Raw genomic sequence first — 55,224 nt, 5'->3', positions numbered from 1 at the left:
GTGGAGATCGACCAGCTCGGGGCCGATGAGGGCACGGATCTTCTCGGCGGCCATCTCGGTGTAACAGGTGGTAGAGCCGTAAAACAAACCAATCTTCATCGTACTGTCCTTACCGTAAAACAGAGCCGTCTTGCATCATCCCCTGTCTTGGCCGCAGACAGGGCTGCCTGGCTGCTTCAGGTTCGCCGGGGTGAGCCTGGCGGGCCAGGGGGGAGGGGCGCCAGTCTAACAGATTGCGGCTCGCCCTTCACCGGGCAGGGTCCTCGGGTCATCACTTGCCGTGCCTTGGGGCCACGCTACAATGGCGCACCCTTTGTCGAAGACTCAAGCCCATGACCAAGCCCGCCCCAGCACAGCACAACCATCCCCTGATCGAGCCCTTCCTCGATGCACTCTGGCTGGAGCGTGGCCTGTCCGACAATACGGTCAGCTCCTATCGCACCGATCTGGAGAAGTTTGCGCTCTGGCTCGATGAACAGGGCGGCTCCCTGTTGCTGGCGGGGATGGACGAGATCCAGCACTACCTCGCCTGGCGGGTGGACAAGCAGTTTGCCGCCAGCAGCACCGCCCGCTTCCTGTCTGCCCTGCGCCGCTTCTACCAGTACCTCAATCGGGAGAAGCTGCGCAGCGACGATCCCACCGTGCTGCTGGAGGGACCCAAGCTGCCCAAGAAGCTGCCCGCCGACTTGAGCGAGGCCGAGGTGGAGGCGCTGCTCACCGCGCCGCTGGTGGACGATCCGCTGGAGCTGCGGGATCGGGCGATGCTGGAGCTGCTCTATGCCACCGGGCTGCGGGTCTCCGAGCTGGTGGGGCTCACCGCTGAGCACGTCAGTCTGCGCCAGGGGCTGGTGCGGGTGGTGGGCAAGGGCAACAAGGAGCGGCTGGTGCCCATGGGGGAGGAGGCCGTCCATTGGCTGGAGCGTTATTACCGGGAGGGGCGCACCCTGCTGCTCGGCGGCACCAGCTCGGACGTGGTGTTCCCCTCCAAGCAGGCCAGGATGATGACCCGCCAGACCTTCTGGCACCGCATCAAGCTCTATGCCATGCGTGCCGGGATCAGGGGGGAACTCTCCCCCCATACCCTGCGCCACGCCTTCGCCACTCACCTGCTCAACCACGGTGCCGATCTGCGGGTGGTGCAGATGCTGCTGGGTCACGCGGATCTCTCCACCACCCAGATCTACACCCATGTGGCGAACGAACGGCTCAAGATGCTGCACGGAGAGCACCATCCGCGGGCCTGAATTTCCGCCCCTGACGAAGGCGGTCGCGCCTCGTCCTGGGCTTGCGCCCATAAAAAAACCGCCTCGTGGCGGTTTTTTTGCAAGAGCCGGACTGGCTGCGGGCTTATTTGCCCTGTTGGGATTTGAGCAGATCGCGGATCTCGGTCAGCAGCTCCTGATCCTTGGTCGGGCCGGCCGGGGCGGCGGCTTCTTCCTGCTTCTTCTTGAGGGTGTTGACGGCCTTGAGCCCCATGAAGATGGCAAAAGAGATGATCAGGAAGTCGATGATGGTCTGGATAAATTTGCCATAGGCGATGACCACGGCGGGGGCGGCCCCTTCGGCGGCCTTCAGGGTCACCGCGAGGTCGCTGAAGTCAACGCCACCGAGGATGAGGCCGATGGGCGGCATGATCACATCACCCACGAAGGAGGAGACAATCTTGCCAAAGGCGGCACCTATGATGATACCGACCGCCATGTCGATCACGTTGCCTCTGGATGCAAAGGCCTTGAACTCTTGAATCAGACTCATTTTCCCCTCCAAAAAATGGGCAGGATGCGACGACGCCGCTCCTTGATTTGAATAATAAAGCACCAGAAAAACAGCGGGATGACCTTCTTGCTTCCTGTTGTCCTGATTAGCTTGCTGGGCCTCGGCCCAATTGGCAACCTGTTGGAATAAGAATTTTTCGCGCCCAGACTATTAATTGATCTGTAATTAATGGATTAAGGTGCCTTTCTCGCTGGTTTTTCGTGCCAATCTATTCATTGATGCTGGCTTGGTAAGGAAATTAAGCATTTACCGCTGCGGATGATGCTGCTGTGTGCCTTTGGCGTCGGAGCGGGGATGGATACCCAGCCGTTGAAACAGACCATCACGCAGCGCCTCGGCGTGCAGATCTTCCTGGTCGACGAGACCCCAGTACCCGGCCTGTTCCTGCAGGGCACCATGCTGGATCTGGGTCACGACATGAGAAACCCCAGCATGCAGGGTCAGCAACGCCAGCGCCGGTTGGCCCTTGCCCAGAGAGGGGAGGCACGGATGCAGCTCAAGGCACCCCATGAGCGCCATCATCTCGCCCTGTCTACCGATCTGCGCTGTCGCAACAGCCGCGCCACACTCGATGAGTTGCCCATTTTGCAGGCGAGGGGAGTGAGTGTGCAGTTACTGCCGGGGCTCGGCCGAACTGGCCGAGGCGCAGGCGACCTGGCGCGCTCCCGGGCTGCTCGGAGAACTCAATCTCAGTGATCGTTTGCCTGATGGCAGTTGTAATGAGATCCTTGCCCATCATATCGGCCTGAGCCAGTGGCTCGGGATCAAGGCGCTGCCGAGCCGGGTCCTGCCAAACGGGGATCTGTTGCGCGGTTACCAGCGCCCTGAACAACTGCTCAAGATACTGGATCATATCGATGCCCCTGCAAATCCGTCGTCGTCCTCGGGTGGATGATTCCCATCTGCCCGCCACCCTGCATCCCCTGCTGCGCCAGATCTTCGCCAGTCGTGGCGTCGAGGATCCTGTCCTGCTCGAGCGCAGCGCCAGCTCGCTGCTGCCGCCTCAGCGCCTGTTTGGTATGGAGCAGGCGGTGCCGCTGCTGGCCGCCGCTCTGACGGCCCAGAAACGTATCCTGATCGTCGGCGACTTCGACTGCGACGGCGCCACCAGCTCGGCCCTGTGCGTGCTGGCGCTGCGGGCCATGGGCGGCAAGCACATCGACTTCCTGGTGCCGAACCGCTTCGAGTTCGGTTATGGCCTCACCCCCGAGATAGTGGCGCTGGCGGTGGCGCGCGGCGCCGAGTTCCTGATCACCGTGGACAACGGTATCTCCAGCATCGCCGGGGTGGCGGCGGCCAAGGCGGCCGGCATGCCGGTATTGGTCACCGATCATCACCTGCCGGGCCATGAACTGCCTGACGCCGATGCAATAGTGAATCCCAACCAACGCGGCTGCGACTTCCCCTCCAAGTCCCTGGCCGGGGTCGGCGTCGCCTTCTACCTGATGGCGGCCCTCAACACCCATCTGCGCCAGGCTGGCTGGTATGAGCGCCAGGGCATTCGTGCCCCCAATGTGGCGGACTATCTGGATCTGGTGGCGCTCGGCACGGTCGCCGATGTGGTGGCGCTGGATGGCAACAATCGCATCCTGGTGCATCAGGGTCTGCAACGGATCCGGGCCGGCCGCTGTCGTCCCGGCATTCAGGCGCTGGTGGACGTGTCGGGCCGCGACGGTCGCCGCCTGTGCGCCGCCGATCTCGGCTTCGCCCTCGGCCCGCGCCTCAATGCGGTGGGCCGGCTCGATGACATGTCCCTCGGGGTCGCCTGCCTCTTGTGCGATGACATCAACCTGGCGCGTCAGCTGGCGGCGGAGATGGACAGCCTCAACCAGGAGCGCAAGGAGATAGAGCAGGGCATGCAGCAGGAGGCGCTCGCCACCCTGGAGCAGATCCGCTTCCGTGACGGTGAGGTGCCAAACGGCATAGTGCTGCACAGAGACGAGTGGCATCAGGGAGTGGTGGGGCTGGTGGCCTCCAAGATCAAGGAGAAGTACTACAGACCCGTGATCGCCTTTGCCGAGAGCAGCGACACCGAGCTCAAGGGCTCGGGGCGCTCCATCCCCGGTGTACACCTGCGCGACGCACTGGAGTTGCTCGACACCCTCCATCCAGGGCTGATGGGCAAGTTCGGCGGCCACGCCATGGCAGCGGGGCTGACCCTGCCCAAGGCCAACATAGAGGCGTTCAGCCGGGCGTTCGAGACGGTGATCGGTGAGCTGGTGACGCCGGAGCTGCTGACCGGGGTGCTGCTCACCGACGGCGAGCTGCTGCCGGACGAACTGAGCCTGGAGCTGGCGGAGCTGATCCGCGCCTCCGGCCCCTGGGGTCAGGCTTTCCCGGAACCGCTGTTCGACGGCGAGTTCGTGCTGGTGCAGCAGCGGCTGGTGGGGGAGAAGCACCTCAAGCTGATGCTGACCACGGATTCCGGCCATGCGGTGGATGCCATCGTCTTCGGGGTCGATCTCAAGCGCTGGCCGGATGCCTCGGTGAAACGGGTGCGGCTGGTCTACCGACTCGACGTCAACGAGTGGCGCGGCAACCGCAGCGTGCAGCTGCTGGTGGAGCATCTGGAAGCCGCCGGTCTCTAGCCGTTGGCCGCTTGTCAGCTCTCTTGTCACGGCCATCCCTCGGGGTGGCCGTGTTGTTGTGGGCGGTTGCACTTCGGGGCACATAGTGAATGTTCCCTTCGCTCATGGTGGTTTTAAATTGCTGGCTTATTGATAACGAGGGTTTTTAGTATTAATCCACGCTGATTTACAGGGTTTAAAATTCAATAAAAAGATGGATTGTGATATATTCGCCCTCGCTGAATCCTCTTTTCAAAAAGGGAGTGCCCGCTTGTCACCTTCTGGCCGACTCTCGACCTGGGCGATGGCTCTCGCCATCACCAGTCTGCTGTGGCTTGCCGCCTTTGCCGCGGCAGAGGTCGGTACAGCCGTTCGTCAGGCCTCGGTCGGCCAGGGCGCCTCGATGCAGTTGCACGAGCAGTCCGATCCCGGGTTCGTCAACAGTGTCAGCCTGCCCCCCGGCGGCCAGTGGCGACTCAGCTTCGAGCAGGGACGCCGGCTGGAAGGGGGCGCGGATCCCGAGCTCTACCGTGTGCTGCTGGCCTGGTTCCAGCACGACATCCTGGACTGGCTCTGCGGCTTGATGTTCTTCCTGCCCCTCATCTACCTCAGGCAGGTGCCCGCTCACTTCGGCTATCTCCACCGGCGTCTGCTGGGGTGCCGCCATCTTAGATTCAGGTTCTGCCAAGGCGACTGACGGCCGGCTCGCAATCAAGTGCGTGCCCGACTCGGCGTCTTCCTCATTGCTCCAGGTTCCGGTAGCCCTGCCGGTTGCCGCCTCTGTTCGTTGCCGCACCTTGTGATCCCGGTCCCGCCGGCGTGATGGCCGCCCGGGACGAGACTGTCCGTGCAACCCGTGAGCCGACCCGATGGAATATTACGTAAACCTGTTCATTCACTCGATCTTTGTCGAAAACCTGGCCCTGGCCTTCTTCCTTGGCATGTGCACCTTTCTGGCTGTATCCAAGAATATCAACACCGCCTTTGGCCTCGGCATGACGGTACTGGTGGTGATGGTGATCGCCATCCCCCTCAGCAACCTGATCTACCGCCATATCCTGCGCCCGGACAGCACCTTCCTCGGGGAGTTTGATCTCAGCTTTCTCGACTTCATCGTCTACATAGGGGTGTTGGCGGCGCTGGTGCAGGTGATGGAGATGGTGCTCGACAAACACTTTCCGGCGCTCTATCACGCCCTCGGCATCTATCTGCCGCTGCTGACGGTGCACTGCGCCATCTTCGGCGGGGTGATGTTCATGGCCCAGCGGGACTACGACTTCATTGAATCCGTGGTCTATGGGGCGGGTTCAGGATTGGGCTGGCTGCTGGCCATCGTCGCCATCGCCGGTCTGCGCCAGAAGATGAAGTATTCGGATGTGCCGGAGGGGCTGCGCGGCATCGGTATCACCTTCATCGTGGCCGGGCTGATGTCGCTGGGCTTCATGTCCTTCTCCGGCATGTCGCTCTAAGGCGAGTGCGAGCGACTGGCGACTCGGATGGCCGTCAGTCCAGGCGCCTGGCCATGTTGTAACCGGTGATGACGAACCCCAGCTCCTGGTAGAGCGCCAGCGCCCGCGGGTTGTCCTGGGCGACCCGCAGTTTGATCTGGTTGACCCCCATGACCTTGAGCTCGGCCTCCAGCGCCGCCATGGCGGCCTTGCCATAGCCCTGACCACGGTGGGTCGGGGCCATGTAGAAGTCGCAGATGAAGGTCTCTCCCTTGTCGGCCTGGATGGCGTGCCAGAGGTAGCCGAGGGGCTCGTCCTCTGCGCCGCCATCCTCAGCCGGCAATATGCAGAGCAGGCTGTGGCCCGGGGTGGCGATCCCCTGTGGCAAGGAGTGGCACAGCGTCTGCTCGGCCTTGTGGCGTGCGGTGGGGAGATCATGGCCGTGGTTGCTGGCGAGATCTTGCGCGTAATCCGCGATGAAATAGGCGCAATAGTCGGGGTAGTGCTGCTCACTCATGGGGAGCAGCCGAACGAGCGGAGTCGGCATCCTGCTGATCACTTAAAGGGACAAGGGACGGTCAGGTTAACCCGCGAAGAGGGGACGACACAAAGCCTGCTGTTCTGGACGGTGATGAGGTGGGTCAGAGCGGGCTTGGAGCGAAGCGAGAATCGATAAAAAAAGAGCGCCTCTGGGCGCTCTTTTTCTGTCAGGGACGGGGAGATTGATGTGACCTCTTCGCCCCTGGCTTGCAGTTGGCAGGGAAGGTTGCGTTATTTCGCGCTCGCTCCCGACGAGGTTATTTGACCTCTTCGCCCTTGGCTTGCAGGTCCGCGTGGTAAGAAGAGCGCACGAAGGGACCGCAGGCGGCGTGGGAGAAACCCAGCCCCATGGCGACGTCTTTCAGCTCATCGAACTCTGCGGGCGGCACGTAGCGCTTCACCGGCAGGTGGTGGCGGCTCGGCTGCAGATACTGACCCAGGGTCAGCATGTTGACGCCATGCTCGCGCAAGTCGGTCAGCACCTGAACTATCTCTTCGTTGGTCTCGCCAAGACCCATCATGACGCCGGACTTGGTCGGCACATGGGGGTGCATCTCCTTGATGCGGCGCAGCAGCTCCAGCGACCACTTGTAGTCGGCACCGGGGCGGGCGACGCGGTACATGCGCGGGGCGGTTTCCAGGTTGTGGTTGAACACGTCCGGCGGGGTCTCGCGGAATACTTCGAGCGCCTGCTCCATGCGGCCACGGAAGTCCGGGGTCAGGATCTCGATGCGAGTCTGCGGGCTGTGTTCACGGATCTGCTTGATGCAGTCGGCGAAGTGCTGGGCACCGCCGTCGCGCAGATCGTCGCGGTCCACCGAGGTGATCACCACGTATTTCAGCCCCATCTCCTTGATGGTCAGCGCCAGCTTCTTCGGCTCGTCGGGATCCAGCGCCAGCGGGCGACCGTGGGCGACGTCGCAGAAGGGGCAGCGACGGGTGCATATGGCGCCCATGATCATGAAGGTGGCGGTGCCGTGGTTGAAACATTCTGCCAGGTTGGGACAGGAGGCCTCTTCACACACCGAGTGCAGCTTGTTCTTGCGCAGGGTGCTCTTGATGTGCTCGATCTTCTGGCTCGACGGCGGCAGCTTGATCCGCATCCAGTCCGGCTTGCGCAGCACTTCTTCGTTGGGATCCGGCATGAATTTCACCGGGATCAGGGCCATCTTGTCGCCATCGCGCAGCTTGACGCCCGGCTCCATACGAACGGGTTTGCTCATGATTCACTCTCGGTGTTTGTTATTGTCTGATTGATAGTCACCAGGGTCATCGCTGTACCCTCATGGCCGCGCGGCATGGTTTGCTCATGCCGCCTCTTCGGTATTGATGATGGTTTGATAGCCGATCAGGCTGGCCAGCTCCCTCACCAGGATGGACTGCGCCTCGGCCACGCTCCGAGGGCCACCCAGGGCACTGGTCTGGGTCATGGCCATGCCCGCATAGCCGCACGGATTGATGCGCAGGAAGGGGGTCATGTCCATGTTGATATTGAGGGCCAACCCGTGGAAGGAGCAGCCCTTGCGGATCCTGAGGCCAAGGGAAGCCACCTTGGCTTCTGTCTGCATCGGGAGGCCGAGCTCGTGCTTCACGTAGACGCCGGGGGCATCGGCTTTGGCGTAGGCCTCGATGTCACTCTTGGCGAGGGTGTTGATGATGGCGCGCTCGAGGCAGGTCACCAGCTCGCGCACCGTGAGCTTGCTGCGGCGCACATCCACCAACACATAGAGCACCAGCTGACCGGGACCGTGGTAGGTCACCTGGCCGCCGCGATCGCTCTGCACCACGGGGATGTCGCCGGGGGCGAGCAGATGCTCGGCCTTGCCCGCCTGGCCCTGGGTGTAGACGGGATCGTGCTCCACCACCCAGAACTCATCGGGGGTGTCGGGGCTGCGGCTGTCGGTGAAAGCCTTCATGGCGTCCCATACCGGCTGGTAGGGGCGACGGCCCAACTGTCTGACCAACAGCTGTGGCTGGGCGGGGATCTGAGGTGACATCTTTCCTCACGAACAGGCGCTTATGTCGGCAATCGGGGTCGGCAAAGCTGGGTGGTAAATAATCGCTCGCCCCTGGAGCGGGGCGAGAGAGACGACTCACAGGACGTAGCGAACCAGCTCGATCTTGCCAAGTGCGGTGTACATGGCTTCGATGTGTTCCTTGCTCTGGGCATTGACCGTCACTCGTACCGAGTGATAGTTGCCCTTGCTGCTGGGTTGCACGGTCGGGCTGTAGGTGCCAGGAGCGTGCTGTTGCAGCACTTCAACCACCCTGTCCGGCAGGGCCGGGTCAGCCACGCCGAGCACCTTGAACGGGAACTTGCAGGGAAACTCCAGCAGTTCATCAAACTTGGTATTCATTTACTCACCTTTTATCGTCGTTTGGCGTCGTCACGAAACGACTTCATCTTTGATCTTGTATGGCCGATGAGGCATCAGGCCGCCAGTATCAGTCAATATGGGCATGGCCCACGCCAGGATCAAGGTCCGGGCCGGTCGACAAGACGTGGAAGTGCTGCTTTTTACCACAAATAGACCCTCGGCGGAACCTGCAGTTTGCAGGGTTATTCGCTTGCTGGGGCCTAAACTGGAGAGCGGCGCCCATTGGCGCCGCTCGTTTATCACTATTTTATGCTGCGGCTTACTTGAACCAGCTGGAGACCAGCAGGACCAGATAATCCCACAGACGGCTCACCAGCCCGCCTTCCTGTACCTCTTCGAGGGCAACCAGCGGAACCTGCTTGATCTCCTTGTCACCCTGTTTCAGGAACACGGTGCCGACTCGTTGGCCCTTGGCCAGCGGTGCCTTCAACTCGCTTTCGAGCTGGAAGTCGGCCTTGAGGTTATTGCCCTGACCGCGGGTGACCAGCACGGAGACGTCCTGATCGACACCCAGTTTGACTTCGGGCTTGTCACCCATCCAGATCTTCTGGGTGACCAGCTCGGTGCCGGCCTTGTACGGGGTCAGGCTCTGGAAGAAGCGGAAACCGTAGGTCAGCAGCTTCTTGCTCTCGGCGGCGCGGGAACCTTCGCTGCTGGCACCCAGCACCACGGCGATCAGGCGCATGCCTTCGTTGTTGGTGGCGGAGGAGACCAGGTTGTAGCCGACCTGGCTGACGTGGCCGGTCTTGATGCCATCCACTTGCAGGGATTGATCCCACAGCAGACGGTTACGGTTGTGCTGGGTGATGCCGTTGAACACGAAGGACTTCTGGGCGTAGATCTTGTACTCCTCCGGCAGATCGCGGATGAGTGCCTGACCTAGGCGCGCCATGTCGTGGGCGGTACTGTAGTGACCCTCGGCATCCAGCCCGTGCGGGTTCTTGAACTGGCTGTCATTCATGCCGAGCTTGGCGGCCCAGCTGTTCATCAGGCTGGCGAAGGAGTCGGTGCTGCCGGCCAGATGTTCGGCCATGGCGACGCAGGCGTCGTTGCCGGACTGGATGATGATGCCCTTGTTGAGATCATCGACCGAGACCTGCTTGCCCACCTCGATGAACATCTTGGAGGAGTCGGAGTAGTTCTTGGACCAGGCGTTCTGGCTGATGGTCACCATGTCGGTGCGCTTGATGTTCCCCTTGGCCAGCTCCTGGCCAATGATGTAGGAGGTCATCATCTTGGTCAGACTGGCGGGCGGCAGACGCTCTTCGGCGTTCTGCTCGGCCAGTACCTGACCCGAGTAGTAATCGATCAGGATGTGAGCCTTGGCGGAGATCTCCGGCGCAGCGGGCACGACCATGGGGGCGGTGTTCAGGGTCGGCACCGGTTGGGCGCTCGGCAGGGCTGAATCCGGCGTCGGGACTGGCTGGTTGGCCTGGGCGGTGGCGCTTAACAGGGAGGCCAGAATAACGGAGCGGGCAAATTTGGACATCTTGAAATTCCTGGTGCCTGGATGGGGAGTACCCAAGTTAAAACAAGTTAAAAAAAGCGGGCTTCACTATACCAGATGTGCCGGTCGGTCATAGCCCGACATGCGATCTGGACCGGTTTTTATCGGTCAAGGCTCGGCGTCACGCCGGGATACGACGTGACGCCGGGCCAGGGCATTTTTCACACGGGCTCAGGGCACGATGAAGGCCTGCTCCAGTCCGCCCTGGCGGATCTGCTCCAGCAGGGAGGCTTGCTGGTCGGCCGCGACTGGCCCCAGCAGGACCCGGAAGATGGCGTCATGGGCCACCACCTGGTAGGGCACGCCATAGCGCTGGGTCATCACCTTGCCCATGGCCTCGGCCCTCGGTTGGGAGCCGCTGGCCAGCACCTGGATCATCTTGCCCTGGCCGGTGTTGGCCGCGGAGACAGTCGTGGTCGCGGTTACTGCCGGTTTGGCGGCGGCCTTGGGCGGGGTGGCTGGCGCAGGCGTGGGCTCACCCAGGAAGGTGCCTTCCTGGGCCGGGGCCGTCGGCTGCATGGGCTGCATCGGTGTCATGGGCACCATCTCGACCATCTGGTCCGGGGTGTCGTTGATGAGCTCGAGTCGCACCCGCGCCTCGCCGTTCTCCACCATCTCCAGCTGCTTGGCCGCCGCATGGGAGAGATCGATCAGCCGATCGCTGCCGAAGGGGCCGCGATCGTTGACCCGCACTATGGTCTCCAGCCCGTTGTCCAGGTTGGTGACTCGCACATAGCTCGGCAGCGGCAGGTTGCGGTGGGCGGCGCTGAACAGGGTGCTGTCTTGCACGTCACCGTTGGCGGTCTTCTGGCCATCCAGATCCTGGGCCAGCCAGCTGGCGGTGCCCTCCTCGCTGTAGTGCTTGATGTCGCGCCACACCTCGAATTTCTGTTTACCTATCCAGTAGTCCCGGTTGCCGCTCGCGCTCAGGGGCTCGGGACGCGGGATGGCGCCGGTGGCCTGCGGGATCTCGATCACCTGGGGCTTTTCCTGCACCACGGGTGCTTCGGGCAGCGGTGGCTGCTCCGGTTGGCTGCTACAGGCGGCCAGCAACAAGGTCAGGCTGAGGGGGAGAAGTTTGTGGCTGTAATGCATAAGCGTCCTGGATGGCTTGACTGAGTTGATGCACCGCCATCGCATAGAGCGGACTGCGGTTATAGCGGGTGATCACATAAAAATTGTGGCGCGCGACCCAGTATTCCGGTCCGTCGGCCTGCTCCAATGCCAGCAGTTTCACCGGTGTCTCGGGTGCCAGCGGGGTGGCGAGTTCGATCCCGGCGGCCGCCAGCTCGGCCCACTGCTGTTTGAGCTCGGGATCGGGCCCCAGCAGGGTACTCACTGGCGCCAGTCCGATCAAGGCGGGCTCGACGGCGGACTCACCCCAGCGCCAGCGATGCTCGGCGAAGTAGTTGGCTACGCTGCCGATGGCATCCACCGGATTGGCAAACAGATCCCGTCTGCCGTCCCCGTCAAAATCGACGGCGTAGTGGCGATAACTGGAGGGCATGAACTGGCCCATGCCCATGGCGCCCGCGTAGGAGCCCTTGAGGCGGGTGAGCGACCACTTCTCCTCCCGAGCAAGCAGTACCAGCTGGGCGAACTCCTTGGCGAAGAACTCCGCTCGCGCGGGATAGTGAAAACCCAGGGTGTAGAGGCTGTCGAGCACGGAATGACGACCCATCTGACGGCCATAGAAGGTCTCGATGCCGATGATGGCGACGATGAGGGAGGCTGGCACTCGATAGGTCTGTTCGGCCCGGGCCAGCGCATCGGCGTGACGCTGCCAGAACGCGACTCCGTTCCGGATCCGATCGGGGGTGACGAACAGCGGCCGGTAGCGGTGCCAGGGTTTGGCCTCCCATGGGCGGGCCATGGTGTCGAGGATCTCCTGGCGCAGTTGGGCCTTTGCGGTGGCTGCCTGCAACTCGGCAAGGGGCACGGCTTGCTGCTCGGCCAGCCGGCCGAGCTGGGGTGGCTCGGGGGCCGCACTGGCCGGCAAGGGGCCGAGCGCCAGCGCACAAAGAGTGAGCCACCACAACCGATGCATCAGGCGAGCAGTCGTCTGTGAGTTTGGATGGACATCAGGATGCCGAAGCCGGCCATCAGGGTCACCATGGAGGTGCCGCCATAGCTCACCAGCGGCAGGGGCACCCCCACCACCGGCAGTATGCCGCTTACCATGCCCATGTTGACGAACACATAGACGAAGAAGGTGAGCGTCAGGGCACCGCCGAGCAGGCGTTCGAAGCTGTTCTGGGCCTGCATGGAGATGAACAGGCAGCGACTGATGATGTAGAGATAGATCACCAGCAGCAGGGCCACGCCAACCAGGCCGAACTCCTCGCTGAACACCGCGAAGATGAAGTCGGTGTGGCGCTCGGGCAGGAACTCCAGCTGGGACTGGGTGCCCTGCAGCCAGCCCTTGCCGAACACGCCACCGGAGCCGATCGCTATCTTGGACTGGATGATGTGATAACCGCGGCCGAGGGGGTCCTTCTCCGGGTCCAGCAGCATCAACACCCGCTGGCGCTGGTAGTCGTGCATCAGGAAGAACCAGAGCACCGGCATGAAGGCGCAGATCAGCAATACCGCCAGCCCGATCAGCCACCAGCTGATCCCCGCCAGGAAGATGACGAAGAAGCCGGAGGCGGCCACCAGGATGGAGGTGCCGAGATCGGGCTGGGCCGCGATCAGCAGGGTCGGCAGCAGCACCATCACCAGAGCGATCAGCACGTGGCTGAACTTCGGCGGCAGGGAGTGCCGACTGAGCCAGGCGGCCACCATGATGGGCATGGAGAGCTTCATCACCTCGGAGGGCTGGAACTTCATGAAGCCGAGGTCCAGCCAGCGCTGCGCGCCCTTGCCGATGTGGCCGAATACGTCTACCGCGATCAGCAGTACCACCACCACCACAAACAGCGGGACCGACCAGCGGGCATAGAGCGAGGGCGGCAACTGGGCCAGCCCTATCATCAGGCTGAAGGCCAGGCCGCCGCGCACCAGCTGGCGCACGATGGAGTCGAAGTCCTGCCCCGAGGCGGAGTAGAGCACCACCATGGAGAGGGTCATCAGGGCCAGCAGGCCGAGCAGCAGCGGCAAGTCGATGTGCAGGCGATACCAGATGCTCTGCTGGCGAGCGGAATTACTCATTGGAGTCGACCTCGTTCGGATTCGGGCTCACAGGGGCGGGCTGGCTGGGGGCCGGCGGCAGCTGCGGCTCTGGCGGCAACAGATAGGCATCCAGCATGTGGCGGGCGACCGGCGCCGCCACGGCACTGCCGCCACCGGCGTTTTCCAGCACCAGGGCGACCACAGCCTTGGGGGCATCGAAGGGGGCAAAGGAGACGAACAGGGCGTTGTCGCGGTGCTCCATCTTGGTGGTGGCCGCGTTGTAGACCTGGTTCTCTTTCAGCCCCACGACCTGGGCGGTCCCCGACTTGCCTGCCGCCTTGTAGGGGGTGTTGGCAAAGGCGCGGCGGCCGGTGCCTTCGTGGCCGTTGATGACGCGCCACATGCCGTCTTTGGCTACCTGCCAATAGGTATCGCTCTTGGCGGCGATGGCGATGTTCGGGTTGATGGGGGCGTTGACCACCCCGTCCGCCGAGGCGGTGCTCTTGAGCAGGTGCGGCGTCACGTCGTGACCGTTCTGGGTCAGGATGCTGATCGCCTTGGCTAGCTGGATCGGGGTGGCGCTCCAGTAGCCCTGGCCGATGCCGATGGAGATGGTGTCCCCCTGGTACCAGGGTTGGCGCCAGCGTGCCATCTTCCAGTCGCGGGACGGCATGACCCCGCGGGTCTCCTCGAACAGGTCGACGCCGCTGTACTGACCGAAGCCGAACTTGGTCATGTAGGCGTGGATCTTGTCGATGCCGACCCGGTAAGCAAGATCGTAGAAGTAGGTATCCGCCGACACCTCGATGGCGCGGTAGACATCGAGCCAGCCGTGGCCCCAACGGCGCCAGTCACGAAACTTCTTGGTGGTGCCCGGGATGGAGAAGCTGGGGCCGCCGAAGTAGCGGTAGTTCGGGGTAATGGCCCCTTCGTTGAGCCCCATCACCGCCATCATGGGTTTGACGGTGGAGGCGGGAGCATAGATGCCCTGAGTGGTGCGGTTCACCAGCGGGCGGGCCGGATCGTTGAGCAGCGCCGAATAGTTGGTGTTGGAGATGCCGGTCACGAACAGGTTGGGGTCGTAGCTCGGGCTCGACTCCATGGCCAGGATGGCGCCGGTGTTGGGATCCATCATGACGATGGCGCCCCGGCGGCCTGCCAGCAGCTCTTGTGCCTTGAGCTGCAGACGAATGTCGATGTTGAGGTAGATGTCCTTGCCGGGCTCAGGGGCCTGGAACTTGAGGGTACGCACCACTCGGCCGCGGTTGTTGACCTCGACCTCCTGGTAGCCCGCCACGCCGTGCAGCTGATCCTCGTAGAACTTCTCCACCCCCTGCTTGCCGATGTCCTTGGTGGCGGCATAGTTGGCGAGCTTCTCTTCTTTATCGAGGCGCTCCACGTCGCGGGTGTTGATCTTGGCCACATAGCCGAGCGCATGGGTCAGGGTATCGCCAAACGGATAGTAACGCTTGAGATAGGCCTCGATGCTGGCACCCGGGTAGTTATGCTGATTGACCGAGAACAGCGCGACCTGATACTCGGTCAGCTTCTCGAACAGGGGCACCGGCTTGAAGCGGCGCTGGCGTTTGACCTCGGCCAGGAACTTCTCCTTGGTGCCCTCTGGCAGGGCCAGCAGGGTGATGAGATCGTCGGCGGTCTTCTCCAGATCCTCGGTCTCTTCCGGCACTATTTCCAGGCTGTAGACCGGGCGGTTCTCGGCCAGCAGCACGCCGTTGGCGTCATAGATGAGGCCGCGGGGTGGCGCCACCGGCACGACCCGGATCCGGTTGTCGTTGGAACGGGTCTGGTAGGTCTCGTAAGACTCAACCTGCAGATAATAGAGGTTGCCCAGCAGCACCAGCATGAGCACCACCATGCCGATGTAGGCCACCAGGGTGCGCCGAAAGAACAGACGTCCCTCGGCACTGTGATCGCGCATTTCGATGCGATTCTTCAGCATGCCGCTACCTTATGGCCGACGAGAGGAAAAGAGATAGACCCCATGGCTCACTCTCGATGATACGGGTGGTTGGTGGTGATGCTCCAGGCACGATAGAGGCTCTCGGCCACCAGCACCCGCACCAGCGGATGGGGCAGGGTCAAGGGCGACAGCGACCAGCTCTGCTCGGCGGCGGCCTTGCATTCCGGCGACAGGCCTTCTGGTCCACCGACCAGCAGCGCCACGTCGCGGCCATCCAGCTTCCAGGCTTCCAGTTGCACCGCGAGTTGTTCCGTGGTCCAGGGCTTGCCCGGAATGTCCAGGGTGACGAGGCGGGAGCGGCCGGCGGCGGCCAGCATGGCTTCCCCTTCCTTCTGCAGGATGCGGGGAATGTCGGCATTTTTGCCGCGTTTGCCTGCGCCGATCTCGATCAGTTCGAACGGCATGTCTTTCGGGAAACGGCGACGGTACTCTTCGAAGCCATGCTCTACCCAGGCAGGCATCTTGGTGCCCACCGCAATCAACTGGATCTTCATCGTTCTTTACACTTGCACCCTTGTATTGTGCTTGCGCACTATTGCGTCTGCACTTGGGCGCCGCCCCAGAGTTTTTCCAGTTGGTAGAAGTCGCGGTATTCATCCTGCATCACGTGGACGATGACCGATCCCATGTCCACCAGCACCCATTCACCACTGAGCTGGCCTTCCACGCTCAACAGTGCGAGCCCGGCGTGGCGGGCCTCGCTGGCCAGGTTGTGGGCGATGGCACTGACGTGACGACTGGAGTTGCCGGAGCAGATGATCATGGTGTCGGTGATGGTGGATTGGCCGCGTACATCCAGGGTGATGATATCGCGGCCTTTCATGTCATCGATCTTGTCGACGATAAAGGCGAGTAATTCTTGGCCTTGCAAATGTCTTCTCCTATCTTCCGGCGCACTGTACAGCGTAAAGGCGGCGGATTATATCATGGTCACTCCCGTTTCCCAGCCCGGCAAAGGGAATGGATCCGGGGTCGCCGCCCGGCCGCCAATGAGCGGGACGGAGCAGGGCAGGCCCCTGTCGATCACTATAGTGCGCAACAGCGCCGGACAATAGTCTGGCCGGTACGGGGTACGCCTCAGGGTGTCGGCTGGTAGAGCTTGTGCTGCTCGATATAGTCGGCCACCGAGGCCGGCAACAAATACCTGGGATCCCGTCCTGCTGCCAGCAGGGTTCTCAAGCGGGTGGCCGACAGCTCGATGGGCAGGTTGTCGCTCAGCCAGAGGTGGCCGTGACGGTGTCGATGCAGATCCAGCGGGTCCTGAGTCTGATGGCGAGCTAGCAGCTCGGCCACCTCCCCTGGATAATCCGGTCGCCAGCCCGGGCGCTGGCTCACCACCAGATGGGCATAATCGAGCAGCTCCCGCCAGCGATGCCAGCTCGGCAGGCCGAGCAGGGAGTCCATTCCCATCAGGAAGCAGAGCGGGGTGTCCGGCAGCTCCGCCCGCAGTTCAATCAGGGTATCGAGGGTGTAGGAGGGGTTGTTTCGCCTTATCTCCCGCGCATCCACCACGAAGCCCGGATTCTCTGTCGCCGCCAGCGCGACCATGGCCAGGCGCTGCTCGCTCGAGCAGAACGGGCTGGTCCTGTGAGGGGGAATATGATTCGGGATCAGGCGCACCTCGGCCAGCCCGAGCGTCTCACGGGCCTCGATGGCCGGGCGCAGATGGCCGATATGTATCGGATCGAAGGTACCCCCCAGAATACCGATCGGCGCTTTCAACATGTTCTTGTCCCCGTGGGCCCAAGGATGCAGGCATGGATAGGATCGAAGGTGCCCCCCAGGATCCCGATGGGGGCCTTCAGCATGCGGGCTCCAGCAGCGGTAGCGGGGTGGCATCGCGAAAGCCCAGCGCGATGGTCTGCAACATCAGCCAGGCTTGTTCGATGTCGAAGCTGCGCTGGGCATCGTCGAGCCGGGCCATCAACTGCCACAGCTGCTGTATCTTGCCAAACGGCAGCCGGATCAGGGCCTGCTGGATGAGCTGCTGGCGGCTCTGCCAGATACGCAGGCGGGAGAAGTGCTCCACCAGGGGTTGGCCGGCCCGCGCCGCCAGGGCCAGCTCGGTGAGCTGCTCCAGCTCGCGGCACAGGGCCCAGGCCAGCATGCCGGGCTCGGTGCCTTCGGCACGCAGCGCCAACAGGATACGCTGAGCTCGGTTCACCTTGCCCTCCAGCAGACAGTCGATGAGCTGAAACGGCGTGAAGTGAGCGTGGCGGATGATGGTCTCTTGCAGATAGGCGACGCTGATGGGTTGGGGCGGCGAGAGCAGGGTCAGCTTCTCTATCTCCTGGCTCGCGGCCAGCAGGTTGCCTTCATAGGCATGACACATGAAGTTGATGGCATCCGGCATCGCCTTGAGGCCGAAGCGCTGGAAACGGGCCCCCATCCAGCGCGGGAAGAAGCGCGGCTCGGGATGATTGACCGGCACGTAGGTGCCAATCTGACCGAGCTTGTCGAACCAGGCCGCTTTCATCTGGGTTTGATTGAGGCGGGTACCCGAGAGCACCAGCAGCAGGTCGGGATGCAGCTGTTTGCCTATTTCGCCGATGCGGGTGGCGAGATCCTTGTCGACCTTGGCGGGCAGCTCCAGCTCGATGATCTGGCGGGCGGAGAACAGGCTCATGGCCTGACAGGCATCATAGACCCGATTCCAGTCCAGCCCGGCCTCCACCGCGAAACTGTGGCGCTCATCGAAACCTTGCTTGAGGGCCACCTGACGAATGGCGTCGATGGCCTCCAGTTTGAGCAGTGGCTCATCACCAAACACCAGATAGCAGGGCTTGAGCCCCGCCTTGAGGTGATCTGCAAACTGCTCGGGATAGACTCTCAATTTAAGCTACTCGCATCAGAACTTGACCTGGCTGAGCTGGCGGATGACCAGGTTGGCGGCCTGTTCCTGCATCTCCTTGCCGAGCTGCTCCTGTTCGCGGGACGAGGCGAGGGCTGCATCCGGCTTGTTCAGGAAGCTGCGGTTGAAGGTGATGGGGAAGACCTGGGTCGGCTTGCCCTGCATGCTGATGCTGAACTGGGTGCTGTAGCCGAGCAGGTACTCACGCTCCTGACCGATGGCGTCGACGGAGGCAACCTGGCTGCTGCTGCTGATGCCCGCGAGGGTCATCACCGGAATGCCCTCCTTGTCGGCCAGGGTCACCCCGGCAGCCTTGAGGCGGGTGGTCACCATGCGATAGAAATCGCTCTTGTTGTCACCGACCACCTTCATGGTCATGAGCTCGGGGGGAATGGCGGTGCCCCGCATCTGAAAACCGCAGGCCTGCAGCAGCAGGCCCGTCAGCGCGATGGCAATCCAGCGAGTAAGGGACATGCCCATGTGAATTCCTCTTTGAATGATGTAAAGGACGGCGGGCCAGGCCCGCCGTCATCATCGTTGGCCAGGATCAGTTGGCGAGTCAGTTGGCAACGATGTTGAGCAACTTGCCCGGCACGTAGACCACCTTGCGCACGGTCAGGCCGTCGGTGAACTTCTGCACCGAGGCATCGGCCATGGCCAGCTTCTCGACATCGGCCTGGCTTATCTCGGCCGGTACGGTCAGCTTGCCGCGCATCTTGCCGTTGATCTGCACCACCACCAGCTTCTCGGTCTCGACCATGGCACTCTCGTCGGCCACCGGCCAAGCGGTCACGTCGATGTCCCCTTCCTTGCCCAGCATCTTCCACAGCTCGAAGCCGATGTGCGGGGTGATGGGGTAGAGCATGACCAGCACGGCTTCCAGCGCTTCCTGCATCAGGGCGCGGTCCTGCTCGTCGGTGCCGAGCTTGGTCAGGTTGTTCATCAGCTCCATGATGGCGGCGATGGCGGTGTTGAAGGTCTGACGACGACCCACGTCATCGCTCACCTTGGCGATGGTCTTGTGCAATTCGCGGCGAACGGCTTTCTGGTCGCTGGTGAGGGCGGCCAGATTCAGCGCGGGCGCGGCACCGGCACTGACGTGCTCGAAGGTCAGGCGCCACAGGCGACGCAGGAAACGCTGGGCACCCTCGACGCCGGAATCGGACCACTCCAGGGTCATGTCGGCCGGGGAGGCGAACATCATGAACAGCCGCACGGTGTCGGCGCCGTAACGCTCCACCATCAGCTGGGGATCGATGCCGTTGTTCTTGGACTTGGACATCTTGGTCATGCCGGAGTGGATCACTTCGCGGCCCTCATTGTCCACCGCCTTGGTGATGCGACCCTTGTCGTCACGCTCCACCTTGACGTCGGTCGGGCTGACCCAGACGTTGCCGCCCTTCTCGTCCTTGTAGTAGAAGGCGTCAGCCAGCACCATGCCCTGGCAGAGCAGCCGCTTGAACGGCTCGTCGCTGTTGACCAGGCCAGCATCGCGCAGCAGCTTGTGGAAGAAGCGGGCGTAGAGCAGGTGCATACAGGCGTGCTCGATGCCGCCGATGTACTGATCCACCGGCAGCCAGTGGTTGGCGGCCGCCGGATCCAGCATGCCCTTGTCATAGTCCGGGGAGCAGTAGCGGGCGTAGTACCAGGAGGACTCCATGAAGGTGTCGAAGGTATCGGTCTCGCGGAACGCTTCCTGGCCGTTGTAGCTGGTCTTGGCCCACTCGGGATCGGCCTTGATCGGGCTCTGGATGCCGTCCATCACCACGTCTTCGGGCAGCAGTACCGGCAGCTGATCTTCCGGGGTCGGCACCACGGTGCCGTCGGCCAGGGTCAGCATGGGGATGGGGGCACCCCAGTAGCGCTGACGGGAGACACCCCAGTCACGCAGACGGAAGTTGACGGTGCGCTTGCCCTTGCCTTCCGCCTCCAGCTTGGTGGCGATGGCATCGAAGGCTGCCTGGAACTCGAGGCCGTCGAACTCGCCGGAGTTGAACAGCACGCCCTTGTCGGTGTAAGCGGCGGCAATCACATCAGTTGCTTCGCCATCGGCCGGCTTGATGACGGGTTTGATCTCGAGGCCATATTTGGTGGCGAACTCGTGGTCGCGCAAGTCGTGGCCGGGCACGGCCATCACGGCGCCGGTGCCGTAGTTCATCAGCACGAAGTTGGCGACCCAGACCGGCACCTTGCGGCCATCCAGCGGGTGAATGACATAGAGGCCGGTGGCCATGCCCTTCTTCTCCATGGTGGCGAGCTCGGCTTCGGCCACCTTGGTGTTCTTGCATTCGTCGATAAAAGCAGTCAGTTCGGGGTTGCTGGCGGCAGCCTGCTGGGCCAGCGGGTGGCCAGCGGCGATACCGACATAGGTCACGCCCATGAAGGTGTCCGGGCGGGTGGTGTAGACCTCGAGGCTGTCGTCCTGGCCATCGACCCGGAAGCTGATGTTGACTCCTTCGGAGCGGCCAATCCAGTTGCGCTGCATGGTCTTGACCATCTCGGGCCAGCCGTCGAGGTTGTCGATATCGTTCAGCAACTCTTCCGCATAGTCGGTGATCTTGATGAACCACTGCGGGATCTCTTTCTGCTCCACCGGGGTGTCACAGCGCCAGCAGCAGTTGTCGATCACCTGCTCGTTGGCCAGCACCGTCATGTCGTTCGGACACCAGTTGACGGAGGAGGTCTTCTTGTAGACCAGACCCTTCTCATACAGCTTGGTGAAGAACCACTGCTCCCAGCGGTAGTAATCCGGCTTGCAGGTGGCGAGCTCGCGATCCCAGTCGTAGCCAAGCCCCAGCATTTTCAGCTGGTTCTTCATGTATTCGATGTTTTCGTAGGTCCAGGGGGCCGGCGCCGTGGCGTTCTTGATGGCGGCGTTTTCTGCCGGCAGACCGAACGCATCCCAGCCGATGGGTTGCAGCACATTCTTGCCATTGAGCCGTTGATAACGGGAGATCACATCACCTATGGTGTAGTTACGCACGTGCCCCATGTGTAGACGACCAGACGGATAAGGGAACATGGACAGGCAGTAGAACTTCTCTTTGTCTACTTTCTCCATGGCCTTGAAGGTTTTCTTGGCATCCCAGTGCTGCTGCACTGCTGGTTCGATGGATTGGGGAACGTATTGCTCTTGCATTGGTGACATCCGGATCTGTGAAATGAATAGATAAAACGGCTGGGAAATCCCGATAGAATACCCATATCCTGCGGCGGCAACAACCGCCAGCATCCGCCGGGTCTCGGCTCTGGCATGATCTGGGTTCAGCAGAGGAGTAACGATCATGGACAAACGTCAAAAAGGGTACGAAGCCTTCATTGCCCAGCTCAAGAAGCACTGGGAGGAGACGGAAGAGTTCCAGGGGGAGCGCCTCAACCGGATGATCGCCAAAGTTCAGGCTTACCTTGAGGCGGCCGGTGACCTGACCCAGGACGAGCTCGCGCTGATCGCCGAATACGTAAAACGGGATCTCGGCAACTATGACGAGGGACGGGCCGAGGCGCCCGAGTCGGCCTTCATGCTGGCGCTCAAAGACACCGCCTGGTCCTGGCTCGCGGACGTGACCGACCGGGCACAGGTGGAGTGGAGCGAACTGGCGGACGAGCTGGAGCACAAGGGCGTTTACCGGGCAGGCGACTGGGTCGGGCTCGGCGTGCTGGTGTGCGATAGCTGCGAATGGCGCCATACCGTGCTGCACCCGGAGCAGCTCGGTACCTGCCCCGAGTGCGGCGCCAACGAGTATCACCGCGAGCCGCTCTCCCCCTGATCGCCCCTGACAACAGCACATGAAGAAAGGCGCCCTTGGGCGCCTTTCTTGTTTATCGGATTGCAACTCCGGCTCAGCGCTGGCGAGCCCAGGGATGGGCGCGGGGACGCAGCACCAGACCCAGCCCCAGCAGCAGGGCGGCGATGCCGTACATGGGCCAGCTGCCATAGCGCAGGTAAGGGGTCGAGCCGTGGGCGGGACGCACCTCGGCGCGCAGCACACCGGCCTCGAACTGCGGGATCTGGGCGATGATGCTGCCATCGATCTCGGTGACTATGGTGATGCCGGTGTTGGTGTCGCGCAGCAGTGGGCGAGCGAGCTCCAGGGCGCGCATGCGGGCGATCTCCATGTGCTGCCAGGGGCCTATGCTGGTGCCGAACCAGGCGTCGTTGGAGACGGTCAGCAGGAAGTCGGTATCCGGCTGCACGTTGCGGCGTACCTCGTCCGGGAAGATGATCTCGTAGCAGATGGCGGCGGCGAACTTGAGCCCTTTGGCGATCAGGTTCGGCTGCACCTCGTCACCCCGGCTGAAGGAGGACATGGGCAGGTTGAAGAAGGGGGCGATGGGGCGCAGCAGATCCTCGAAGGGCACGAACTCGCCGATGGGCAGCAGGTGGTACTTGTAGTAGCGGTTCTGGTGCTCGTAGTGATAGGACTCCTTGCCGTCCAGATCCTGCACCCCCATGCCGAGCACGGTGTTGAAGAAACGCTGCTGCTTGAGATCGTAATGGATGATGCCCGCCAGCAGGCCGGTATCGTTCACCTTCATCGCCTTGTCCAGGCTCTCCAGGTAGGTGCCCATCTCTTTTTCGATGGCCGGGATCGCCGACTCTGGCCAGACGATGATGTCGGCATCCTGGTTCTCGCGGCTGAGATCCTGATAGGTGCGCACCGTGGGGATCAGTGCCTCCGGATCCCACTTGAGGGACTGGGCTATGTTGCCCTGCACCAGCGCCACCTTGACCGGCTCGCCGCGGGTCACCCAGTTGAGCTGCATCAGCCCCTGAGCGGCGCCCACCAGGGCGACGGGGACCAGCAGCCAGGCCAGCTTGCGGCTCTGCCAGGTCAACCAGAGTGCGGAGACACAGAGCAACAGGGCGAGGGTGATGCCCTGCACGCCGAGGATGGGGGCGAACCCCTTGAGCGGGCCGTCTATCTGGGTGTAGCCAAACCAGAGCCAGGGATAACCTGTCATCACCCAGCCACGCAGCCAGTCGGCCCCGAGCCAGAGTGCCGGGAAGGCGAGCAGCCAGCGGCTCCAGTGACGGCCGCTGAAGAAGCGGGCGAATAGCCAGCAGGCCAGGGTCGGGTAGAGTGCGAGGTAGGCACAGAGCCCGGCCAGTAGCACGAAGGCCACCGGCAGCGGGATGCCGCCGAACTCGGTCATGCTGACGTGGATCCACCATTGTCCCGGCAGAAACAGCCCCATGGCGTAGCCAAAGCCACGCCAGGCGGCCTGTTTGGGCTTGGCCTTGTCCAGCAGGGCGTAGAGGCCGAGCAGGGACGGGATCACCAGAGGCCAATAGCCGAAGGGGGAGAAGGCCAGTACGGCGATGGCGCCAGAGGCCAGGGCAAACAGGCTGATCAGAAGTTTCGATTTCACGGGCTATTGGGGCTCGATTGGACTGAATGAAAATGGAATGGCCGACATCTTAACCGCAAACCGCGCCAACGGCGAGCCTCCCGGTATGGCTCGGAAAAGAGAGGAAAAAGGAAGGAATCCGCGCCGTCAGAATGACAAACGCCCCTGGGAAGGGGCGTTGGTGGTCGGCTCATGGGGAGGGAGGATCAGGACTCCGGCTGGGCCGCCGCGTGATTCTCCGGGATCTTCACCTGCAGCTGCTGCAGGCGGCGCCGGTCGGCGTGCATCACCTTGAACAGATAGCCGTCGAGCTCGATCTCCTCGCCCTTCTTCGGCAGGTGGCTGAAGGCGTGCATCACCAGGCCGCCGACGGTGTCCACCTCGTCATCGCTGAACTGGGTGCCGAAGAAGTCGTTGAAGTCTTCGATCTCGGTGAGGGCGCTGACCGAGAAGACCCGCTTGCTGATGCGGCGGATCTCTTCCGGTTCGTCCTCGATGTCGTCGAACTCGTCGTCGATCTCGCCGACGATCAGCTCCAGTATGTCTTCGATGGTCACCAGACCGGAGACGCCACCAAATTCGTCCACCACTATGGCCATGTGGTAGCGCTCTTCGCGGAACTCCTTGAGCAGACGGTCGACCCGCTTGCTCTCCGGCACGATCACGGTAGGCCGCAAGATTTGCTCGAGCTGCAGTGGCTCGCTGGCGTGGTGACCACCGAAGCCGAATGGCAGCAGATCCTTGGCGAGCAGGATGCCCTCCACATGATCCTTGTCTTCGTTGATCACCGGGAAGCGGGAGTGGCCGGATTCGATGATGACCGGCAGGAAGTCGTCCACCGGTTGGGACTTCTCGATGGTCACCATCTGGGAGCGGGGGATCATGATGTCACGCACGCGCAGCTCGGCAATTTCGAGCACGCCCTCGATCATGTCCTTGGTGTCTTGATCGATGAGATCGCGTTCTTCCGCATCGGCTATCACTTCCACCAGATCATTGCGGTCTTTTGGCTCGCCCTGGAAGAGTTGGCTGAGTTTGTCGAGCCAGGTTTTCTTCGGCGAGCCGGTACTAGGGTGATCGTCGGTCATTTTCTCTCTTGGTTACTCGTGTGAACACATAGGGATACTGGTCTTGGCTATATGAGGATGGTCAGGTTCTGTTTCAATCCGGTGACCACCGCCATCACTTTACGCTTCTACTTCATCATCGAGATAGGGATCGGGGAAGCCGAGTTCCTGCATGATGTCGCGTTCTGGAACTGCACCATCTCATCGGCTTTCATTCACCTTATTATTCGACTTCGTCGTCGAGATAGGGATCCGCAAAGCCGAGCTCCTGCATGATGTCGCGCTCGAGCTGCTCCATCTCTTCGGCTTCCTCATCCTCGATATGGTCATAACCTAGCAGATGCAGACTGCCGTGCACAACCATGTGAGCCCAGTGTGCATCCAGGGTTTTGCCCTGTTCTGCGGCCTCGGCCTCGACCACCTGGCGACAGATCACCAGATCCCCGAGCAGGGGCAGTTCCATGCCAGGAGGAGCCTCGAACGGGAAGGATAGCACGTTGGTGGGCTTGTCCTTGCCGCGATAGGTGAGGTTGAGCTCACGGCTCTCCGCCTCGTCCACCAGTCGTACCGTCACCTCGGCCTCGTCCTGGAAACCCAGGATGGTGCCGTCGAGCCAGCCTTGCAGCTGGGCCTCGGTAGGCAGGCCTTCCGGGCTGGCGCAGGCCAGTTGCAGATCCAGGGTCACGCTCATTGGGCACTCTCTTTGGTTGAATGGGTTTTGACTGCCACTGACTCGGCCTGGGCGGCGTCGAACGCCTCGTAGGCTTGCACGATGCGGGCCACTACGGGGTGACGTACCACGTCCTTGGATTCGAAGAAGTTGAACGACAGGCCATCGACCCCCTGCAGCACTTCCAGCGCATGGCGCAGGCCGGACTTGGTGCTGCGTGGCAAGTCCACCTGGGTGATGTCGCCGGTCACCACCGCCTTGGAGTTGAAGCCGATGCGGGTCAGGAACATCTTCATCTGCTCGGTGGTGGTGTTCTGGGCCTCGTCCAGGATGATGAAGGCATCGTTCAGGGTGCGGCCGCGCATATAGGCGAGCGGCGCCACTTCGATGATGTTGCGCTCCATCAGTTTCTCGACCCGCTCGAAGCCCAGCATCTCGAACAGGGCATCGTAGAGCGGGCGCAGGTAAGGATCCACCTTCTGGGAGAGATCGCCGGGCAGGAAGCCGAGCTTCTCACCCGCTTCCACCGCCGGGCGGGTCAGCAGGATGCGGCGGATCTCCTGGCGCTCCAGGGCATCCACCGCGGCGGCGACCGCCAGATAGGTCTTGCCGGTACCGGCCGGGCCTATGCCGAAGCTGATGTCGTGGCGCACTATGTTGGCGATGTACTGGGCCTGATTCGGGCTGCGGGGCTTGATGAGGCCGCGCTTGGTCTTGACCGTCACCTCCTTGCCGTAGGGCAGGGTTCCAGCCTCTTCCTCGTCCTGCTCCAGCACCCGGGATTCTTGCACCGTCAGGTGCACCATCTCCGGTGTGATGTCGGTGACCTTGCCCCCCTTGAGGGGCTGGGTTTCCACATAGAGGTGCTTGAGGATGACGGCGGCGGCATCGATCTGCGCCTGCTTGCCAAGCACTTGAAAGTGGTTGTCACGGTAGCTGATCTCGACGCCGAGGCGGCGCTCAAGCTGCTTGAGGTTGTCGTCGAAGGGGCCGCACAGGCTGGCGAGGCGCTGGTTGTCGGCGGGCTCCAGGTGCAGATTCAGGGTCGAGATGTGTCGGCTCAAAGTGTCCTCGTCTCAGCTAGGTCCACCCGGCCAGGCCGGGTGGGGGAAATTAATGGGGCCTGAAGGCGGCAACGCCCAGCGCGTCCGGTACGTTGTCGGGGCGACGCGCCAAAATCTCCTGCGGCGCGGTGGCGATGCGCAGGTTCATCTCCTCCTCGCCACGGATGAAGAGACCGCGCAGCGAATAGGGGCGCACGTCGGTGATCTCCACGTCGGCGAAGCCGCCAATCAGCGTATGGGGCCCCTCGAAGTTGACCACCCGGTTGTTCTCGGTGCGGCCCGAGAGCTGCATGGGATCCATCTTGGAGGGACCCTCCACCAGGATGCGCTGCACCGAGCCCAGCATGGCGCGGCCGATGAGCATCGACTGGTGGTTGATCTGGTTCTGCAGCCGGGTGAGGCGGGCCTTCTTCACTTCCATGTCGACGTCGTCCGGCAAGTCCGCAGCCGGGGTGCCGGGGCGCGGGCTGTAGATGAAGCTGAAGCTCATGTCGAAGTTGATCTCCTCGATCAGCTTCATGGTGGCCTCGAAGTCCTCGTCCGTCTCGTTCGGGAAGCCGACGATGAAGTCCGAACTCATGGTGATGTCGGGACGAACGGCGCGCAGGCGGCGGATCTTGGACTTGTACTCCAGCACGGTGTGCGGGCGCTTCATCATGGTCAGGATGCGATCCGAGCCGCTTTGCACCGGCAGGTGCAGGAAGCTGACCACCTCGGGGGTGTCACGGTAGACCTCGATGATGTCGTCGGTGAACTCGATGGGGTGGCTGGTGGTGTAGCGAATGCGGTCGATGCCGTCGATGGCGGCCACCAGGCGCAGCAGTTCGGCGAAGGTGCAGTGGTTGTCATCGAAGGTCGGGCCGCGATAGGCGTTGACGTTCTGGCCGAGCAGATTCACCTCGCGCACGCCCTGCTGGGCGAGCTGGGCGATCTCGTAGAGCACGTCATCCAGCGGCCGGCTCACCTCCTCGCCGCGGGTGTAGGGCACCACGCAGAAGGAGCAGTATTTGGAGCAGCCTTCCATGATGGAGACGAAGGCGCTGGCCCCTTCGGCGCGCGGCTCGGGCAGGTTGTCGAACTTCTCGATTTCGGGGAAGGCGATGTCCACCTGGGCGCCGCGACCTTCCTGCACCTGCTTGATCATGGCGGGCAGCCGATGCAGGGTCTGCGGGCCAAAGACGATGTCCACATAGGGAGCCCGTTGACGCAGGTTTTCCCCCTCCTGGGAGGCGACGCAGCCGCCCACGCCTATGACCAGGCCCGGTTTTTTCGCCTTGAGCTTCTTCCAGCGACCGAGCTGGTGGAACACCTTCTCCTGGGCCTTCTCGCGGATGGAGCAGGTGTTGAGCAGCAAGACGTCGGCCTCTTCGGGCTCCTCGGTCAGGGTGTAGCCGTTGCTGGCATCCAACAGATCCGCCATCTTGGACGAGTCATACTCGTTCATCTGGCAGCCCCAGGTCTTGATATGAAGTTTCTTGCTCATCGCTACTCTATGACGGTTCTTTTGATATCGACGGAGGTCAGGACCGGGCATTTTACTCTTCAATCCCGGTGCTGACCAGTCTGGGGCTAAGGCGCGGCTATCCGGCCCACCACCGGGCTGGCTGCCTCGCCAACCGGGGCTTTGCGTCGGCGTTGGCAAGGCAATTCGCCGCCTCTCTCACTGTTTCTCCCGCGCCCTTGCGCTATCATGGCTCCATTCGATTTAGCCGCCGGCTGCTTGTCCGGGGCGATCCTTTTTCAGGACATACGCTATGGAACACTGTGATATCGCCATCGTCGGCGCCGGTATGGTGGGGGCCGCCACCGCCTGCCTGCTGGCGGCGCAAGGCCTCTCCATCCGGGTCATCGAGACCCAGCTGCCCGAGCCCTATGCCCCCGAACAGCCGCTGGATCTGCGGGTCTCCGCCATCAGCCAGGCCTCGGTGGCGCTGCTGGAGCAGGCCGGTGCCTGGCCGCATCTGCAGCAGATGCGGCTGTGCCCCTATCGCAGGCTGGAGACCTGGGAGCTGGACGGCTTCGCTACCCGTTTCGATGCCGCCGAGCTGGGGCTGCCCCAGCTCGGCTACATCATCGAGAACCGGCTGGTGCAACTCGCCCTGCTGAAAAAGATGGAGGATTTCCCCAATATCCAGACCCATACCCCGGCGGTGGTGCAGAGCCTGCGCCAGGACGGCGAGCATGCCACCCTGCGGCTGGATGACGGCACCGAGCTGGCCGCCCGCTGGGTGCTGGCCTGCGATGGCGCCGAGTCGCTGACCCGTCGTCTCGCCGGCATCGGGGTGTCGCGCTTCGAGTATCGCCAGCACTGCATGCTGATCAACATCGACACCGAGTTTGCCCAGGAAGACATCACCTGGCAGCAGTTCACCCCGAGTGGCCCGCGCGCCTTCCTGCCGCTGCCGGGTCAGCACGGCTCCCTGGTGTGGTACGACAACCCGGCCCGCATCCGCGCGCTGGCAACCATGGGCAACGAAGCCCTGGCCGCCGAGGTGCGCCGCCACTTCCCGGCTCGGCTCGGCGGCTTCAGGGTGACCGGCAAAGGCAGTTTCCCGCTGGTGCGCCGCCATGCCAACGACTATCGGGCCGGTCGGGTGCTGCTGCTCGGCGACGCCGCCCACACCATCAACCCGCTGGCGGGGCAGGGGGTCAACCTCGGCTTCAAGGACGTGGCCTGCTGGGTCGAGCTGTTGGCAAAGGCGGGCAACAATTGGCATGAGCGGGGGCTGGCCGAGCGCTACGAGCGTCGCCGTCGGCCGGACAACCTGCTGATGCAGTCGGGGATGGATCTGTTCTACGGGGTATTCAGCAACGAGATAGGGCCGCTCAAGCTGGCTCGCAATCTGGCGCTGAATCTGGCGGACAAGGCGGGCCCGCTCAAGGAGATGGCGCTGCGCTACGCGCTGGGATTGGTGTAATGGGTAGTGTTTTGCACTGATGGGAAATCAACTGGTGGAATATCAATCCACTAGACTGGTGTATCTAGTGTTTTATATTGCCTCAGGGCAACGCCATGGGCGATGTCGGCGGGCGCAAGGGCTGAACAGAGACTGACAATCGGGGAGCAAAGGGATGAACAAGGCACTGCTGGTGATCGACTTTATCAAGGATCTGGCCCACCCGGACGGGCGCATCGCCGCTTCGGCGGCCCATGTGGTGGAGCAGGACGCCATCAGCCATGCGAATCAGGCGCTGGCCCATGCCCGCGCTCATGGCTGGCTGGTGATCCTCATCAAGGTGGGTTTTGATGCAGGCTATCTGCTGCATCCCAAGGACTCCCCCATGTTTGGCCGGGCCAGGCAGTTTGGCGCGCTCTCCTTGGCCGACAACGGCACCGACTTTCACCCCGCGCTGGATGTGCGGCCCGACGATCTGGTGCTGACCAAGCCCAGGGTCAGCCCCTTCTATGGCACGGCGCTGGAGCCGGCGCTGCGGGCGAACCGGATCGATCATCTCTATCTGTGCGGCATCAGCAGCAGTTGGGCCATTCAGGCCGCCGCCCGGGATGGTCACGACAGGGACTACGCCATCACCATCCTCGAGGATGCCTGTGCGGCGGGCGATGCCATCGAACATCACGGCTCGCTGCGCATGCTTGGCCGCATCGCCGAGATCATCAAGGTCGCCCAGCTGAGCTGAGATCCGCGGGTTCGTCCGGCATCTGCCCTCGCCGCTCACATTTTATCCGTCAGCCTCTGTTGGGACAGGGTGGTTATGAGGCAAGATGCGTTGCATATCGGTGGCCACAAGGATGAGGACATGCGTTATCAAGGAAAAATTGCTAGCTGGAACTCGCAACGCGGCTTTGGCTTTATCAAGCCGCAGTCACAGCCACAGTCAGGGACACCAGAGGAGCAGAGAGATACCGATCTCTTCGTGCACGTCTCCTCTCTGACCTTCGACGGCACACCGCCGGAGGCGGGGGAGCGGGTCTCTTATCAGCTGGGCAGCGGCAAGGATGGCAAGCCCTGCGCCGTGCAGGTGTTCTTCCCCAACCGGCCGCTGTCACTGGCGGACGGGTTCACTCCAGCCGCCTCGTCCCCTTTGCCCGTTCGCAACGAATCCACCCGTTCGGCCCCACCGGCGGTGCCGAGGCCTCGCAGAGAGCCTGCCTATCGACGCAAGGGCAGCTGGCGCGGCAAGCTCATCCCGCTGCTGGTGCTGGCGGGCCTGTTTTCCCTCTATTCCCGTTTCTCCGCCGAGTCACTCTCGCCCCTGCCTGTCTCCTCTTTCAGCCAGGGCGAGGTCAGCAGTTCAGCCAGTGCGCCGCAGGCAGCCACCTTCATCCGTCAGTGCGATGGCCGGCAGTACTGCTCCCAGATGACCTCCTGCGAGGAGGCGACCTGGTTTTTGCAAAATTGCCCCAATACCAAGATGGATGGCAGGGGGAGAGGAAACGGCATTCCTTGCGAAAGCCAGTGGTGCGGCCATTGAGCCGCCGAGGCCATCGGCAAAAGAGGCCAGCCCGCCCGGGCTGACCTCTTCTTGTCTGCAACGCTGACACCCATGCTGTATCAAGAGGCGAGGCTGGACTTCGCCTCTTGCTGTGTCTCCCTGACCAGCGCCAGGAAGCGATCGCGGATGGGATCGGCGAAGATCGGGTTCCACACCAGGCTGATCTCCCACTCTGAGTAGGGCCCCGAGAGGGGGTAGAGGGTGACGTCGGGACCGGCGATGAAGCTGACGCTGCGGGGCAGTATGGCGTTGCCGATGCCGGCGGCGACCAGCGCGACCAGGGTCTGGATATCTTCCGCCTCCTGAATGACGCCAGTCAGTCGGTTGGCGCCGAGGAAGCTGGCGATCTGCTGGCTGAGACCGGGGCAGCGGTGGCCCACCATCTGCAACAGGGGTTGTGTCATCAGCGCCCGCTCCACCTCGAAGGTGGCGGGATCCGGCTGTGTCATCAGCGTGGGTACCGCCAGCACCAGCCGATCGATCAGCAGGCGGATCTCTTGCAGCCGCTCAGACTGGGGCCGACGCATGAAGCCAAGCTGCAGCTGCCCCGACAGCAACAGCTCGTGCTGGATGGCGGAGGTCATGTCCTGCAGATGCACCATCACCTCGGGGACCTGCTGCTTGAAGCGGGCGACCAGCGAGGGAGCCAGCGCGAAACTCGACAGTCCGAAACCTATCTTGAGCCGCCCGGCGATGCCGCTCGCGAGGGCCAGCGCATGGTGCTCGAACCCCTTGCCGTGCTCGACCAGGGCGTTGGCCTGGGTGAGCAGCTGGGCGCCGATCGCGGTCAGCTCGGCCCCGTGACGACCCCGATTGAACAGGGTGGTGCCGAGGGTCAGCTCCAGTCCCTGGATCTGTTTGGTCAGCGCCGGCTGGGTGATGAACAGTCGGCTGGCGGCCTCCCGGTAGTTGGCGGTCTCGGCCAGCATCACGAAGGCCTGCAGTTGTCTCAGGTCGAATTTCATTCCGTTTGGTTATCCAATGTGGCGATTTAGTGATTATAAATTATCTATTTGTCTTGTTCTAATCAGGTTGTCACGGGCCGAAAGCCGGTCTGAACTGGGAACGAGGAGTCACATCATGCATACCGAACGCTATCTGTTTTTGATCAAGGGCAGTCTCATCGTCGCACAGCCGCTGGCGGCACAGGAGACGGGGGACTTGCTGACCAGCCTGCTGTCACAAGGTTTCGTGGTTGCTCCTCTGCTGGTGTGGGCGAGTGACAGCGAGCAGGCACTCACCTGCTACGAGGCGAAGACCCAGCGTCAGGCTCTCTCCAGCGCGCTCTTCGGGGTCGAACCCGGCCTGGTGGAGGCCGCGACATGAGCGGGCAGATCCTGCGGGCCAAGGCCCTGCTGCTGGACATGGATGGCACCCTGATCCAGTCCACCGGCGAGGTGGAAACCGTGTGGCGGCTGTGGTGTCGTCGCCATCAGCTGGCTCCGGAGCCGGTGCTGGCCATGTGCCACGGCGTCCGCGCCCTGGAGGTGCTCAAGGCATTGGCTCCGCACCTGGACAGCGCCGAAGAGACTGCCTTGCTCGATGAGCTTGAGATCCGCCACACGGGGGCGGCCGAGCCCATTGCCGGGGTCAGATCCCTGCTGACATGCCTGCCCGCCGCCCGCTGGGCGCTGGTTACCTCGGCCAGCCACAGGGTGGCCCGCCATCGACTGGCGAGCGCCGGTCTGCCGCTGCCCGCCCTGCTGGTGGGGGCGGAGGATGTGGTGCGGGGCAAGCCGGATCCCGAGCCCTATCTGCTGGCCGCGAGCCGGCTCGGTATCGCGCCTGTCGATTGCCTGGTGTTCGAGGATGCGCCGGCCGGCATCCGCAGCGCGCTGCTGGCGGGCTGCCTGGTGGTACAAGTGGGGGGCGACAGGCTGCTGGATCCCGGGGTGGTGGCACGGGTACGGGACTGGCGCGAGATCCGGGTGACCGAGGAGGAGACTGGGCTCTTGCTCAGCCTTTCCAGCCCTGTATTTGCTTGAGGCCGGACGCAGGGGAGGGGCGATGGTGCAGAAAAAAAGCCCCCTCGATGAGGGGGCCGGAGCGATTAGTCGAAGACCCGGAAGCGGACCTCGTCGTCGATGAAGGTCTTGTCACCGGCCGGTTGCTGGATGCTGCCAAAGGGCATCTGGGCGCGCAGCAGCCAGCTGGCGGGCAGATCCCACTCCTTGCGCACGGCCTCGTCGATCAGCGGGTTGTAGTGCTGCAGGGAGGCGCCTATTCCCTCCTGGGCCAGGGCGGTCCAGACCGCGAACTGGGCGATCCCGGTGCCGTGCTCCGACCAGATGGGGAAGTTGTCGGCATAGAGCGCGAACTGCTGCTGCAGATCCTTGATAACCGCAGTGTCTTCGAAGAACAGCACAGTGCCGGCACCGGCACGGAAGCTGCCATTGACCTTGGCTTCACTCTGGGGATAGGCCTCTGGCGGCACTATCTTCTTGAGCTCCGCCTTGACGATGTCCCACAGCTTGTGGTGCTCGGCGCCAAACAGGATGACGGCGCGAGAACTCTGGGAGTTGAACGATGAGGGGCTGTGCTTGACGGCCTCCTTAATGAGGGCGCTCAGCTGTGCCGGTGAATGAGAAACCTGGTCGCCCAGGGCATAGATGGTACGACGTACTTTGATCTGTTCGATAAACGGATTGCTCATAACATCTCCTTGGTTTACTGAATCATCGCTGCCAGCCTGGGCCATGAAGGTCATCTGACTCCGATCTTTCGAGTCATCGACTATAACACCCATTGGACGATAAACCGTCAACACAGGGTGATGACTGTTTCTACTTTTTCTGGATATTCACATGAAAAAATCCGGAATAGCTCATCGGATCTGATAATTCATCATTTGTCAGTAAACTAGATGTTAATGATTGCAATCAATATTTTAGTGGCGTATTCCACCATAGAATCAATCTGTCATGGTATTTTATAGAGGGTTGTATGGCAGGAGAGATCATCAAACGGCGCTACTACGTACTGACGCCACTCTCCTTCCTGCTCGGCGCTCTGGTGCTGATCGCCACCCTGCTGCTGGCCATATCCAGCTATTTACACAGTGTCGACAAGACGATTGCCGGTTACCGGCACATGCTCACCTCCATCGAAGCCACCCTGATCCACGAGATGGTGCTGACCAACCAGAGACAGCTGGCGGTGCTGGAGGCTTCTCTGGACAAGGCCGCCATCGCCAGGGGGGAGTCGGCCATCAACCCTATCTGGGCCATCGCCCACCAGTTCAAGCACGACGCCCACTACCTCTATTTCTACAATGCTCGCGTCAACCGGGTCGACAGCTACCCGGAGCGGAAGGTGCCATCGAGCTACCAGCCAAAGCAGCGGCCCTGGTATCAGGCGCTGGCCAACGACAGCGACGAGCTGATCTGGTTCGGTCCCTACCAGGACTTCGACGCCAGCGGCCAGGCCCTGACCCTGATCAAGCGGGTTGAGGACGGCGAGCGGCTGCTGGGGTTGTTGATGGTCGACATGTCGTTCGGTTCCCTGCAGGCGGCGCTGAGCCGGGCGCTGGGAACCGAACAGGCCGTCATCTATATCACGGAGCGTCGCTCCGGCCAGCTGGTGGTGGGACAGAATTTGCAACTGTTGTCGAGCCTGGTGCCGGAGACCGAGCCCGATGCCGGGCTGGATGTGATCCGGCACGGCAGCCACCTCAAGCTGGCGCTGGCCGACATCGGCTGGGATCTCAACCTCTATCTGCCACCGGCCCGCTTTCATGACAGCCTGAAAGAGACGCTGCTGTTGGTGGTGCTGCCGGCGCTGGCCCTGCTTGGGATCTGGCTTTGCAGCCTGCTGTTTCTGGTGCGGATCTTCCGCCAGGAGCAAGCCCTGGTGCAGGGCTCGCTCAACGACATCCGGCAGAGCGCCGATCCGCTAGATATCCCGCACCGGCGGCACACCTGGTTCGTGCGAGGCAGCCTGGGGGAGATCGATGAGGTCAGGACCCGTCTGCTGCAGGGGCAGGATGCGCTGTTGCAGGATCCCCTCACCGGCATCATGAACCGGCGGGCATTCGATCGGCACAGGGATGAGCTCGAACAAGCCGGGCTCCCCTACTGGCTGGTGCTGCTTGATCTGGACTGCTTCAAGGGGGTCAATGACAACTGGGGCCATGGAGTGGGGGATGCGGTGCTGCGTCGGGTGGCGACCATACTGGCGCGCTTCCTGGGGAGCACCCGGGTCTACCGCATCGGCGGCGATGAGTTTGCCGCCCTGCTGCCCTGGGACAACGCCGATATCGGCCCCAGCCTGGATCACCTGCTCACCCGGGTGCGCGAGCTGAAATGGCGGGAATTCAAGGAGTCCATCACCCTGAGTGCGGGCGGCGCCCGCCACCCGGATGCCAGGGAGGACCTGTTCGAGCGGGCAGACGAGTGCCTCTATCGGAGCAAGCGGCAGGGGCGGGACCGCTGGCATCTGTCGTCCGAGAGGGGGGACGCAGGCGTTGTGACAGGATCTGTCTGATCGCGTCGAGCAAAAATTGGGCAGCGACAAGTAAAAAATTGGTCACAGGGGGGATGGTTTCTTTTGTGACTTTTTTTTTCAAATATTTTTCAGATATTTAGCCTATTTAATCACTCAATGTCGCGAAGCAGAGACAGTTTGTCGGCCGGTTGAAGTCCCGCTGCGCCTGTAGCGGAGTTCTTGGCGCTTTGTATAGTGCAGGAAAATAATCAAATCAGGTTTGACAGGAGTACCCCATGGAGATGAATAAACGCGGTTTGAGCGCAATGGCGCTATTGGGCGCACTGCTGTTGGGTAGCAGCCCGGTACTGGCCTCGGAAGATCTCAACACAGTGCTGGGCGGTGGTGCAGGCGGGGTGGCGGGCACCATGATCGGCAAGCAGCTGGGCGGGGATACCGGAGCCCTGGTGGGCGCGGCCATCGGCGGTGCGGCCGGTGGCGCCGCGACGGCCAACAAGGGCAACAAGAATGAGGCCGCCCTGGGGGGGGCCGTTGGTGCTCTGGGTGGGGCCGCCATCGGCAAGAGCGTGGGGGGCAACACCGGGCAGCTGATCGGGGCCGGTGTGGGCGGTGCCGGTGGCGCCGCCATCGGGGCGAGAACCGGCGACGGCCACGAGTCCCGTGACAACTACAATGGTGGCCGCCGTTACCATGATGACAACGGTTATCACCGCGGCCATCACAAGAAGCACAAGAAACACAAATGGCACGATGACGATTGATGCCAATATTGATGCCAGTCATCAACGAGAAGAGGGGCCCAAGGGCCCCTCTTTGCATGGTGCGGATTTAGCCCTGCCACGGCCTCCACTGCTGTGCGGGCATCAGACCAGCCGATGCTGGCGCCGGCCGACGGCGAAGGCGTTGATGTTGTCGATCAGCTGATCCGCCAGCCGCTGCATCGACTCCTCGCTGGCCCAGGCCACATGGGGGGTCAGGATGAAATTCGGGTATTGCAGGGCGCGCATCAGCGGGTGATCCGGCGGTGGCGGCTCCTGGCTCGCCACGTCGAAGCCGGCGCCGCCGAGCCGACCGTTGCCGAGCGCCTCGAGCAGGGCCTGCTCGTCCACCAGACCGCCGCGGCCCACGTTGATGAGCAGGGCACCCGGTTTCATCATGGCCAGCTCCCGCTCTCCGATCAGATGGCGGGTGTAGGGGGTGAGCGGGCAGTGCAGGCTGATGACATCCGCGCTTCGCAGCAGGGCCTCCAGCGGCAGCCGGTCCTCATCGCCAACGGCCCCGACCTGACTCTGGGCGTAATAGACCTCCATGCCGATGGCGCTGGCGCGCTGGCCCAGAGCCTGGCCCAGGGTGCCTTTGCCGATGATGCCGAGGCGCTTGCCATGCAGATCCGAGATGGGGTGATCGAAGAAGCAGAACTGGCCGCTCTGCTGCCAGCGTCCCTCCAGCAGGGACTGACGCCAGGCGAACAGGTTGCGCGACAGGGCCAGCATCAGCGCCATGGCGTGCTCGGGGACCGAGGGGCCCGAGTAGTTGCGGATGTTGCATACCGCAACATTGGCGGCGCGGCAGGCCTCCAGATCCAGGTTGTCGCTGCCGGTGGCCGCCAGGGCGATCAGGCGAAGCTCCGGCAGCTGGGCCAGCTCGTCCTTGCCGATGCGGATCTTGTTGATGATGGCGATGCTGGCGCAGCGGAGTCGCTCCACCACCTGATCCGGCGCGGTGTTGGGGTAACTCTGCCAGTGATGGGGGAAGTCGGGGCGACCCAGCTTGATGCCGGCGTCCAGGGTGTCGCTGTCGAGAAACACGATTTGCTGCATGAAGCCTCCTGCCATTCTGTGCCATTCAAGAATCGACATGATGCCAAACATGGGGGGCGACTGACCAGCGCGGTGACGTGGCCGGTATCCGCGTATCGATCCGTCCGGGGTGGCTCAGATCCAGCCCAGATGAGTCAGCCAGCCCTGGATGCGGGCCGGCGTCTCGTCCAGTTCCATCAGGGCGTAGGGGCGGTAATTGAGCTTGTGGCTGCGGCGGCTCTCGCTCTTGCGGGCCTCGGCCGCCAGCAGGGGCCAGCGGCTTCCCTCTTCCTGATAGAGATCCAGGGTCGGTGTGCTGGCCTGGGCCACCTGCTTGGCCAGGGTCTGGTTGCTCAGCTGGTTGGGGAAGAAGCCGTCGAGCAGCACCAGGGCATCGGGGGCGGGCAGTTGCTCGCTGGCGATGAGATTGGCGGCCCAGGCCGCGCTGGTACCCTGGGCCAGCAGCAGCTTGAAGCCACCTTCCTGCAGCTTGGCGTCGCTGAGCTTGACGATGCGCTCGGCAAACTGCTGGCGAAAGGCATCCAGGGTCTCTTGCTTCTTCTCGGCGGCAGGATCCAGCTCGGTCTGTTGGGGGGAGGGCAGCAGCAACAGGATATCAAACCCGAGCCGGCCGAGATCCCGGGTCAGCTGCCACAGCTGGCCGCTGCGCTGCCAGTCGGGTAGCAAGATGGCGAGCCCCAGGTAGTTGTCGCTGCTGTGTTTGGCAAACAATACCGTCTGCTTGTCCACCTGGGTGCTGCCTGGCAGGCCCTTCCAGTCGGCGTCCTGCCAGTGGTCGAGCGGGGCGGGAGGCGCCTGCTCGCTGGCCGACAAGCAGGGGCTTGTCAGCAGGCTCAACAACAGCAGTGGTAAGGATAATCTGGCCATATGCGCTCCCCGGTTACTCGGGTTAACGGCGGCGGGCCTGCTTTCTGAAGGGGGAGGTGGGGCTGTTTGCGTTATTTGCTGTTGCAGAGAGAGGAGGGAAGGGCAGATCCCTTCCCTCGCCGGATTCAGCGCCGGTTGATGCTGGCCAGCTGCCTGTCGTGCAGGGAGGAGAACAGCAGCAGGGCACTGATGGCGCCGATCAGAGCACAGAACATGTCGGACTGGGTATCCCAGGGGTCCCCCTGGGTGCCGAGGAACTCGTCCGCTCCCTGACCCAGCGCTACCGCGGCGCCCCACTCGATCAGCTCATAGGTGGCGCTGATGGCCAGCACCACGCAGACCACCAGAAACGTCAGCATGCGCTTGCCCTGCACATGGTGGCCGCGCTGCACTATCTCCCGGCAAGCCAGGGCGGGCACCAGGCCCTGGAAGAGGTGGCCAATCTTGTCGTAGGGGTTGCGGCTGAGCTCGAACCACTGTTGCAGGTCGAAGCCAAGCGGCACTCTGGCATAGCTGTAGGCGCCCCCCAGGATCAGCACCAGGGCGTGCAGGAAGATGCCAAGGTAGAGCAGACTGGTGAGCGGGAAGCGCTCATGAGTCAGGATCAGCAGCGGCATGACGATGAGCACGGGGGCTACTTCCAGCAGCCAGGTCAGCCTGTCATAGGGCTGCCAGCCTGACGCCACCAGCGCCATCAGGGTGAGCAACAGCAAACAGAGTTTTTGATGAGACGTCATAGGGAGCCTGTGATGGAGGAGAAACCAGACTTCATTATTTAGCCTGATAAGGCGCAGGGCGAAAGGGGCCGGCTGAATTCTCTCCGATCAAAAGGAGGCTGTCATTGATCGGGGCTGAACCCGATGCCGCGCACAAAAAGAAAAAGCGAGCCGGGGCTCGCTTTTTACAACAGGGGATTCAAGCGGTCAAATTAGTTGACGCGACGCTTGAATTCGCCGGTACGGGTATCGATCTCGATCTTGTCGCCGATCTCTACGAAGGCGGCAACGGCCAGCTCGTAGGTGGTGCCCTTCAGACGGGCAGGCTTGGTCACTTTACCGGAGGTGTCGCCACGGGCGGCCGGCTCGGTGTACTCAACTTCGCGGACGATGGTGGTCGGCAGCTCGACGGAGATGGCTTTCTCGTTGTAGAAAGTCACTTCGCAGATGTCTTCCATGCCGTCAACCATGTAGTTCAGGGCATCACCCAGGTTGTCTTTCTCGACGTCGTACTGGTTGTACTCGGTGTCCATGAAGACATACAGGGGGTCGGAGAAGTAGGAGTAGGTGCACTCTTTACGCTCCAGTTGAACGACTTCCAGCTTGTCGTCAGCCTTGAATACGGTCTCGGTGGCGCTGCCGTTCAGCAGGCCTTTCAGCTTCATCTTGACCACGGCGGAGTTACGGCCGGATTTGTTGAATTCGGCTTTCTGGACCACCATCGGCTCGGTACCGATCATGACGACGTTACCAGCGCGGATTTCCTGTGCGGTTTTCATGTAAAAATTCCTGTTCGTATACGGGCAGATAAAAACTGCCAGATTATATACGGCTTTCTAAAAATTTCACCAGCCGAGTGACGAGATCCCCGTCGGCAAGCAACTTCTGTGACCAGCTTCGCGCATGTTGTTGCCAAATAGTGGCGTATTGCGGCCATTGCGCCCAGAGTTCGCGGACATCGTGCCCATGATTGAGGGCGTGGCTGAAGGCGCGCAGCCACAGTGCCGCGTCGGTCGGCAGCGCCGCCAGATAGTGGCCGAGGAAGTCATCCAGCTTGGCGATGTGAGCCAGATCGTCCTGGGGGTAGATGTGCCACAGGAAGGGGCGGGCCGCCCACTGGGCCCGCACGAAGGAGTCCTCCCCCCGCACCAGATTGAGATCGCAGCTCCACAATAACCTGTCGTAACCGGCCTGATCCGTCATCGGCAGCAGCTTGATGCGCAGACTCCCTGAATGCAGTAGATCGCCGGCCTTGGCGGCAGGGATCGCATCCTCCAGCCCGGCGCCGCGCAGTACATCGTGCAGCGAGCGGCCCAGCGGCAGCAGCAGGGTGACCGGGGTCGTGCCCTGGCACCAGCTCTGCACCTGGCTGCCAAGGGCCGTGCTCTCGTAGGTAAACAGACTCACCCTCAGCTCGTCTTGCGCCTTGGGGGGCAGGCCGAGGCGGGCCCACCAGGCGTCGAGCCCCGCCTCATCCTGTTGCCACTGCTCCCGCGCCGCGATGAGCCCCTGCTCGCACAGCAGGCCGCCGGTCTTGGGGGTGAAGCCCGGGAAGAAGAAGTATTTGTCGAGGCTCTGGTTGCCGAGACGTTGCGGGGAGGCGAGGCTGTGGCAATCCTCGACCCAGGCCTCGGCGCTGAGGTATTCCAGATTGATCCAGCAAGGGGGCGGGTTCTGCTGCGCCATGCGCTGCACGAAGGACGCGGGCAGCTCGCAGGCGAAGGCCTCGATGACGACCCGGGCCGGGACCGTATCGGGCGCGATGTCGCCCTGCCAGCGCTGGATATGGATGCCCTGCTGCCACTGGCCGTCCAGCTCAGGATCCAGCCCCGGGCAGATGCGGGCGAAGCTGGCCAGATCGTCCACCCACAATCTCACCCGACCATGGCCTTCCTGCTCCAGCTGACGGGCCAGCCGCCAGGTGACGCCGATGTCGCCGAAGTTGTCCACGACACAGCAGAAAATATCCCAGTCGAAGTCGGGTTGGGCGCAGGGGGCAGGGGTCGTCATATTGGTTCACCAGCTACGAAAAAAGAGACAAAAAAACCGGTGGGCAGGGTAGCACACCGGTGATTTGGCTTCTAATGGTTGGGCCTCGGTCTGGAGGCGCGTCCGGCGTTATTCCTTGCCGTAGACGTTGTTTTCCTGCTCGCGTACCCGGATGAAGGTGGTACGTTTGGTCAGCTCTTTCAGCTGGCTGGCGCCGACGTAGGTGCAGGTAGAGCGCACGCCACCGAGGATGTCACGCACGGTATTTTCCACCGGGCCGCGATAGGGCAGCAGCACGGTTTTCCCCTCGGAGGCGCGGTAGTCGGCGACGCCGCCGGCGTGCTTGTCCATGGCGCTCGATGAGCTCATGCCGTAGAACTTCATGAAGGGGGAGCCGTCCACATCCACGACTTCACCGCCGCACTCCTCGTGGGCCGCCAGCATGCCTCCCAGCATCACGAAGTCGGCGCCACCGCCGAAGGCTTTCGCCACGTCACCCGGGCAGGTGCAGCCGCCGTCACCGACGATCTGGCCGCCGAGGCCGTGGGCCGCATCGGCGCACTCTATGATGGCGGAGAGCTGGGGGTAGCCGACCCCGGTCTTGACGCGGGTGGTACAGACAGATCCCGGGCCTATGCCGACCTTGACGATGTCGGCGCCGGAGAGGATCAGCTCCTCCACCATCTCGCCGGTGACCACGTTGCCCGCCAGGATGACGTGGTTCGGGCAGGCCTCGCGGATCCGGCGCAGGAACTCGACGAAGTGCTGGGAGTAGCCGTTGGCCACGTCGACGCAGATGAAGCGCAGGGCCTCGGACATGGCGAGGATCTGGCGAGTCTTGGTGAAGTCTTCCTCGGAGGTACCGGTAGAGACCATCACCTGGCCGAGCAGGGCCGGGTCGGTTTCGTTCACGAAGGTTTGCCACTGCGCGAGGCTGTAGTGCTTGTGTACCGCCGTCATCATCTCGAAGCTGGCCAGGGTGCGGGCCATGGCGAAGCTGCCGACCGTGTCCATGTTGGCGGCGATGACGGGAATGCCTTGCCATTGGGTTTGGGTGTGCTTGAAGGTGAACTGACGGGTCAGGCTGACTTGGGAACGGCTCTTGAGAGTAGAGCGCTTGGGGCGGAACAGGACATCCTTGAAACCGAGCTTCAAGTCTTCTTCGATACGCATTACGAATTCCTTATTGAGCCTTGTTGGTACGTCACTTTTGCAGTGGGCAAATTTTCGGCAGGCACAAAAAAACCGCAGGTTTTCAAGGCCTCCGGTTTACAACAGTCTAGGGAAAAATCCCGTCAGAACAAGACTGATAATTCACGCATCGTTGTGTTAGCCTTTGGCGTCACAACCTGAGCGTGGCGACAGGGGTCATCCAGCACCTCTTCCATCACGCTATCTCCTCGGTTGTTTCCCGCTTCAATGCCTTCCTTGTCAGCCGCTGTCGCGCCGCGAACCCGCGTCGTTGCCGGGTTCACGACTTTGTCCTCAGCACGTTTTTTGCCAGTTGACAGCCGGAGTGGTGGTGCTCACTCTGGCAGGGCGGACCATTGCCGGTCCGTCCCTATGAGGAAGATACTGTGCCCGGATCACATCAATTTCGCTGGTTGTTACTGGCCAGCCTCTGCCTGTCGCCCGGCGCGTGGGCCGCCCCGACCGTCTACGGCTGGATCGAGAAGGGGTTGATCATGCCGGATGCGACGTCGGCGAAGCGGGTGGCGGTGAAGATGAAGCTGGACACTGGCGCCCTCACCTCGTCGCTGGATGCGCGATCCTTGCAGCACTTCAAACGCGATGGCAAGCCCTGGGTGCGCTTCAGCCTGGTGCTGACCGATGCCAACACGGACAAGGAGGTGCGCCAGACCCTGGAGCGGCCGGTGGAGCGCAGCGTGACGGTGCGTGGCGCCGGTGGCATGGAGCAGCGACCCACGGTGACCATGTCCATCTGCCTTGGCAACAAGGTCTATCAGGAGTGGTTCACCCTGCGGGATCGCAGCGACATGAACTATCCGGTGCTGTTGGGACGCCGGTTGTTGGCGGAGCTGGGGCCGGTGGACTCCAGCCGTACCTTCACCGTGCAACCCAGCTGCAAGTAGTGGCGTGCCGACGGCAAGCGTTCCCTGTCGATGTAAAACGGCCCGTGCAGGGCCGTTTTACATCAGGCGGGCGCAGCGGGTGCGTCTATGTGGTGGGGGATGGGGAGCCAGACGCTGACCTCCAATCCCCCATGGGGCCGGTTGTGGATGTCCAGATCTGCGCCGTGCAGCTCGGCGATGCGGCGGACTATGGCCATGCCGAGCCCCACTCCATCTCCCTGCTGGGGATTGACCCGATAGAAGCGCTCACCGAGGCGCGACATCGCCGCTGTGGGAATGCCGGGGCCACTGTCCCTGATATCCACCCTGACCCTGTTGCCCTGCGCCACGATCACCACCGCAATCTCGCCGCCAGCCGGGGTGTAGCGCAGGGCGTTGTCGATGAGGTTGCTGAACATCAGATCCATCAGCACGACTTGCCCCATTACCTGCAGATGCTCCTCTCCCTCCAGCGAGAGCTGTTGCTCCTTCTTGAGGGCGAGTGGCGCCAATGTGGCCAGTGTCCCTTGCAGCAACTGGCTTAAGTCCAGCCGGTTCAGCGCCGGCGCCTGCTGGTTGTCGATGCGGGCCTGGGTCAGCAGCTGGCGGATCAGGCGATCGCTGCGATCGAGCGCCAGCAGCATCTTGCGCAGCGCCTGCTCCCGAGTGGCATCGTCCTCGGCCGCCATCACGTTCTCGCTGTGAATGCGCAGCACCGCCAGCGGGGTACGCAGCTCGTGGGCCGCCTCGTTGGTAAATTGTTTCTCCCGCTCTATGGTGTCGGCCAGGGTGTGCATCAAGCGGTTGATCTCGTTGACGATGGGCGTCAGCTCCTCGGCCTTGAGAGTCAGTGCGAGCGGGCTCAGGTTGGCGGGATGGCGTTCACTGATGGCCTGGGCGACCTGGCGCAAGGGTGACAGACCGGTCGAGACCAGCCACCACAGCAGGCCGAGCAGGAACGGCAGGGTGATGAACAGCGGCAGCATGGTCAGGGTGGCCATGGTGCTGGCGAGCTCGCCGCGCTCGTCATCCCGCTCCGCGACGATGAGCCAGGTGTGCTGCTCCTCGTTGTAGAGGGTGAAGGTACGCCACTCGTGATGATCGGTGATCTCGCTGTTGAAGCCGCGCTCCAGGGTGGTCAGCGGCTGGGTCGGTGCGCTCGGGGATCGCAGCAGGATGGCGCCCCGCTCGTCGAGCAACTGGAAGTAGAGGTTGCGCTCGAACTCGTGGCCGTAGGGGGTGAACTCCCGATCCCGGGCCAGCAGATTGAGGCCGGGCTCCTCCCGGTACTGCTCGGGGGCATTCTGTTCCCACTCCTCATAGATGGCGCCACCGGCCGGCAGGCGCTGATGTTGCGCCATGTAGCCCAGCAGCAGCTGGTTGGTGATGCGGGCGGACTGGGCGAGGCGGGCATCGAACAGCTCTTCCATCTCGTGGTTCGCCTCGAGATAGCCGATGAAGCCGCTGACGGCCAGACTGACACTGACCAGCGCCAGGATCCCGGCGAGCAGGAAGCGACGGATGGAGCGGACGCGAGTCATGAGTGGGGTGATCCTTGCGTGCCTTGGGCATTGCGCTGCGGCTCAATTGGCTGCTCTATCTGCGGCACTATGTAGCCGACCCCGCGGATGTTGCGGATGAGCTCGGAGTAGAATTTCTTGCGCAGGTGGTGAATGTGCACCTCCACCGCGTTGCTTTCGGCCCCTTCATCCCAGCCATAGAGGCTCTGCTGCAGCTGCTCCTTGCTCAACACCCGGCCGCATTGGCTCACCAGCTCCTGCAACAGCTTGTATTCGTGGGGGGTGAGCTTGACCGAGTCGCCTCGATAGGTGACCTGCTGGGCGTCCGGGTGGATCAGGATATCCCCGTATTCCAGGCTGGCCTGGGCCTGGCCTTTGCTGCGGCGCACCAGAGCGCGCAGGCGAGCATTGAGCTCCTGCAGGGCGAAGGGCTTGACCATGTAGTCATCGGAGCCTGCATCCAGCCCGACCACCCGATCATCGAGTGCATCGCGGGCGGTGAGGATCAGCACGGGCAGGGTGTGCCCCTCCCGGCGCAGCTTGCGCAGCAGGCTGATGCCATCGATGTCCGGCAGATTGAGATCCAGGATCATGGCGGCAAATTCATCGCTCTTGAGCGCGGCAAGGGCGGGCAAGCCCTGTTGCAACCAGTCCACGGTATAACCGCTGTGGCGAAGGGCATCTTGCATGCCATCCCCCAACATCACATCATCCTCTACCAACAGGATCCGCATGCTTGTCGTTCTCCATCCATCAGATCGCCGCCATCAGACCGGCCGGCGGCTCCAGTTTACATCAACGAAGGTGAAGGATGGCACTCATCACTTGGCGTTGTGGCCGGTGGTGCCGGGCTGTCCGTGGCGAGCATAGCGTTCGATGACCGCTTGCTGGCGGGCCAGCAACCGATCGACCAGCCAGGGACAGAGGGCATTGAGGCGCACCATCATCGCCTGTGGCCAGCCGAGCCAGCGGCGGCGGGTCTCGTTGCACAGCGCGATGATGGCGGATTCGGCCACCGCATAGGGGCTGTCGATGGGGGTGCCGAGCGCCACATTCATGGCGTAGGCCGCCTCGGAGTCCAGTCGGGTGCGGGTGGTGCGCGGGGCGAAGTGGAGCACCCTGACGCCGGAGCCTTCCAGCTCACGGCCGAGGGCCTCGCTAAAACCGTGCAGGGCAAACTTGCTGGCGCAATAGACGCTGTAACCAGGGTGGCCGACGGCTCCCAGATTGGCGCCGATGTTCATGATGACGGCGGGTTTGCGCATCCTCGGCAGCAGGGCGCGGGTGAGTTGGATGGGGGCCTCGATGTTGAGGCGCAGCTGACGCTCGACCTGCTCCGCACTCTGATCCTCCAGCCAGGCGAACTGGTTGGTGGCGGCGTTGTTGATCAGCACATCCAGCCCCTCGTCCAGCATCGGGTGTTGCAGCAGGCGGGCCCGCTCGGACGCCGAGCCGAGATCGGCGATCACTATCTGGTGCCGATCGGAATGAGTCAGTTCTTTGCGCAGCCGCTCCAGGGCGGCGGCCTTGCGCCCTTGCAGCAACAGGTGTGCGCCCTGCGCCGCCAGCTCTTGGGCCAAAGCTTCGCCTATCCCGCCGCTGGCACCGGTGAGCAGCACGCGTTTTCCTTGCAGTTTCATGATGAGATGTCTATCCCCAGGAGCAGACCGAGAGGAGGCGCAATCCGGCCAGGGCCGCCGATCCGCACCCGTTACTCGCCAGCATAAGGGACGAGGCTTAAGGAACTCTTAAGAAAGGGATTGTCGTCCATGGCGACCGGTCGAACAGGTGGAGCCAAAATCCCTTGCCAGCGACCGGCAGGGCAGGCACCCTGCCGGGCATTCGTTCATCGCGAGACTCCTCATGTCCTCCTCACCCAGCTGCCCGCTCTGCGATCACCCTCAAAGCTATGCTCTGCCCGTTGCCGGCAAGCATTACCGTCGCTGTCTCGGTTGCGAGCTGGTCTGGCTGGACGCGGCGGATCACCTGGATGCCGAGGCGGAGAAGGCGGTCTACGACGATCACGACAACAGGGTGGACGATCCCGGCTATCGCCGTTTCCTGATGCGCGCCTTCGGCGAGGTGCTCACCCGGGTGTCGCCCCCGGCCAGCGGCCTCGATTTTGGCTGTGGCCCCGGTCCTGCGCTGATCGCCATGGGGCGGGAGGCGGGCTATGAGATGGCGGGCTACGACAAGTTCTATGCCGATGTCCCCGAACTGTTGATGCAGCAATACGATTTCATCACCAGCACCGAGGTGATCGAGCATATCGCCGACCCCAAAGAGGCCTTGGACCGCCTCTGGGCCTGCCTCAAGCCCGGCGGTCTGCTGGTGTTGCAGACTCAGCGGGTGCTCGGTGACGATCGCTTCACCAACTGGCGTTATCGCCACGATCCGACTCACATAGTGTTCTTCGCCGAGGCCTCGTTTCGCGCCCTGGGAGAGCGCTGGCAGGCGGAGGTCAGCTTCCCCCACGCCGATGTGGTCGTCATCACCAAACCCTGAGTCAGCCGTTTTCATTTGGCGATGAATTGGGCATGCTGATGACCCACACCAAGGAGTGGTTTGCCATGTCGATCCCTCATCTCTCCCTGCAAGACGCCCGTCATCTGCAACTCGCGGCCCAGGGCCTGCTGACGCCCCCCAGACGCAAGGCGCGGCCGGCCGACGTGCTGGCCTGTATCCAGCGCATGGCGCTGCTGCAGATAGACACCATCCAGGTGGTGGCGCGCAGCCCCTACCTGGTGCTGTTCAGCCGGCTCGGCCAGTACGATCCGCTCTGGCTGGAGCAGTTGCTGGCAGGGGGAGACATTTTCGAATACTGGGCCCACGAGGCTTGCTTCGTCCCCCGCGAGGACTACCGGCTGCTGCGCCACCGGATGCTGGATCCTGCCGCCATGGGGTGGAAGTTTTCGGCCCACTGGCTCGCGACCCATCAGCAGGAGATAGGCCAGATCATCGAGCGGATCCGCGAGCACGGCCCGGTGCGCGCCGCCGATTTCGAACGCAAGGGGGAGAAGGGCAACGGCTGGTGGGACTGGAAACCCGAGAAGCGTCACCTGGAGGTGCTGTTCACCGCGGGCCAGCTGATGGTGCGCGAGCGGCGCAACTTCCAGCGCGTCTACGATCTCGCCGAGCGGGTGCGCCCGGACTGGGACGACGGGCGGGACTTGCCGAGCCCGGAGCAGGCGCAGAGGGACATGGTGCGTGCCAGTTGCCGGGCGCTCGGGCTGGTCAAGACCGGCTGGGTGGCCGACTACTATCGCCTGCGCCGCGGCAAATACGATGCCCTGCTGCATCAGCTGGCGGACGAGGGGGAGCTGCTGCCGGTGCGGGTCGAGGGCTGGCAGCACGGTGCCTTCGTGCACGCCTCTTTGGCCGATGAGCTGGTGCAGGCGCAGGCCGCTTCCCTCAAGGCGACCCACAGCGCCGTGCTGTCACCCTTCGATCCCCTGGTGTGGGATCGCAAGCGGGCTAGCGAGCTGTTCGGTTTTGACTACCGCATCGAGTGCTACACCCCGGCTCCCAAGCGCCAATACGGCTATTTCGTGCTGCCCTTGCTGCACCGTGGCAAGCTGGTGGGCAGGATGGATGCCAAGGCCCATCGCCAGCAGGGAATATTCGAGATAAAGAGCCTCTATCTGGAGGTGGGAGTCAGGGTGACCAATATCCTGGCCCAGGATCTGGGCAAGGCCATCCAGCGGCTGGCGGATTGGCACCAGACGCCGACCCTGCAATACGGCGCCATTCCCGCGCCCCTGCTGGCGCTGTGGCGTGAATGATAAAATATTGAGCCCCAAAAAATGATCGACCCGTTGTCACGGGCCGGTCATTTTTTTACCGGTGCGAATTAGCCTGTGCGGGTTGTCCGTCGAGCCAATCCCTGCAGCAGCCCTATTCGCGGCGCTATGCTGGCCAGCTCGGCCAGATAGTCATGGGGTGAAAACGTCATCGCCCACTTCGCGGTGCGCCGTGCACGGCAAAAGGAAAGGCATTCAGACGATGAGGTTCATCACCAGCATGGCCAGGAAGGCATTGAGCACCGAGATGGCGATCATCACCGGGATGTAGCGCCCCTCGGTGCCGATACAGCCGAGGATCCGGCCCACGTACTGCACCTGGGAACCCATCAGATAGATGGCGGGGGCCAGGATGGCGATCTGGGTGCCGTTCAGGATGCCCTGATCGAACAGGGTGATCACTACCCCGACCGCGCCGCCCATGGACATCCAGGCACCGATCAGCACGGCGGCAGCCTCGCCCGGCAGGCCGAAGATGGCCATGATGGGAGCAAAAATGGTGCCCATGGCGTCGAGGGCGCCGGTGATCTGCAAGGCCTTGATGATGACGAAGGCCATCAGCACGTTGGGGACGGTGGAGGTGGTGGCGATCACCCAGCCCTTCTTGGCACCTTCGACGAAGATATCGGTGACGATGGGTTTCTTGATGTTGGCGTGGCTCATTTGACTTGCTCCTGGCGGGTGGAGGGCGTGCTGCTGGCAGGGGTGTCGGTCGTCTTGCCGTCGATCAGCTTGAGGTAGAGGCGAAACAGGTTGGCGCCGACAAACTTGAAGACAAACATCACGACCACCGCCAATCCGATGGAGGAGCTGACCGCCGGGGAGCCGTCCGCCAGGGTGAGGGTGAAGAGCACGGCGCCGGAGGAGAAGAAGTTGACTATGGTGGCGCCGGCGGAGAACTGGAACATGGTGAAGACATCGGTCTCACGCTGGGTGATGAGGTTTTCATCCTTGAGCTGACGGGTCATGGCGGCCCCCGCATCGGTGCTTTGCAGGGAGGCGATCAGGGCCAGACCGGTATTGCCCGGCACCCCCATCAGTGGCCGCAGCAGTGGAGTCAGCAGCTTGCGGGCCGCGTCCAGCGCGCCATAGTGTTCCAGCACGTTGATCATGCCGAGGGCAAACATCACCGTGGGGATCAGGGTCAGGGCGAACAGGAAACCGTCGCGGGCGCCGTTGCCGCCCTTGCCGCGCATGTCGGTCATGGCGGTCTTGATGCCCTCACCGCTGTCGCTGACGCTCTGCACCATGGTGCCGAAGGATCCGTTCAGGGTGGTGAAGTCGAAGACCCCATACCACTGATCGGACTGCAACAGTCCCGAAAAGAAGACGATGGCGAAAGCCAGTGCCAGGTAACTGCCAAGTGTCACCGAGCGGGTTTTATCAGTCATGATCTAGCTCCGTATGGGGAATTATTTAATCAATGCTGATTATGGTTGATATGCTTGTCATTAAATTGATGGGGGTCAATACGCAGAGCTGACAACTACCACTTTAGTGGTGTTTTGTGATGCTGATCTTGTCTTTCTTGGCGCATTTATCTGCCAATGCGGGTTTTATTGAAGGGCGATGGCCGGGGCCGCCACACCGGGGAGGCGGGATAAAAAAACCGGGCACAGGGCCCGGTTTTATCGTGTCAGTCGGTTACCAGCTATTACTGGAGAACCAGCACCATCAGCAGGCCGACGGTGATGGCGGACACCAGGAAGGCGAAGCCATAGAACACATAGTGGTGCAGCTTGGTGGTGTGGATCCCCAAGTCGTGCAGGCCGTGGTAGATGCGGTGCATGCCGTGCCAGATGGGCAGGGCGATGATCACCAGCAGGATGCAGGCACCCCACCAGGAGCTGGCGAAGGCGAGCACGCGCTCGTAGCTCATGGTCTCCACGTCCATGATGCCCATGGGCACCAGCAGACCGGTAATGAGGACAATCACCGGCAGCAACATGGCAACCACCATGCCACCGGCACCAAACAATCCCCAGTAAATGGGCTCGTCAGAACGTCTCATCATTAATCTCCTCAAGCCACGATGATCAGGATCAGCAGGGATACCACCGCCAGTGCCACGTACTGGGCGATGACGATCGGCTTCTCCGGCACCAGGTCTTCACCCCGGAAGATGCGCATGGCCTTGGGGGCCAGGGCGAACCAGGTCTTGGCGTGGAACAGGCAGGCGGCCAGCGCGATGACGTGGAACAGGATGGCGACCGGGCTTTGCAGGGATTCCAGCCAGCCGTTGAATGCCTCCTGGCCCTGGACCAGGCGCATCAGCCCCCACATCAGCACCACGGCGTAGATGGAGACGAAGATACTGGTGCCTTCGCGGATCATGTAACCGGTGTAGAAGGCGTTCTTCAGCCACCAGTCTTTCTTCATTTCGCGCACGTAGGGCTTACGTTTGCTATTGGTGTTGTTCATGGTCTCACTCCTGGTCTCAATCCGGCTTGAACATGGCGATCATGTAGTCCTTGGCGCTCTCGACCTTGCCAAGCTGGATGGCGGCGGCCGGATCCACGCCCTTGGGACAGACGTCGGAACAGTAGCCCACGAAGGTACAGCCCCAGACGCCTTCGTCCTGGCTGAGGATCTTCATCCGCTCTTTGGACGCGCCATCGCGGTTGTCGGCGTTGTAGCGATAGGCCAGCGCCAGTGCCGCAGGACCGGTGAACTTCTTGTTGATGCCGTACTGCGGGCAGGCGGCGTAGCACAGACCACAGTTGATGCACATGGAGAACTGGTGATACTTAGCCATGTCAGCCGGGGTCTGGATGTACTCGCCGTCGCACAGGTTGCGCGGCTCAGACGGGATGATGTAGGGCTTGATGCTCTCCAGCTTCTCGATGAAGTCGGACATGTCGACCACCAGATCGCGCTCGATCGGGAAGTTGTTGAGCGGCTCGATCTTCATCTTGCCCGGCAGGTAGTCGCGCAGGAAGGTCTTGCAGCCCAGCTTCGGAATGCCGTTGACCATCATGCCGCAGGAGCCGCAGATCGCCATCCGGCAGGACCAGCGGAAGCTCAGGGTGGAGTCCAGCTGATCCTTGATGTACTGCAGCGCGTCCAGCAGGGACATCTCTTTCAGGTAAGGGACCTGGAAGGTCTGCATCCAGGGTTCGTTGTCCTGCTCCGGTCGGTAGCGCAGGATCTCAATTTCGATCATCTCAGCCATTCTTCTTAGCCTCGTCTTGTTTCTCACCCTCGGAACCGTACACACGTTTTGCCGGTTGGGATTTAGTGATCTTCACATCGGAGTAATCGATGGTCGGGACGCCTTCCTGGTTGTAGAAGGAGAGGGTGTGCTTGAGGAAGTTCACGTCGTCGCGATCCTCATAACCGTCGAGACGCTGGTGGGAACCACGAGACTCTTTGCGGTTGATGGCGGAGTGCGCCATGGCTTCGGCCACGTCCAGCATGTAGCCCAGTTCGATGGCGTACAGCAGATCGGTGTTGAAGACCGAGGACTTGTCGTTGATCTTGACCTTCTTGTAACGGGCTTTCAGCTCGTTGATCTTGTCGATGGTGCCTTGCATCAGCTCTTCGGTACGGTAGATACCGACCCCGGCTTCCATGGACATGCCCAATTCGTTGCGGATATCGGCCGGGTTTTCGGTGCCGTCGATGTCGAGCAAGGAGAGGTGCTGCTTGATCAAGGCCTCGGCCTTGGCGGCCAGCGCGGCGGTATCGCCGTGGGCTTGGGTCTTGGCGAATTCACCGGCGTGCTCGCCCGCTACCTTGCCAAATACCACGATCTCGGACAGGGAGTTGGAGCCCAGACGGTTGGCGCCGTGCAGACCGACGGAGGCGCACTCGCCCAGGGCATACAGACCCGGCATGCGGGTGGCGCACTGGCCGTTGGTCTCGATGCCACCCATGGTGTAGTGGGCGGTCGGACGTACTGGGATCGGCTCTTTCACCGGATCCACACCCACGTAGGCCTTGGCCAGCTCGCAGATGAAGGGCAGGCGCTCTTTCAGGTACTTCTCGCCGAGGTGGCGCAGGTCGAGGTGAACCACGTCGCCCATCGGGCCCTGGATCACGCGGCCTTTCTGCTGCTCCTGCCAGAATGCTTGGGAGAGGCGATCGCGCGGACCCAGCTCCATGTGTTTGTTCTTGGGCGCGCCGACCGGGGTTTCCGGGCCGAGGCCATAGTCTTGCAGGTAGCGGTAGCCATCCTTGTTGAGCAGGATGCCACCCTCACCACGACAACCTTCGGTCATCAGGATGCCGGTGCCCGGCAGGCCGGTCGGGTGATACTGGACGAATTCCATGTCGCGCAGGGGCACGCCGTGGCGGTAGGCCAGCGCCATGCCGTCACCGGTGACGATGCCACCGTTGGTGTTGTAGCGATAGACGCGACCGGCGCCACCGGTGGCCAGAATGACGGACTTGGCCTGGATGAAGCGGGTGATGCCGTTCTGGATATCGAAGGTCAGCACGCCTTGGACGCGGCCATCTTCGACGATCAAGTCCATGCAGAAGTGCTCGTCGAAGCGCTTGATGCTCGGGTACTTGATGGAGGTCTGGAACAGGGTGTGCAGGATGTGGAAACCGGACTTGTCGGCCGCGAACCAGGTACGGGGGATCTTCATCCCGCCGAAGGCGCGTACGTTGGCCTTGCCGTCCGGCTTGCGGCTCCAGGGGCAGCCCCAATGCTCGAGCTGGACCATCTCCTTGGTGGCGTTGTTGACGAAGTAGTCCACCACGTCCTGTTCACACAACCAGTCGCCACCGGACACGGTGTCGTTGAAGTGGTTTTCGAGGGAGTCATCGTCACGGACGACGCCGGCGGCGCCACCTTCTGCGGCCACGGTATGGCTGCGCATCGGATAGACCTTGGAGATCAGGGCGATCTCAAGCTCAGGGTGGGCCTCTGCTATGGCGATAGCGGCACGCAGGCCACCACCACCGGCACCGATGATGGCGACATCGGTCTTGATAATATCCACATCTGCCTCCTTAGGGATAGATTTGCTGGGCACGATTTTGCTCGATTAAAAAAATTCAGGCTTGATGCAAGTCAAACTGGTTTGTTTTAGTGCGTGGCAATGGTGGTTTTTACTGTAACCACCCCATTCCTTGGATAAAAACGCCGTCATTATCGCCATCCATCAGTCATCCGGATCAGCCGTAATCATTGCTATGGTTATTTTAACCCCAAGATTATATGTAGTTTTCTTTCAAAAAAATGAGAAATGCCTCTCTTTTTAGGTATTACCCATAAAGTTTTTAAGTTTTTTATCAAAATTATTTAATAATAATTATTCTCATGTCTTTTACTCGTAAAAAGACTTCAAAAAAGTAATGCGAATATAGTGGAGTTGAGGCAATGGCAGGCTGTATGTGACCTGAATGGAGAGGCCGATCACAAAAATGAGCGGGATGGTCGTCGGGTAATAACTACTGAAACAAAAGGGTTTTTACGAAAAAAAGGGGCCTGGATGGCCCCTTGTCGTGATGTTCTCAGATGCGGAACATGCCCACCTGATTGTTCAGCTCACCTGAAATATTTTTAAGTTGAGCCGACAGATTACGGGAGCTATCGGCATCCACCGCCAGCTCGTCGGAGACATCCTTGACCGCCTGGATGTTGCGGCTGACCTCGTCGGTCACCGCCCGCTGCTCCTCGGCGGCGCTGGAGATCTGGGTCGCCATGTCGGAGATCTGGTTGATGGAGGTGGTGATCTGCTCCAGCGCCTGAGTGGCATCGTTTGCATCTTCCACGCTGTTCTGGGCCAGCAGCTGACCCTCGTGCATGGTGCTGACGGCGCCCTGGGTGTTGCGCTGCAGGGTCTCTATCATGCTGCGGATCTCGACGGTGGAGCTGTGGGTGCGCTGGGACAGCACCCGCACCTCGTCGGCCACCACCGCGAAGCCGCGGCCCTGTTCACCGGCGCGGGCCGCTTCGATGGCGGCGTTCAGCGCCAGCAGGTTGGTCTGCTCGGCGATGCCCTGGATGGTGGAGAGGATGGTGTTGATCTCCTGGGCGTTCTTCTCCAGCTCCTGGATGATGCCGGAGGCCTGCTTCACCTGAGTGGCGAGATCCGTGATGGAGCGCTGGTTGCGGGCGATCACCTGCTTGCCGTGCTCACAGCTGCTGGAGGAGCTGCGGGCCGCCTCCGCGGTCTGCTCGGCGTTGCTGGCCACCTCCACCGCGGTGGCGGACATCTCGTGCACCGCGGTCGCTATCTGGGAGATCTCGTTCTGCTGGCGAGCCAGTCCCTGGTTGGATTTCTCCGCCATGTCGTGGGAGGACCTGGCCTGCTGGTTGAGCTGTCCGGAGGAGTTGGAGATGTCCTGCACCATCGCGTGGATGCGCGCGATGAAGGTGTTGACGTGCTGGGCGACGGCACCGACCTCGTCTTCCCGCTCGATCTTGATGCGGCGGGTCAGGTCGCCGTTGCCACGGGAGAGATCCGCGATGGCCTCACCCAGCGTCTTGAGCGGTGCCAGCGAGCCGTTGATGGCCACGTAGGAGAAGCCCGCGACGATGAGGATGGTCAGCAGCCCCTGCAGCAGGGCGGAGGTGACCATGCGGGAGACGGATTGGTAGGCGACCGCCTCGTCCACCACTATGCCGAAGTACCAGTTGGTGTTGGGGATCTCGGTGAGATCGAACACGCTGGCCTTGCCGCTGATCTCCAGCTCGGAGATGGTGTGGTCATGGGCCAGCTCGTTGACCTTGGCCGCGGTCAGCGCGGGGGAGAGGGCGGTGGCCAGCTTGAGGGTCAGCGCCTTGTCCGGGTGAGCGATGATGGTGCCGTTGCTGTCCACCAGGATGGCGTAGGTTCCCTCGGAGTTCATGGCCAGCACATCGCGTACCAGACCGTCGATGGAGACGTCACCGGCGATCACCCCTTCGGTGTTGCCGCGGGTGAAGGGCTCGGCGATGGTGATGATGAGGTTGCCCGAGGCAGCGTCGGCGTAGGGGGGGGTAATGGCGAGCTTGCCGGCCGCCATGGCGTCCTTGTACCAGGGGCGCTGGCGCGGATCATAGCCAGCGGGCAAGTCGGTGGGCTTGCTCTGGATCATCCGCCCATCCTTGGTGCCCACATAGACCAGATCGAAGTTGCCTGCGTTCATGGACTGGGCCAGGTGGCTGATGGGTTCATCTTCCTTGGCGAAAGACTCCTTGGTGGTGGTGACCAGATTGATGCGGGCGTCCAGCCAGCGGGAGATCCCCCTCACGTTGGAGGCGGAGCTGTCGTCGATGAAGCTCCAGATCAGTCGTTG

Annotated in this window: 55 protein-coding genes and 1 pseudogene (2 of these 56 cut by a window edge); 16 read left to right on the top strand and 40 right to left on the bottom strand. The window is 62.3% G+C overall.

All coding sequences use genetic code 11. From position 1 onward, the window contains the following. Window positions 1–99, bottom strand: partial view of a flavodoxin FldB gene (gene fldB, locus ACZ9IL_RS12560; protein ID WP_476003812.1) — the 5' end (the start) only. Its footprint begins 420 nt before the window's first position; the window shows 99 of its 519 coding nt (coding positions 1–99); its start codon is at window positions 97–99; its stop codon lies off the left edge, out of view. 233 nt (window positions 100–332) lie between these two features. On the opposite strand from fldB, the gene xerD reads away from it, so the two are divergent. Next, on the top strand, window positions 333–1,244 hold the full coding sequence (xerD, locus tag ACZ9IL_RS12555) for a site-specific tyrosine recombinase XerD (protein ID WP_476003811.1): 912 nt from the start codon (window positions 333–335) through the stop codon (window positions 1,242–1,244). Between the two features lie 103 nt (window positions 1,245–1,347). On the opposite strand, the gene mscL is transcribed toward xerD, so the two are convergent. After that, complete coding sequence (gene mscL, locus ACZ9IL_RS12550; RefSeq protein WP_476003810.1) at window positions 1,348–1,755, bottom strand: large-conductance mechanosensitive channel protein MscL; 408 nt, start codon at window positions 1,753–1,755, stop codon at window positions 1,348–1,350. A 279-nt stretch (window positions 1,756–2,034) separates the two neighbouring features. Between mscL and ACZ9IL_RS12545 the strand changes: the two are divergent. The 4 genes and pseudogenes from ACZ9IL_RS12545 (at window position 2,035) to nqrE (ending at window position 5,812) form a co-directional block, all read left to right on the top strand. Beyond that, window positions 2,035–2,671, top strand: a pseudogene (locus ACZ9IL_RS12545) (thioredoxin domain-containing protein). Then, a complete protein-coding gene (gene recJ, locus ACZ9IL_RS12540; protein WP_476003809.1) occupies window positions 2,634–4,364 on the top strand; it encodes a single-stranded-DNA-specific exonuclease RecJ in 1,731 nt (576 codons plus the stop codon). The pseudogene ACZ9IL_RS12545 and the gene recJ overlap by 38 nt, the downstream one beginning before the upstream one ends. A gap of 250 nt (window positions 4,365–4,614) precedes the next feature. Further along, complete coding sequence (locus tag ACZ9IL_RS12535; protein ID WP_476003808.1) at window positions 4,615–5,040, top strand: hypothetical protein; 426 nt, start codon at window positions 4,615–4,617, stop codon at window positions 5,038–5,040. A 172-nt stretch (window positions 5,041–5,212) separates the two neighbouring features. Continuing rightward, window positions 5,213–5,812 (top strand): NADH:ubiquinone reductase (Na(+)-transporting) subunit E, encoded by a 600-nt coding sequence (gene nqrE, locus ACZ9IL_RS12530; RefSeq protein ID WP_476003807.1) that lies wholly within the window; start codon window positions 5,213–5,215, stop codon window positions 5,810–5,812. Window positions 5,813–5,846: 34 nt separating this feature from the next. On the opposite strand, the gene ACZ9IL_RS12525 is transcribed toward nqrE, so the two are convergent. From ACZ9IL_RS12525 to leuS, 15 genes are all read right to left on the bottom strand, one after another. Beyond that, a complete protein-coding gene (locus ACZ9IL_RS12525; protein WP_476003806.1) occupies window positions 5,847–6,338 on the bottom strand; it encodes a GNAT family N-acetyltransferase in 492 nt (163 codons plus the stop codon). Between the two features lie 250 nt (window positions 6,339–6,588). Further along, window positions 6,589–7,554: a lipoyl synthase gene (gene lipA, locus ACZ9IL_RS12520; protein WP_033130949.1), complete on the bottom strand. Its 966-nt coding sequence runs from the start codon at window positions 7,552–7,554 to the stop codon at window positions 6,589–6,591. An 84-nt stretch (window positions 7,555–7,638) separates the two neighbouring features. Beyond that, on the bottom strand, window positions 7,639–8,328 hold the full coding sequence (gene lipB, locus ACZ9IL_RS12515; RefSeq protein WP_476003805.1) for a lipoyl(octanoyl) transferase LipB: 690 nt from the start codon (window positions 8,326–8,328) through the stop codon (window positions 7,639–7,641). A 96-nt stretch (window positions 8,329–8,424) separates the two neighbouring features. Beyond that, window positions 8,425–8,688, bottom strand: a complete 264-nt coding sequence (ybeD, locus tag ACZ9IL_RS12510) for a DUF493 family protein YbeD (RefSeq protein WP_033130951.1) — start codon at window positions 8,686–8,688, stop codon at window positions 8,425–8,427. Window positions 8,689–8,968: 280 nt separating this feature from the next. Continuing rightward, complete coding sequence (locus tag ACZ9IL_RS12505) at window positions 8,969–10,198, bottom strand: serine hydrolase (protein ID WP_476003804.1); 1,230 nt, start codon at window positions 10,196–10,198, stop codon at window positions 8,969–8,971. Between the two features lie 189 nt (window positions 10,199–10,387). Beyond that, window positions 10,388–11,311, bottom strand: coding sequence for a septal ring lytic transglycosylase RlpA family protein (locus ACZ9IL_RS12500; RefSeq protein ID WP_476003803.1), 924 nt, complete (start codon window positions 11,309–11,311; stop codon window positions 10,388–10,390). Then, window positions 11,253–12,263 (bottom strand): lytic murein transglycosylase B, encoded by a 1,011-nt coding sequence (gene mltB, locus ACZ9IL_RS12495; protein WP_476003802.1) that lies wholly within the window; start codon window positions 12,261–12,263, stop codon window positions 11,253–11,255. The genes ACZ9IL_RS12500 and mltB overlap by 59 nt, the downstream gene beginning before the upstream one ends. Continuing rightward, entirely contained in the window at window positions 12,263–13,366 is a 1,104-nt protein-coding gene (gene rodA / locus ACZ9IL_RS12490; RefSeq protein WP_476003801.1) for a rod shape-determining protein RodA, read from the bottom strand. The genes mltB and rodA overlap by 1 nt, the downstream gene beginning before the upstream one ends. After that, window positions 13,359–15,287 carry a penicillin-binding protein 2 gene (gene mrdA, locus ACZ9IL_RS12485; protein WP_476003800.1) on the bottom strand — a complete coding sequence of 643 codons (1,929 nt, stop codon included), beginning with the start codon at window positions 15,285–15,287 and terminating at the stop codon, window positions 13,359–13,361. Before mrdA ends, rodA begins: the two co-directional genes overlap by 8 nt. A 47-nt stretch (window positions 15,288–15,334) precedes the next feature. Further along, window positions 15,335–15,802: a 23S rRNA (pseudouridine(1915)-N(3))-methyltransferase RlmH gene (gene rlmH, locus ACZ9IL_RS12480; protein WP_476003799.1), complete on the bottom strand. Its 468-nt coding sequence runs from the start codon at window positions 15,800–15,802 to the stop codon at window positions 15,335–15,337. A 38-nt stretch (window positions 15,803–15,840) separates the two neighbouring features. Beyond that, the gene (gene rsfS, locus ACZ9IL_RS12475; protein WP_476003798.1) at window positions 15,841–16,179 is read right to left on the bottom strand and encodes a ribosome silencing factor; all 339 of its coding nucleotides are present in this window, start codon (window positions 16,177–16,179) and stop codon (window positions 15,841–15,843) included. A 206-nt stretch (window positions 16,180–16,385) separates the two neighbouring features. Further along, entirely contained in the window at window positions 16,386–17,033 is a 648-nt protein-coding gene (gene nadD, locus ACZ9IL_RS12470; protein ID WP_476003797.1) for a nicotinate-nucleotide adenylyltransferase, read from the bottom strand. A gap of 76 nt (window positions 17,034–17,109) precedes the next feature. Continuing rightward, window positions 17,110–18,141, bottom strand: a complete 1,032-nt coding sequence (gene holA, locus ACZ9IL_RS12465) for a DNA polymerase III subunit delta (RefSeq protein ID WP_476003796.1) — start codon at window positions 18,139–18,141, stop codon at window positions 17,110–17,112. A 15-nt stretch (window positions 18,142–18,156) separates the two neighbouring features. Continuing rightward, on the bottom strand, window positions 18,157–18,639 hold the full coding sequence (locus tag ACZ9IL_RS12460; RefSeq protein WP_476003795.1) for an LPS-assembly lipoprotein LptE: 483 nt from the start codon (window positions 18,637–18,639) through the stop codon (window positions 18,157–18,159). A gap of 79 nt (window positions 18,640–18,718) precedes the next feature. Beyond that, window positions 18,719–21,298, bottom strand: coding sequence for a leucine--tRNA ligase (gene leuS, locus ACZ9IL_RS12455; RefSeq protein WP_476003794.1), 2,580 nt, complete (start codon window positions 21,296–21,298; stop codon window positions 18,719–18,721). Window positions 21,299–21,443: 145 nt separating this feature from the next. On the opposite strand from leuS, the gene ACZ9IL_RS12450 reads away from it, so the two are divergent. Next, the gene (locus tag ACZ9IL_RS12450) at window positions 21,444–21,926 is read left to right on the top strand and encodes a zinc ribbon-containing protein (protein ID WP_476003793.1); all 483 of its coding nucleotides are present in this window, start codon (window positions 21,444–21,446) and stop codon (window positions 21,924–21,926) included. Window positions 21,927–21,999: 73 nt separating this feature from the next. Here ACZ9IL_RS12450 and lnt read toward each other — a convergent pair whose 3' ends face one another. From lnt to miaB, 5 genes are all read right to left on the bottom strand, one after another. Continuing rightward, a complete protein-coding gene (gene lnt / locus ACZ9IL_RS12445; protein WP_476003792.1) occupies window positions 22,000–23,529 on the bottom strand; it encodes an apolipoprotein N-acyltransferase in 1,530 nt (509 codons plus the stop codon). 185 nt (window positions 23,530–23,714) lie between these two features. Continuing rightward, a complete protein-coding gene (gene corC / locus ACZ9IL_RS12440; protein ID WP_476003791.1) occupies window positions 23,715–24,596 on the bottom strand; it encodes a CNNM family magnesium/cobalt transport protein CorC in 882 nt (293 codons plus the stop codon). 202 nt (window positions 24,597–24,798) lie between these two features. Continuing rightward, complete coding sequence (ybeY, locus tag ACZ9IL_RS12435; RefSeq protein ID WP_476003790.1) at window positions 24,799–25,266, bottom strand: rRNA maturation RNase YbeY; 468 nt, start codon at window positions 25,264–25,266, stop codon at window positions 24,799–24,801. Continuing rightward, window positions 25,263–26,309, bottom strand: coding sequence for a PhoH family protein (locus tag ACZ9IL_RS12430; RefSeq protein ID WP_476003789.1), 1,047 nt, complete (start codon window positions 26,307–26,309; stop codon window positions 25,263–25,265). Before ACZ9IL_RS12430 ends, ybeY begins: the two co-directional genes overlap by 4 nt. 49 nt (window positions 26,310–26,358) lie before the next feature. Next, window positions 26,359–27,792, bottom strand: a complete 1,434-nt coding sequence (gene miaB / locus ACZ9IL_RS12425; protein WP_476003788.1) for a tRNA (N6-isopentenyl adenosine(37)-C2)-methylthiotransferase MiaB — start codon at window positions 27,790–27,792, stop codon at window positions 26,359–26,361. 271 nt (window positions 27,793–28,063) lie between these two features. Between miaB and ACZ9IL_RS12420 the strand changes: the two genes are divergently transcribed. The 3 genes from ACZ9IL_RS12420 to ACZ9IL_RS12410 all read left to right on the top strand — a co-directional run bounded on the left by ACZ9IL_RS12420 (window position 28,064) and on the right by ACZ9IL_RS12410 (window position 30,743). Next, window positions 28,064–29,227 (top strand): FAD-dependent monooxygenase, encoded by a 1,164-nt coding sequence (locus ACZ9IL_RS12420; RefSeq protein ID WP_476003787.1) that lies wholly within the window; start codon window positions 28,064–28,066, stop codon window positions 29,225–29,227. Between the two features lie 154 nt (window positions 29,228–29,381). Beyond that, a complete protein-coding gene (locus ACZ9IL_RS12415) occupies window positions 29,382–29,948 on the top strand; it encodes a cysteine hydrolase family protein (RefSeq protein ID WP_476003786.1) in 567 nt (188 codons plus the stop codon). Window positions 29,949–30,068: 120 nt separating this feature from the next. After that, window positions 30,069–30,743: a cold-shock protein gene (locus ACZ9IL_RS12410; protein ID WP_476003785.1), complete on the top strand. Its 675-nt coding sequence runs from the start codon at window positions 30,069–30,071 to the stop codon at window positions 30,741–30,743. Between the two features lie 80 nt (window positions 30,744–30,823). Here the strand turns inward: ACZ9IL_RS12410 and ACZ9IL_RS12405 are convergent, their stop codons facing one another. Then, the gene (locus tag ACZ9IL_RS12405; RefSeq protein ID WP_476003784.1) at window positions 30,824–31,729 is read right to left on the bottom strand and encodes a LysR family transcriptional regulator; all 906 of its coding nucleotides are present in this window, start codon (window positions 31,727–31,729) and stop codon (window positions 30,824–30,826) included. 115 nt (window positions 31,730–31,844) lie between these two features. On the opposite strand from ACZ9IL_RS12405, the gene ACZ9IL_RS12400 reads away from it, so the two are divergent. Together ACZ9IL_RS12400 and ACZ9IL_RS12395 are read left to right on the top strand one after the other, a co-directional pair. Beyond that, complete coding sequence (locus tag ACZ9IL_RS12400; RefSeq protein WP_476003783.1) at window positions 31,845–32,090, top strand: hypothetical protein; 246 nt, start codon at window positions 31,845–31,847, stop codon at window positions 32,088–32,090. After that, window positions 32,087–32,749, top strand: coding sequence for an HAD-IA family hydrolase (locus ACZ9IL_RS12395; RefSeq protein ID WP_476003782.1), 663 nt, complete (start codon window positions 32,087–32,089; stop codon window positions 32,747–32,749). The genes ACZ9IL_RS12400 and ACZ9IL_RS12395 overlap by 4 nt, the downstream gene beginning before the upstream one ends. Before the next feature lie 65 nt (window positions 32,750–32,814). On the opposite strand, the gene ACZ9IL_RS12390 is transcribed toward ACZ9IL_RS12395, so the two are convergent. Further along, window positions 32,815–33,417, bottom strand: coding sequence for a nitroreductase family protein (locus tag ACZ9IL_RS12390; RefSeq protein WP_476003781.1), 603 nt, complete (start codon window positions 33,415–33,417; stop codon window positions 32,815–32,817). 290 nt (window positions 33,418–33,707) lie between these two features. Between ACZ9IL_RS12390 and ACZ9IL_RS12385 the strand changes: the two genes are divergently transcribed. Together ACZ9IL_RS12385 and ACZ9IL_RS12380 are read left to right on the top strand one after the other, a co-directional pair. Then, complete coding sequence (locus ACZ9IL_RS12385) at window positions 33,708–35,246, top strand: diguanylate cyclase domain-containing protein (RefSeq protein ID WP_476003780.1); 1,539 nt, start codon at window positions 33,708–33,710, stop codon at window positions 35,244–35,246. Between the two features lie 236 nt (window positions 35,247–35,482). After that, complete coding sequence (locus tag ACZ9IL_RS12380) at window positions 35,483–35,968, top strand: hypothetical protein (RefSeq protein ID WP_476003779.1); 486 nt, start codon at window positions 35,483–35,485, stop codon at window positions 35,966–35,968. A gap of 102 nt (window positions 35,969–36,070) precedes the next feature. On the opposite strand, the gene ACZ9IL_RS12375 is transcribed toward ACZ9IL_RS12380, so the two are convergent. The 6 genes from ACZ9IL_RS12375 to ACZ9IL_RS12350 all read right to left on the bottom strand — a co-directional run bounded on the left by ACZ9IL_RS12375 (window position 36,071) and on the right by ACZ9IL_RS12350 (window position 41,772). Continuing rightward, window positions 36,071–37,027, bottom strand: a complete 957-nt coding sequence (locus tag ACZ9IL_RS12375) for a D-2-hydroxyacid dehydrogenase (protein WP_476003778.1) — start codon at window positions 37,025–37,027, stop codon at window positions 36,071–36,073. A gap of 114 nt (window positions 37,028–37,141) precedes the next feature. After that, on the bottom strand, window positions 37,142–37,894 hold the full coding sequence (locus ACZ9IL_RS12370; protein WP_476003777.1) for a DUF3530 family protein: 753 nt from the start codon (window positions 37,892–37,894) through the stop codon (window positions 37,142–37,144). A gap of 125 nt (window positions 37,895–38,019) precedes the next feature. Then, window positions 38,020–38,631, bottom strand: a complete 612-nt coding sequence (locus ACZ9IL_RS12365; RefSeq protein WP_476003776.1) for a DUF2238 domain-containing protein — start codon at window positions 38,629–38,631, stop codon at window positions 38,020–38,022. A gap of 191 nt (window positions 38,632–38,822) precedes the next feature. Next, on the bottom strand, window positions 38,823–39,389 hold the full coding sequence (efp, locus tag ACZ9IL_RS12360; RefSeq protein ID WP_011707002.1) for an elongation factor P: 567 nt from the start codon (window positions 39,387–39,389) through the stop codon (window positions 38,823–38,825). A gap of 43 nt (window positions 39,390–39,432) precedes the next feature. Continuing rightward, window positions 39,433–40,620 carry an elongation factor P maturation arginine rhamnosyltransferase EarP gene (gene earP, locus ACZ9IL_RS12355; RefSeq protein ID WP_476003775.1) on the bottom strand — a complete coding sequence of 396 codons (1,188 nt, stop codon included), beginning with the start codon at window positions 40,618–40,620 and terminating at the stop codon, window positions 39,433–39,435. Between the two features lie 108 nt (window positions 40,621–40,728). Further along, window positions 40,729–41,772 carry a GMP reductase gene (locus ACZ9IL_RS12350; RefSeq protein ID WP_476003774.1) on the bottom strand — a complete coding sequence of 348 codons (1,044 nt, stop codon included), beginning with the start codon at window positions 41,770–41,772 and terminating at the stop codon, window positions 40,729–40,731. Window positions 41,773–42,176: 404 nt separating this feature from the next. On the opposite strand from ACZ9IL_RS12350, the gene rloA3 reads away from it, so the two are divergent. After that, entirely contained in the window at window positions 42,177–42,692 is a 516-nt protein-coding gene (gene rloA3, locus ACZ9IL_RS12345; RefSeq protein ID WP_476003773.1) for a retropepsin-like aspartic peptidase RloA3, read from the top strand. A gap of 62 nt (window positions 42,693–42,754) precedes the next feature. Here the strand turns inward: rloA3 and ACZ9IL_RS12340 are convergent, their stop codons facing one another. The 3 genes from ACZ9IL_RS12340 to ACZ9IL_RS12330 all read right to left on the bottom strand — a co-directional run bounded on the left by ACZ9IL_RS12340 (window position 42,755) and on the right by ACZ9IL_RS12330 (window position 45,831). Further along, window positions 42,755–44,212 (bottom strand): ATP-binding protein, encoded by a 1,458-nt coding sequence (locus tag ACZ9IL_RS12340; protein ID WP_476003772.1) that lies wholly within the window; start codon window positions 44,210–44,212, stop codon window positions 42,755–42,757. Next, window positions 44,209–44,925, bottom strand: a complete 717-nt coding sequence (locus ACZ9IL_RS12335) for a response regulator (protein ID WP_476003771.1) — start codon at window positions 44,923–44,925, stop codon at window positions 44,209–44,211. Before ACZ9IL_RS12335 ends, ACZ9IL_RS12340 begins: the two co-directional genes overlap by 4 nt. Before the next feature lie 87 nt (window positions 44,926–45,012). Further along, window positions 45,013–45,831, bottom strand: a complete 819-nt coding sequence (locus ACZ9IL_RS12330; RefSeq protein WP_476003770.1) for an SDR family oxidoreductase — start codon at window positions 45,829–45,831, stop codon at window positions 45,013–45,015. Window positions 45,832–46,054: 223 nt separating this feature from the next. Between ACZ9IL_RS12330 and ACZ9IL_RS12325 the strand changes: the two genes are divergently transcribed. Both ACZ9IL_RS12325 and ACZ9IL_RS12320 read left to right on the top strand, forming a co-directional pair. Further along, the gene (locus ACZ9IL_RS12325) at window positions 46,055–46,696 is read left to right on the top strand and encodes a class I SAM-dependent methyltransferase (protein WP_476003769.1); all 642 of its coding nucleotides are present in this window, start codon (window positions 46,055–46,057) and stop codon (window positions 46,694–46,696) included. Between the two features lie 65 nt (window positions 46,697–46,761). After that, window positions 46,762–47,973: a winged helix-turn-helix domain-containing protein gene (locus ACZ9IL_RS12320; protein ID WP_476005349.1), complete on the top strand. Its 1,212-nt coding sequence runs from the start codon at window positions 46,762–46,764 to the stop codon at window positions 47,971–47,973. Window positions 47,974–48,186: 213 nt separating this feature from the next. Here the strand turns inward: ACZ9IL_RS12320 and ACZ9IL_RS12315 are convergent, their stop codons facing one another. From ACZ9IL_RS12315 to ACZ9IL_RS12285, 7 genes are all read right to left on the bottom strand, one after another. Next, window positions 48,187–48,654, bottom strand: coding sequence for a YjiG family protein (locus ACZ9IL_RS12315; protein ID WP_476003768.1), 468 nt, complete (start codon window positions 48,652–48,654; stop codon window positions 48,187–48,189). Further along, entirely contained in the window at window positions 48,651–49,382 is a 732-nt protein-coding gene (locus ACZ9IL_RS12310) for a nucleoside recognition domain-containing protein (protein ID WP_476003767.1), read from the bottom strand. Before ACZ9IL_RS12310 ends, ACZ9IL_RS12315 begins: the two co-directional genes overlap by 4 nt. A gap of 263 nt (window positions 49,383–49,645) precedes the next feature. Beyond that, window positions 49,646–50,002 (bottom strand): fumarate reductase subunit FrdD, encoded by a 357-nt coding sequence (gene frdD / locus ACZ9IL_RS12305; protein WP_025326128.1) that lies wholly within the window; start codon window positions 50,000–50,002, stop codon window positions 49,646–49,648. Window positions 50,003–50,013: 11 nt separating this feature from the next. Then, window positions 50,014–50,412: a fumarate reductase subunit C gene (locus ACZ9IL_RS12300; RefSeq protein ID WP_042643997.1), complete on the bottom strand. Its 399-nt coding sequence runs from the start codon at window positions 50,410–50,412 to the stop codon at window positions 50,014–50,016. Between the two features lie 16 nt (window positions 50,413–50,428). Next, window positions 50,429–51,163: a succinate dehydrogenase/fumarate reductase iron-sulfur subunit gene (locus tag ACZ9IL_RS12295; RefSeq protein ID WP_033130991.1), complete on the bottom strand. Its 735-nt coding sequence runs from the start codon at window positions 51,161–51,163 to the stop codon at window positions 50,429–50,431. Beyond that, window positions 51,156–52,940: a fumarate reductase (quinol) flavoprotein subunit gene (frdA, locus tag ACZ9IL_RS12290; protein ID WP_476003766.1), complete on the bottom strand. Its 1,785-nt coding sequence runs from the start codon at window positions 52,938–52,940 to the stop codon at window positions 51,156–51,158. Before frdA ends, ACZ9IL_RS12295 begins: the two co-directional genes overlap by 8 nt. Before the next feature lie 514 nt (window positions 52,941–53,454). Continuing rightward, window positions 53,455–55,224 carry the 3' portion of a methyl-accepting chemotaxis protein gene (locus ACZ9IL_RS12285; RefSeq protein ID WP_476003765.1) on the bottom strand. 108 nt of this gene lie beyond the right edge of the window, so only the last 1,770 of its 1,878 coding nucleotides appear in the window; the start codon falls outside the window, past its right edge; it ends in the stop codon at window positions 53,455–53,457.

The sequence above is a fragment of the Aeromonas sp. TECH754 genome (genome assembly GCF_056279295.1).
This window is presented reverse-complemented; position numbering and strand designations above follow the sequence as displayed.

Bases quoted from the DNA above. Each gene is read 5' to 3' on its own strand.
- ACZ9IL_RS12525 (WP_476003806.1), bottom strand. From the start codon at position 6,338: ATGCCGACTCCGCTCGTTCGGCTGCTCCCCATGAGTGAGCAGCACTAC.
- efp (WP_011707002.1), bottom strand. From the start codon at position 39,389: ATGAAAACCGCACAGGAAATCCGCGCTGGTAACGTCGTCATGATCGGT.
- mrdA (WP_476003800.1), bottom strand. From the start codon at position 15,287: ATGCTGAAGAATCGCATCGAAATGCGCGATCACAGTGCCGAGGGACGT.
- ACZ9IL_RS12310 (WP_476003767.1), bottom strand. From the start codon at position 49,382: ATGACTGATAAAACCCGCTCGGTGACACTTGGCAGTTACCTGGCACTG.
- lipA (WP_033130949.1), bottom strand. From the start codon at position 7,554: ATGAGCAAACCCGTTCGTATGGAGCCGGGCGTCAAGCTGCGCGATGGC.
- ACZ9IL_RS12340 (WP_476003772.1), bottom strand. From the start codon at position 44,212: ATGACTCGCGTCCGCTCCATCCGTCGCTTCCTGCTCGCCGGGATCCTG.
- ACZ9IL_RS12505 (WP_476003804.1), bottom strand. From the start codon at position 10,198: ATGTCCAAATTTGCCCGCTCCGTTATTCTGGCCTCCCTGTTAAGCGCC.
- earP (WP_476003775.1), bottom strand. From the start codon at position 40,620: ATGACGACCCCTGCCCCCTGCGCCCAACCCGACTTCGACTGGGATATT.
- ACZ9IL_RS12500 (WP_476003803.1), bottom strand. From the start codon at position 11,311: ATGCATTACAGCCACAAACTTCTCCCCCTCAGCCTGACCTTGTTGCTG.
- ACZ9IL_RS12400 (WP_476003783.1), top strand. From the start codon at position 31,845: ATGCATACCGAACGCTATCTGTTTTTGATCAAGGGCAGTCTCATCGTC.
- ACZ9IL_RS12315 (WP_476003768.1), bottom strand. From the start codon at position 48,654: ATGAGCCACGCCAACATCAAGAAACCCATCGTCACCGATATCTTCGTC.
- ACZ9IL_RS12370 (WP_476003777.1), bottom strand. From the start codon at position 37,894: ATGGCCAGATTATCCTTACCACTGCTGTTGTTGAGCCTGCTGACAAGC.
- ACZ9IL_RS12350 (WP_476003774.1), bottom strand. From the start codon at position 41,772: ATGCGTATCGAAGAAGACTTGAAGCTCGGTTTCAAGGATGTCCTGTTC.
- ACZ9IL_RS12330 (WP_476003770.1), bottom strand. From the start codon at position 45,831: ATGAAACTGCAAGGAAAACGCGTGCTGCTCACCGGTGCCAGCGGCGGG.
- ACZ9IL_RS12460 (WP_476003795.1), bottom strand. From the start codon at position 18,639: ATGGGCATGTCCCTTACTCGCTGGATTGCCATCGCGCTGACGGGCCTG.
- ACZ9IL_RS12405 (WP_476003784.1), bottom strand. From the start codon at position 31,729: ATGAAATTCGACCTGAGACAACTGCAGGCCTTCGTGATGCTGGCCGAG.
- ACZ9IL_RS12375 (WP_476003778.1), bottom strand. From the start codon at position 37,027: ATGCAGCAAATCGTGTTTCTCGACAGCGACACCCTGGACGCCGGCATC.
- ACZ9IL_RS12320 (WP_476005349.1), top strand. From the start codon at position 46,762: ATGTCGATCCCTCATCTCTCCCTGCAAGACGCCCGTCATCTGCAACTC.
- rodA (WP_476003801.1), bottom strand. From the start codon at position 13,366: ATGAGTAATTCCGCTCGCCAGCAGAGCATCTGGTATCGCCTGCACATC.
- ACZ9IL_RS12335 (WP_476003771.1), bottom strand. From the start codon at position 44,925: ATGCGGATCCTGTTGGTAGAGGATGATGTGATGTTGGGGGATGGCATG.
- mltB (WP_476003802.1), bottom strand. From the start codon at position 12,263: ATGCATCGGTTGTGGTGGCTCACTCTTTGTGCGCTGGCGCTCGGCCCC.
- frdD (WP_025326128.1), bottom strand. From the start codon at position 50,002: ATGAGACGTTCTGACGAGCCCATTTACTGGGGATTGTTTGGTGCCGGT.
- ACZ9IL_RS12385 (WP_476003780.1), top strand. From the start codon at position 33,708: ATGGCAGGAGAGATCATCAAACGGCGCTACTACGTACTGACGCCACTC.
- ACZ9IL_RS12450 (WP_476003793.1), top strand. From the start codon at position 21,444: ATGGACAAACGTCAAAAAGGGTACGAAGCCTTCATTGCCCAGCTCAAG.
- corC (WP_476003791.1), bottom strand. From the start codon at position 24,596: ATGACCGACGATCACCCTAGTACCGGCTCGCCGAAGAAAACCTGGCTC.
- ACZ9IL_RS12380 (WP_476003779.1), top strand. From the start codon at position 35,483: ATGGAGATGAATAAACGCGGTTTGAGCGCAATGGCGCTATTGGGCGCA.
- ACZ9IL_RS12420 (WP_476003787.1), top strand. From the start codon at position 28,064: ATGGAACACTGTGATATCGCCATCGTCGGCGCCGGTATGGTGGGGGCC.
- nqrE (WP_476003807.1), top strand. From the start codon at position 5,213: ATGGAATATTACGTAAACCTGTTCATTCACTCGATCTTTGTCGAAAAC.
- ACZ9IL_RS12300 (WP_042643997.1), bottom strand. From the start codon at position 50,412: ATGAACAACACCAATAGCAAACGTAAGCCCTACGTGCGCGAAATGAAG.
- mscL (WP_476003810.1), bottom strand. From the start codon at position 1,755: ATGAGTCTGATTCAAGAGTTCAAGGCCTTTGCATCCAGAGGCAACGTG.
- ACZ9IL_RS12325 (WP_476003769.1), top strand. From the start codon at position 46,055: ATGTCCTCCTCACCCAGCTGCCCGCTCTGCGATCACCCTCAAAGCTAT.
- recJ (WP_476003809.1), top strand. From the start codon at position 2,634: ATGCCCCTGCAAATCCGTCGTCGTCCTCGGGTGGATGATTCCCATCTG.
- lipB (WP_476003805.1), bottom strand. From the start codon at position 8,328: ATGTCACCTCAGATCCCCGCCCAGCCACAGCTGTTGGTCAGACAGTTG.
- nadD (WP_476003797.1), bottom strand. From the start codon at position 17,033: ATGTTGAAAGCGCCGATCGGTATTCTGGGGGGTACCTTCGATCCGATA.
- ybeD (WP_033130951.1), bottom strand. From the start codon at position 8,688: ATGAATACCAAGTTTGATGAACTGCTGGAGTTTCCCTGCAAGTTCCCG.
- leuS (WP_476003794.1), bottom strand. From the start codon at position 21,298: ATGCAAGAGCAATACGTTCCCCAATCCATCGAACCAGCAGTGCAGCAG.
- ACZ9IL_RS12415 (WP_476003786.1), top strand. From the start codon at position 29,382: ATGAACAAGGCACTGCTGGTGATCGACTTTATCAAGGATCTGGCCCAC.
- ACZ9IL_RS12395 (WP_476003782.1), top strand. From the start codon at position 32,087: ATGAGCGGGCAGATCCTGCGGGCCAAGGCCCTGCTGCTGGACATGGAT.
- ACZ9IL_RS12295 (WP_033130991.1), bottom strand. From the start codon at position 51,163: ATGGCTGAGATGATCGAAATTGAGATCCTGCGCTACCGACCGGAGCAG.
- ybeY (WP_476003790.1), bottom strand. From the start codon at position 25,266: ATGAGCGTGACCCTGGATCTGCAACTGGCCTGCGCCAGCCCGGAAGGC.
- rlmH (WP_476003799.1), bottom strand. From the start codon at position 15,802: ATGAAGATCCAGTTGATTGCGGTGGGCACCAAGATGCCTGCCTGGGTA.
- miaB (WP_476003788.1), bottom strand. From the start codon at position 27,792: ATGAGCAAGAAACTTCATATCAAGACCTGGGGCTGCCAGATGAACGAG.
- ACZ9IL_RS12390 (WP_476003781.1), bottom strand. From the start codon at position 33,417: ATGAGCAATCCGTTTATCGAACAGATCAAAGTACGTCGTACCATCTAT.
- ACZ9IL_RS12365 (WP_476003776.1), bottom strand. From the start codon at position 38,631: ATGACGTCTCATCAAAAACTCTGTTTGCTGTTGCTCACCCTGATGGCG.
- ACZ9IL_RS12410 (WP_476003785.1), top strand. From the start codon at position 30,069: ATGCGTTATCAAGGAAAAATTGCTAGCTGGAACTCGCAACGCGGCTTT.
- xerD (WP_476003811.1), top strand. From the start codon at position 333: ATGACCAAGCCCGCCCCAGCACAGCACAACCATCCCCTGATCGAGCCC.